The organism is Streptomyces sp. (assembly GCF_035645055.1).
Lineage (GTDB): Bacteria > Actinomycetota > Actinomycetes > Streptomycetales > Streptomycetaceae > Streptomyces.
The window spans coordinates 57,672-105,266 of the sequence record NZ_DASQNH010000049.1; the positions used below are offsets into that span (position 1 = coordinate 57,672).

The following is a 47,595-nucleotide window of genomic DNA, read 5'->3' on the forward strand; positions in this document are numbered from 1 at the left end:
CCCGGCCGACCCGCGCGGTGCCGGTCAGTCGTTCCCATGAAGCGAAATCCTGTCTGAACAGACGGTCCTTGACCTGAGTCGGCCGGATGCCGGAGGCGACCCTGGACTGCCAGTCACGCAGGAAGGCGTCGCCGTCGACGCGCCGCACGGCCACGGGGCCCAGCCGTCCGCTCGAACGTGCCGTCGCATAGGCCGGAGCCTCGCGCCCGATGCTGTCGTCCAGCAGGGCGGCGAACCGGTCGGTCTCCCGCACGCTCCACTCGCCGGGCGCCGCGACGGCGAACTCGTAGTGAGGGGCGGCGCCGTCGGTCCGGTGCACCCGGCAGGCGGCGTTCGTGACATCGAGTCCCGTGCCCCGGGCGGTCGCGGCGAGCGCGCGGATGACCTGCGCGTCGCGCAACCGCTCACCGACGGCGTCCGAACGGGTGCTGCGCCCCGCGTACTCCACCCTCGGCACTCCGCCGACCCGGTCGATGACGCGTACCACGTCGCCCACCGCGTAGCGGTACAGCCCTCCGATGTGGCTGAAGACCACGTGGTAGTCGCGGCCCGTCTCCAGTTCGTCGAAGGTCAGGGTCGGCGCGTCGGGCCGCAGGTCCGACTCGGCGTCCAGGAACTCGTAGACGGAGGCGGTGACCACCAGGGATCCGGCGGACCCATGCCGGTCGAACGGCACACCCACCGGCCCCTCCGAGGCGGCCACGGGCGCGGGCAGGGCGGCCACGCCGGTACCGAACTCCTCGCGCAGCCGTTGCATGTAGAGCGAGGCCATGCCCGTCGTCCAGCAGAACAGCGCCCGCATACGGGGCCAGACATGGGCCGGTCGCACCGTGCCGAAGTGATCGGCCAGCCGCTCCAGCGTGGCGGCCCGCTCCGGGTCGGGGCTGCGGTACGGCACCCCGCCGAGCGTGCCGTCCCGGATCTCCTTCACCAGCCGGGGCCACCACAGGTTCAACTGGTGCGGCACGGCGGCCACCATGGCCGGGTTGATGCCGATGACGCAGCGCACATCGCTCTCCACCGCGAGGCGCAGCCGCAGATACGTCTTCTCCAGGTGGTCGTTCTCCTCGACGGGCACCGCGAGTTCGGCCCACGGCGCGGACGTGCCGGGCTCGGCGGAGAGCGGCTCGCCGAACCGCGAGCCGAAGTCGACCTGGCTGGCGCCGACATGGGGTCGGCCCGAGGCGGTGGTCGGCGGGGCGGGCCGCGGGTCGTGCTTGAGGTTCAGCACCGCGTCCGGCCGCTCCAGCACGTCGGGGAAGTGCTCGATCAGCGGTGCCCAGGCCGCGTAGTAGAACGGGAAGAAGGTCCGGCGCATGAAGCTCCTGGTGACCGGAATCTTCTTGTGGTCACCGGTGGTGCCGCTGCTGGTGAAGTACACCACCGGGTCGTCCGCGGACAGCACGTTGGACTCGCCCGCCGCCATCCGGTCGATCCACGGTGCCAGCGCCGCGTAGTCGTTGATCGGTACGGCCTTGCGGAAGTCGTCGAGCGAACGGATCGCGGTGAAGGAGTGGGCGCGGCCGTACTCGGTGCCGGCGTTGTGTTCCAGCAGTTCGGTGAGGACGCGCTGCTGGTGGCCCCGGGCGTCGGCGAGCGCGGACCGAAGGTTCTCCCGTTCACCGAAGACCCTGTCCCGGTACCGCCGCGCGCGGTCGGGGTCCGACCGGAGGTCAGCAGAAGTCATGGGTCATCACCTCTCGTATCTTCTGTGCGGTCAGCGAGGCGTGGTCCTGTTCCTCGATGACGGTGACCGGAAGGTCCCGGATCTCTTCCCACATGACCTTGCTCAGATCGGACTGGTACTTCTCGAACGACGCGCGCTCGGGCCGGTCGCCGTAGTACTCCAGGGGATTGACCTCGGCTCCCTGCCGGCTGCGTCGCCACGCGGTCGCCGCCGACACCTCCAGGAAGATCACCCGATGCGGCCGGGGGAAGCTGCGCCACCAGTCGAACATCGGGTGGTCGTCGACTCCCGACAGCCGGCACTTGGCGAGGAGCTTGTAGTAGTACGAGTCCACCAGGACCGGTGCCCGCGGGCTGCGCTCGATGCTGTCGCGCAGGTGGAGCGCCGCGGTCTGCAGCAGGGTGACCATGAAGTCCGGGGAGTAGTCACGGTGCAGGGCCGGCATGACGTCGCCGACCAGGCTGCGGCGCAATCGGCCGATCAGGGAGTGGCCGGGCTCCAGGAACGCGTCGTCGAGCGACACGATCGGCCAGGCGGACGCGCCGTCGGCCAGCTCCGCCAGCGCGGACGACTTGCCCGCGTAGTCGGGGCCGAGCAGCACGACGAACGGGGGCGTGGCCTGCGGCCCGCCGGAGGCCGTGCGAGGGGATGTGGGGGTGGTCGCGGCTCGGCTCATCGGCGGCACCCGGGCCGGGCCGGAGGCGCTGGGACAGGTCCGGACCGCGGTCGGCCGCGGCGTGTGCCTGACGGCGCGGAGAGCGGCCGCGGTGCCGCTGACGGTTCACCCGGCTTCTGCCGGTACTCGGTCCGAATCGTCTGACCTCCTGCGTTCCGGGAACGTGGGGTGTTCCTCGATGACACCGGCCGGCTCGTCCGGTGCCGCGGACCCGGGTGGGTCGCCGGGACCTCGCCCGATGCGCGGTTCAGTTCGCGACCGGCACCGGGGCCAGGGTCCGTTCCACCGCGCTGAGCAACTCGGACATCGCCGCCGAGGCTGCCGGAACGACGTCGGCCATCAGGAGATAGCCGTGCACCAGGCCCGGCGCCGGCACGTGTTCCACCGCGACGCCGGCGGCTTCCAGCCGGGCCGCCAGTTCGACGCCCTCGTCGTGCAGCCCGTCGTACTCGGCGGTGCCGATCACCGTCGACGGCAGCCCGCGAAGGTCGGCGTGGAGCAGATCGACGGCCGGGTCCGCGCGGTGTTCCGGATTCGGCACGTACTGCTCGTAGTACCACCGCAGATCGTCGGCGTCCGACAGATGACCCGTCCCGTACGCGCGCATCGACTCCGACTTCATCTCGGGATCGGCCGGTGGATACGCCATCATCACGGCGGCGAACGCCAGGTCACCGTGGTCGCGCTGGTGCATGGCGACCCCGAGGGCCAGGGATCCTCCCGCGCTGTCTCCGCCGATCACGTGGTCGCGGCCGGGAAACACGCCGGCCGCCCACTCGGCCGCGGCGGTCGCGTCCCGCAGCGGGCCGGGGTACGGGTGTTCCGGCGCGCGACGGTAGTCGACGGAGACGACGACCGCTCCGAGGCGGGCGGCGATGCGACGGCACACCGAGTCGTGGGTGTCCACGTCGCCGGTCACCCAGCCTCCGCCGTGCAGATACGTCACCAGACGGCCGCGGTCGGTCAGCGGCCGGTATGTACGGACGCGGAAGCTGCCGTCCCGGCTGTCGATCAGCCGATCCGTCACCGCGGCCACCGGTTCGGGCGCGGCACCACCTCGCGAGCGGGCCGCGCTCTCGGCGTAACGACGGCGCAGCTGGGCCGCGGTGAGGGTGCGTGCCGGCGCCGGTGGGTCGGCGGCCTGCCACTGGATCAGGGCACGGATGAAACGGTCTAGGGGCACAGGAGACTCCTCGGGCACACGGACGTCCGGCGGCCGGCCGTACGGCCTCGGCCGCACGACCGGCCGCCGGAACCGCTGGTGGGTGGCCTCAGTCCGTGACGTCGGCGGGGAGGGGGACGTCCGTGGTGGCCTCGGGCCAGTCCGGCACCGTCTCGATCTCCACCACCGCGGCGGTCAGCGAGTATCCGCCTCCGGCACCGACCAGGAGCACCTGGTCGCCGGGCTGGACCTCCTTCTTCTCCACCAGGCGGGCCACCTCGGCGGTCAGATCGCCCGCGCCCAGGTGACCGGTGTAGCGGCCCCAGTCCCACAGCGTCCGGTCGGCCGAGATGCCCAGCGGCTTGAAGAACTGGATCTCCATCAGTCCGCGCCCCATGTTGGGCAGCAGGATCTTGGCGAAGTCGTCCAGCTCGCGGCCGGTCTTGTCGAGGACCGAACGGACGACGCTCATCAGCGCGTCCTCGGCACGCTTCAGCACCGACTCCCGTCCGACCTGCGCCAGATAGGACTTCTTGGACTCACGCAGGTTCTCGTCGTCGACCAGCCCGTACGCGTGGGTGAACGGCTCGGTGCCCCGGTGCAGCTGCTCCATGGTGGCGTCGGTGAGCGACGCGATGGCGTGGATGCGGGCGAAGCCACCGGCCGTGGAGAGCACCATGGCGGTGGAGCCGTCACCGAAGACGATGCCGTACGAACCCCGCCACCGGTCGAAGCCGGGAGGGCAGAACCGGTCGGAGGTGGTGACCAGGGCACTCGTCCCGCGACCCGCTTCCAGCTGGGCCATGGCGAGGTCGATCGCCGCCATACCGCCGTTCGACATGCCCTCCACGTTCACCGCGAAGGCGCCGGTGATGCCCAGCTCTCGCTGGATGTAGGGCGCCGACGTCCAGTGGTGGTCGCGGCCCTGGTGATAGATCGACGCGTGCACGACCAGGTCGATCCGGTCCCCGACCACGTGCGCGGCACGTTCGAGAGCCGTGCGTCCGGCCAGCACTCCCATGTCCGGTACGGATATGTCGTCCGGGGCGACCGGCAGGCAGGGGATCTGATCGGTATTCATGTCGTCGGCGCTGTACCTGCCGGCGGCCACAGCTTCCTTCGCCGATTCTCCGGGCGGAATCCAGGCCGCAGCCGACGTAATGTAAACAGGCGTATTCATTCTCTGAGGTCCTCCGAGGTCGATGCCCGTCGAGAATCGAGTTATCGAACAGGGGAAATGCCGGCCCGCTCCGGCTGCTGCGGCCTGACGCCGGGGCCGCCTGACCCGCGGCTCTCCCAGCGCGGACGCGCTCGGTGACGCGGCGTTGACCTGAGACGTCCGCCGACGGGCGCAGCATCCATCGGTTTACGCGACTGTCTCGCCCGACGAGTTCGCCGCCTTCCGTGGGCCTTTCATTGGAATGTAACCCACGCTACCGGCGCCCACCCGGTCAATCGCATATGCATTTCTCATGACTTGCGGTTAATACTGCACACGGGAAGGGTTTCCGCGTGCATGACAGGCCGGCGTTCGGGGGCCGGCTTCCGTGGCCCCCGCCGCCCGTCGGGCGGCGCCGTACGGTTGCCGCGGACCTGTCAGGCGCCGCGCGCGTCACGGCCGGGGGATGTGTGCCCGGTCCGCTCGGTCGTGCCGCCCGTGCCGGGGTGGACGAGGTGAGGGCCGCCTTGCCGGAGGGCCGGGTCCCGTGCCCTTTTCGGACACCTTCGCCGGCTCGGTCTCGATCCGTTCCCGAACTGGCCCGCATCGGCCTGACCTGCGCTACAGTAATATTCGCACGCGTTTCGAAATTAGGGGAGGGTAAGCGATGTACGCGATCTCCGGCTGACGTCCGGCTCCGGTGGCCCCGGCCGCCGAGCCCGCGGCCGTCGCGGCCCGGGGAAGCCCCTGACGTGGCGTCAGGGGCGAGGGACCTCGCGGGGAGTGGGGAAGGGCGCGGACCGAGCCGGCGCGCCATGCGGCCGCACGGGACCAGACAGGGTTCCGCGCACGCGGTGAACGCACGGATGCGGCAATGACAGGCGAGCGGGCCGTCAGGCTGCCCCGCCCGGCCCGGCGCCGGAACGCACGGACGCGCTGTCGTGAGTGCGGTTGCCGTCCGACGCGGACGAGTCCATGAACCGTCCACGGCGACGGCAGGACGGGCCCCACAACCGGCCGTGACACGCGCCGGCGGGCGGCGGTCCCGGCCGCGCGGGTGACCGGGGCCGCGGCGCGCCGACCGCCACGTGCCGCCCGGCCGACGGGACTCGCTGCCGCACCGGGACGCGCATCTCCAGAGCGTGAAGTAGAGCGTCCTACGGGTGGGATGGGTACCTTTGCGTCGAGAACCGGCACGGAGAACAGGCGGATCGGGCGGCGCGACGCCGCCGACGGCCGGGTGCCCGCACTTACGCCGCCCCCCGTCCGGGGCCGCTGAGGCGGCCCGTCCCGGCCCCCGGCCCGTGAGGATCGCCACCCGTGACAACGGGGTGAGACGACACCACCGGCTCTTCCCGCTCCGCCCCGCGAAACCCCGCGGGGCGGCCATCGGGAACCGGGCGAAGCCGGGTGGGCACATCGGCCGATTCCCGGAAGAACACCGCGACTCCAGGAACACCATCGCGACTCCCGAAGAACATCGCGACTTCAGGAAGAACACCACGAGTTCCGGAAGAACATCGCGAGGGCGGCGACCTACCGGAAGGATTCGAGTCGACCCCGCTCCCTAGACCACCTCTCGACGAACTGAGGAATGGATGTCACAGAAGCGCACGTTGAGACGCTCGTCCGGGGCGGCGGACGCCCAGGAGCTGGCGGGCAGTCCGGAGGCACTCAGAAGGCAGCTCTCCGCACTCCTCGGCATGGAACTCGGGGCCGAGCACGAGAACACCGACCTGTTCGAACTGGGTCTGCAGTCCCTGCAGTTGATGCAGTTCGTCAACCGTCTCAACCGCGCGGGTCTGCGGGTCGACTTCCCACAGCTGGCCCAGGACGCCCGCCTGGCGCGCTGGTACGAGATTCTCACCGGCACGCGTCACCTGCCCCCGGGCGGAGCATCCGCCGCGCCGCCCGCCGACGCCTCTCGCCTCGACGGCCGGCAGCCGTTCGCCCTGACCCCCGTCCAGCAGGCCTACTGGATCGGCCGGGCGGACGGCGGACCGCTGGGCGGCAACGGCTGCCACGCCTACATGGAGTTCGACGCCCCGTACGTCGACGCCGCCCGGCTGGAGACCGCCGTACGCGCCCTGATGCGCCGTCACCCGATGCTGCGCGCCTGCTTCAGCGACGACGCCACCCAGCGCGTACTCGACACCTCGCCGTGGCCCGGGCTCACCGTCCATCACCACGAGGACCCGGCCGATGCCGCACGGGCTCTGCGCGATCTGCGTGACACCCTCTCTCACCGACGCCTGGACGTGGCCCGGGGAGAGGTCATGGACGTCCAGCTGAGCCACCTCCCCGGCGGCGGGCACCGCATCCATCTGGACATCGACCTGCTCGTCGCCGACGTCCACAGCTTCCGGGTGATCCTGGCGGACCTGGCCGCGTTGTACGAGAACCCGCGGGCGCTGGGTGAGTTGGCCTACAGCTTCCCCCAGTACGCGGCGGAGCGCGCGGAGGCCGGCCGCGGCCCCGACACCGAACGCGCCAAGGAGTACTGGACCAGGCGGCTGCCGGCACTGCCGGGCGGCCCAGGGCTGCCGTTGCAGGTCGTGCCCGAAGACGTCGCCGTCGCCCGCTTCGTGCGGCGCACCCGCGAACTCTCCCCGCGGCAGTGGGCTCTTCTGCGGCGCCGGATCTCCGAGCACGGCCTCACCCCGTCCGTGGTGATCGCCACCGCCTTCGCCGAGGTCCTGGCCCGCTGGAGCGGCGAACAGCACTTCCTGCTCAACGTCCCCCTGTTCGACCGCGACCACGAGGCACATCCCGACATCGAGGCCGTCGTCGCCGACTTCACCAGCCTGATCCTGCTCGAAGTGGATCTGACCCGGGGGGCCGGCTTCGCCGAACGGGCCAGGGCCGTCCAGCAGCGCCTGCACGAGGACGTCGGCCACGCCGCGTACTCCGGTGTCGACGTGCTGCGCGACTTCATCAGGGCCGACGCCGAGGCGCCACGTGCCGCCCCGGTGGTGTTCTCCTGCAACGTGGACGCGCCGCTGGTCCCCGACTCCTTCGCCGCCCTCTTCGGCGACCTGACCTGGATGGTGTCCCAGACGTCGCAGGTCTGGCTGGACTGCCAGGTCTACCGCACGCGGGACGACGGCCTGCTCCTCGCCTGGGACGCGGTGGACGAGCTGTTCCCGCCGGGGATGCTCGACACGATGCTCAGCGCCCTCGCCCAGCTGCTGGAGGAGCTGACGGCGTCGGACTGGAGCAGCACACCGGACCTCCCGCTCCCCGCTGCCCAGCGCCGCCGCCGGGACGAGGTGAACTCCGTGTTCCGGGAGCACAGCGGACGGTTGCTGCACGAGGCGTTCTTCGCCCGCGCCCGGGAGCGGCCGGGCGCGCCGGCTCTGCTGTGGGACACCGGCGGGGACCGGCCACCCGGCAGCGCCGCCGACGGTGTGCTCACCTACGGAGAACTCGCCGAGCGCGCGCTGCGGATCGCCGCCGGCCTCACCCGGCGCGGTGTCGGCCGTGGCACCCCGGTCGTCGTGACCGCGCCCAAGGGGCCCGACCAGACGGCCGCGGTGCTCGGCGTGCTGGCCGCGGGAGGCACCTACGTACCCATCGGCGTCGACCAGCCCGCCGAACGGCGCGAGCGGATCCTCGCCCTGAGCGGAGCCCGGCTCGTCCTCGACTGCAGCCAGAGCCCGCTGGCCGACCGGCCCGGCATCGAAGTCCTCCTGCTGGAGCACGCGTTGCGCGTGGCCCCGCTCGCCGCGCCGGTGCCCGCCGACCCCGAGGACACCGCCTACGTCATCTTCACGTCGGGGTCCACCGGGAACCCCAACGGCGTGGAGATCAGCCACCGGGCCGCGGTCAACACCATCGAGGACGTCAACGAGCGCTTCGCCATCACCGCCGACGACCGGGTCCTCGCCGTGTCCGCACTGGACTTCGATCTCTCGGTGTGGGACATCTTCGGCCTCCTGGCCGCGGGCGGCGCGCTGGTCCTGGTGGCCGAGCCGGACCGCCGTGACGCTCTTCGGTGGCTGGAGCTGTGCCGCCGGTTCGGGGTGACCGTGTGGAACTCCGTGCCCGCGCTGATGGACATGCTCCTGACCGCCACGGACCACGACCCGCTGCCCGAGTCCCTGCGCCTGGCCCTCCTGTCGGGCGACTGGATCGGCCTCGACCTGCCGGGCGCACTGCACGACGCGTCCGACGGGCGGTGCGTGCTGGTGGGCCTCGGCGGCGCCACCGAGGCCGCGATCTGGTCGAGCCACCACGAGGTCGGCGCCGTACCGGCCCACTGGCGCTCCATCCCGTACGGCACTCCGCTCGGCAACCAGTCCTTCCGGGTGGTCGACGCGCGGGGCCGGGACTGCCCCGACTGGGTGCCCGGCGAGCTGTGGATCGGCGGTGACGGCCTCGCGAGGGGCTACCGCGGCGATCCGGAACTGACCGCCCAGCGCTTCGTGACCGACCGGGGCGCACGCTGGTACCGCACGGGCGACGTGGGCCGCTACTGGCCCGACGGGACCCTGGAGTTCCTGGGCCGGGTCGACCATCAGGTGAAGATCAACGGTTTCCGCGTCGAACTGGGCGAGATCGAGACCGCGCTGCAGGGGCATCCCTGCGTGGCCCACGCGGTGACCGTGGCGGTCGGTGAGCGACGCAAGGAACTGGTGACGGCCGTCGTCGAACGACGGGCGCCGGCCCCGGTCCGTGACCGTGCCACCTCCCTGAAGCCCCCGCGCCCGCCACACGGCGCGGTGGACCGTGAGCACGCCCTGACGGAGACGCTGCTGGCCGCCGTGCTCGACGTGCTCTGCGTCCCCGCGGCCGACGGCGTCCTGTGGCCGCCGCCGATCCCCGAGGAGCGCAAGGCGCTGCTCGGCGGATGGATCGAGTACCTGGTGGAGCGCGCGGTCCTCGCGGGTTCCTCGCGCGCCCTGGTGCCCGGCCCGCGCTGGGACCAGGTGCGTGACCCGCAGTGGCAGGCCCGGCTGCGCGAACAGGCGGCCGGCACCCACCTGGAGGGCATCGCGGACGCCTGGGCGCGGACCGTTCCGCTGCTCACCGCCGTGGTCAAGGGCGAGGCCCGCGCAGAGGCGCTGTTCGAGGATCCGACGCTTTCGACGGAGGGACTGGGCGATCTGCTGCCCGGGGTCCACGCCTGCCTGGCCCAGGTCTCGCGGGAGCTGGCGAAGCTCGCCTCCGGCGGGCCGGGGCCGCTCGCCGTCGCCGAGTGGGGTGCCATGGGCGGCCGCAACGCGGTCCGGCTCCTCGAAACGCTCGACCCGAGCAGCGTGACGTACACGCTCCTCGCGCCCTCCGCCCCCGAACTGGCCGCGGCCGAAGCCCGGCTGAGCAACTCGGCGCACCCGGTGCGGATGGCCCTGCGCGACGCCTCGGCCATCTCCGAGGAGTATCTGCACCGCTTCGACGCGGTGGTGGTCAACGACGCGCTCAGCAGGATGCCGGACCCGGACACCGCCGTCGCCGCCATGGCCTTGCTCGGCACCGCGGGCGGACGCCTGTGGCTGCTGGCCCGGACCGAGCCGTCACCGCTCGCGCTGCCCGGTACGGCGCGGGCGCACGGGGCGCGTCCCTACCACGCCGAGCAGTGGCTGCGGGCACTGTCCCGCGAGGGATTCGCCGACGCGCAGGTGATCGCCACGGAGTCCGACCAGGTGGTGCTGATCACCGCCGGCTACCCGGAGAAGGTACCGGGTCTCGACCCCGCCGCGCTGCGCACCTGGCTGGCGGAGCACCTCCCCGCGCACATGATCCCCGGCATGCTCGTGGCCCTGCCCGCCCTGCCGCTCAGCGCGAACGGCAAGATCGATCACCGCCGTGTGAAGGAGATCCTGTCCCGCTGCGCCGTCCGGCCCCCACAGCGCAACGAACCGCCTCGGGGCGAGGTCGAGGAGGCGCTGGCCGACCTGTGGGCCGCCGTCCTCGGCCGCCCGGTCATGGCACGCGAGGCCAACTTCTTCCTCCTGGGCGGCGACAGCATGGTGGCGACCCGCCTGGTGACCGGCATCCGTCGCCGGCTGGGGGTCGACCTGCCCATGCGGGAGGTGCTCAGGGCGCCGACCGTCGCCGGCATGGGCGCCCTCGTCACCGAGCTGCGTGAGCAGGCGGGCCTTGCCCCGGGGCCGTCCCGCGACGGCCATGCCGAAGGGCCGGACGCCTACGACGAAGGAGAACTGTGAACACCGGGCCCGCCCGGGGCGTCGCGGGCGCCGTGGAAGGCGCGGCTCCGGACCCGGCCGGGAGGGACCGCCACGGTGAGGCGGCGGCCGGCGCGCTCGTCACCCGCGCGCCCGCGACGCCCCTCGGCTCTCCGGACAGCCGACAGGACGGGAAGCAGTCCATGCGGGAGGACTGGGTGCCGTGGCCCGCTTCGTTCGCCGCCGCGTACCGGTCCCAGGGGTACTGGAACGATGACCTGCTGGGGCGCTGGCCCGTGTCCGTGCCCGGCCTCGACGGGCGTACCGCCGTGGCCACCTCCACCCGGCAGCTGACCTACGGGCAGCTGGACCGGGCGGCCGACCGGCTCGCCGCCGGACTGAGGGACCGAGGCCTGACCTCCGGTGACCGCGTCGTGGTCCACCTGCCCAACGACATCGAGATGGTGGTGCTGTGCGTCGCCCTCTTCCGCCTGGGGGTCCTTCCGGTCTTCGCGCTGCCGGCGCACCGTACGTCGGAGATCACCCATCTGGTGGACACGGCGGACGCGGTGGCGTACTTCTGCGCGGACCGGGTCCTCGACTGCGACTACCGGACCATCGCCAAGGAGGTCCAGGACCGCACGGACTGCCTGCGGGAGGTCTTCGTCACCGGGGAGGCCGGTCCCTTCACCGCTCTGGGCGAGGTCGACGCGGACCCGGTGGCGCTGCCCGCCCCCGAGCCCGGGGACGTGGCGCTGTTCCTGCTCTCGGGAGGAACGTCGGGACCGCCCAAGCTCATCCCGCGCACTCACGCCGACTACACCTACCAACTGCGGGCCTCCGCGCGGCTGTGCGGATTCGGACCCGACACCCGCTACCTGTGCGCCCTGCCGCTCGGGCACAACTTCGCCCTGGCCTGCCCGGGTGTGCTGGGCACGCTGCAGGCCGGCGGCACCGCGGTGCTGGCTCCGGCCCCCACACCCGAGGTGTGCTTTCCGCTCGTCGAGAGCGCGGGCGTGACGTCCACCTCACTGGTTCCGCCACTCGTCCCGCTCTGGCTGGACGCCGCCGAGTGGACCGAACACCACCTGGACTCCCTCGAACTCCTCCAGGTCGGCGGTGCCCGGCTCGACCCGGCCACCGCGCGCCGGGTGCCCGAGGGGCTGGGCTGCACCGTGCAGCAGGTGTACGGGATGGCGGAGGGCCTGCTGAACTACACGCGCCTGGACGACCCCGAGGACGTCGTCTTCCACACCCAGGGCCGCCCGCTGTCCCCGGCGGACGAGATCCGGGTGGTCCGCGAGGACGGCCGGGAGGCGGCTGCGGGCGAGGAGGGCGAGCTGCTCACCCGTGGCCCGTACACGCTGCGCGGCTACTTCCGGGCCGAGGAACGCAACCGGGTCCGGTTCACCGAGGACGGCTACTACCGGACCGGTGATGTGGTGAAGCGGACGGCCGGCGGCAACTTCGAGGTGGTGGGCCGGGCCAACGACGTGATCAACCGGGGCGGCGAGAAGGTGCCCGCGCAGGAGGTCGAGGAGCACCTGCTGGCCGACCCGCGCATCCGCCACGCCGCGGTCGTCGGTCTGCCGCACCCTCACCTGGGAGAGCAGTCCTGCGCCTGCGTGGTGGCGCGGGACGAGGACGAGCCGCCGACCCTGCGCGAGGTGCGGGCAGCTCTGCGGGAGCGCGGCATCGCCGCCTACAAACTGCCGGACCGGCTCGTCGTGCTGCCCGCTCTGCCGATGACCGGCGTCGGGAAGATCGACAAGAAGGTGCTCAGGGCCCGGCTGACGGGCTGAGGCCGCCGGAGGGCTCTCCCGCCGTCTCGTGCGGGCCGGCGGCCCCCCGGTACGTCAGCCGTCCACCGCACGCGCCCGGCCCGGCGGCGGCGTCGGGTCGGCGGCGGCCGGTTCCGGGCGCCGGCCGCGCCCCTGGGCCAGCAGCCCCTCGACGATGGCCTCCAGCCCCCGCCGGTGGTTGTCCGCGGCGGCCAATTCACCCCAGCGGCTGCCCAGGTGGGCGAGCCGGGGGAGTTCCTCGGCGTTCAGCGCGGCCATGGTCCGCTCGCGCTGGGGCGTTCCCTTGGTCTCGCTGAGAGCGCGCTCGCGCCTGAAACGCACGGTCAGCTCGCCGATGGTGTAGTACCAGATGACGCGGTAGACGTACACGGCGTCCTCCTGCGTCAGGCCGCAGCGGATCGCCGAGTCGATCAGGCTCTCCACGATCCACAGCGCGGAGACGCTCACGAAGCTGTCGGAGGTGAGCACTTCGACGATCCAGGGACAGTCCGCGAGGATGTCGTGGAGCAACTGCGCGCTGGCGAGGAGACGCTCACGTGGCTCTTCGGGCAGGTCGGGCCGCGGGAAGCTCTCGGCGTGCGCGTCGAGCAGCAGCATCAGCAGCTCGCCCTTGTCCCTCACATGGTGATAGAGGGCCATCGGCGTGCTGGACATCTCCTTGGCGAGGCGGCGCATGGAGAGGTTCTGGGGCCCCTCGTCACGGAGGATCTGCTGCGCGGCGTCGCGGATCGTCTCCCGGGACAGGCGGTGTGCCCGGCCGGACGTGCTTGGTCGTTGATTCCGGGACTGCATGGATCCAGCTTTCTCTGTTCTCGGCCAGCCGAGGACTCCGTGGCAGGACCGTAGTCTCGCAGAGGCCGGTTGAGCGTTCCCGGGTCGCGCCGCGGCCGGCCGAACAACGCGCCGGGCCTTCGGCGGGCCCGCGCAGCCGGGCGACGTACCGGGACAGAGATGCCGTCAGCCCCCGCTCCCGCCCTCGGACCGCTCGTGGGGCGTGTGCGCTGAGTGGGACGGGGTGACAATGAGCCATGCCGCCGCTAGCCTGACCTTACGCGTACACCTTACGGGTATAGACGGCGGGGGAAACGTGCTCGGTCAATCTCTGGACTGGTGGATAGCTCAGGTGCCGCGACGCGCTCACGCCGACGCGCGGCACCCGGTGTTCGTGGTGGTGCCCGATAGGCCGTCGGCCGCCGCTGGAGCCGTGAAACATTCAATCAGCTGAGCCGGTGAAGCCCTCTGGGTAATCCGGCCGCGGGTCGGAAATCGAGTGTCGCTGCCTCACTCGCGCCGTCCTGCGTCGCCGGGGTGTGTGCATTCCCCGGCGCACCCTCTTCCCGCTCCCGCCATTCGCGCCGCTGCCTGGTGTCCTGACGTGAGGGTGCGTCTTCCCGAACGGCCGCGCGGAACGGTGCGGCAGCTCGTTCGTGATATATCTCCTTACTGCTGAATGGGCCCCCACGGGCTGCCCGGGAGCATCCTCGGCGCGCTTGCCTCTACTCGGAGGAGAGATGTGGAAATCCGTTACCGCTCGGTCCCCGGCGGGAGCGCGAAACGATCCACTTGATATCGCAACCGGACTCATTACCTCCGATATTTGTACCACACAGGTGACGCATGAGGAGCCCGCCGGCCGACCCATATCCAGAGGAATAGCGGATGAAGTTCCTCTCGCATCCCGGCATATTCGGACGTACCGGGAGTCGCGGCGCGGTGAAGGGCCGCGACACCGCGGTCCGCTGACCGGAATTCAGCGAATCCGGGCCGCTCCGCCGATCGCGGACCGGAAGACGAACGGCCGGTTCTCCGTCGAACTCGCCCATGCCGTCGCGGGGCCGGCAGTGGACGACGATCGGGATCTGCGCCGTCCGGTCGTCCCGGAGCCGGGGCGGTGCCGCGCCGAGGGAACTGGAGGGAACCCGCGAGAAGTCGATGTCCGTCACCCAGCCGCTGGTGGCGCCCGCCGACCGGGCTGCCGAACCGGTCGGCCACAGGGGCGCGGCGGCGGACCACGCTCGCTCGCCACGCTGGTGCGGGGAGCAGGTACAGATCGGACGAACACCACTTCAGGAGGCGAATGTTCATGGCCACCACGGGAGCTCCCCTCTGTATACAGCTCTTGGGGCCGGTGCGTGCCTGGCGGAACGGTGTGGAGGTGGCGCTGGGCCCGCCCAAGCAGCGGGCCGTGCTGGGCGTGCTCGCCAGCCGTGCCAACGATGTCGTGGGCGTCGACGCCATCGTGGACGCCCTGTGGGGGAGTGACATACCGCAGACAGCCGCCAACGGTGTGCACACCTACGTGGGCGGACTGCGCAGGGCACTGGAACCCGGGCGCCGCAGGGGCACCGCAGGCGCGGTGCTCACCTCCGAATCCGGAGGCTACTGCCTGCGGCTGGACCCCATGGACGTGGACGCCACACTCTTCGCCCGCCGCCACGGCGACGCGCGCAGGTTACGGGGGGAGGGCAGAGCCGACGAGGCACTGCGGCTGTACGAGCAGGCCCTGTCCCTCTGGCACGGCGAGGCGTACTCCGGCGTTCCCGGGCCCTTCGCCGCGATGGAACGTACCCGGCTGCGGGACCTGAGGCTGACGGCGGTGGAGGAGTGGGCCGCCGACATGCTGGCCGCCGGCCGGCACGCCGAACTGGTCACCGACCTGACGGGCGCGGTGTCCGAGGAGCCGCTGCGGGAGAAACTGCGCTGGCTGCTGATCCTGGCCCTGTACCGCTGCGGACGGCAGGCCCACGCCCTGCGGATCTACGAGGAGACCCGGCAGCTGCTGATCAGCGAGCTGGGCATAGAGCCCGGTGCCGATCTGCGCAGTCTCCATCAGCAGATCCTGTCCGGGCATCCGGGGCTGCGCTCGCCCGGCGCGGACCCCATGCCCGCGCTGCTCGGTGGCCGTCAGGCCGCGTTCGGCGGCGCTCCCAAGCCTCAGCAACTCCCGCCGCTGGCACGCGGTTTCGTGGGCCGGACCAAGGAACTCGCGCGGCTGGAGGAGGTGCTGAGCGACACCGGTGCGCGGCCCGGCCCGACGACCCCGGTGGCGGTGGTCGACGGTCCGGCCGGGGTCGGCAAGTCGGCGTTCGTGCTGGAGCTGGCCCACCGGCTCACCGACCGTTTCCCCGACGGCCAGTTGTACGTGGACCTGCGCGGCACCGGTCTCCAGGGGCGGCCCCTGACCGCCGCGGACGCTCTGGAGCAGTTGCTGGGCAGCCTGGGCGTCGAGGACGCGCGGATGCCTTCGGGGCTGGCCGCCCGTGCCACCCTCTACCGGAGCCTGCTGCACGGCCAGCGGATGCTGGTGGTGCTCGACGAGGCGCACAGCGCCGATCAGCTGCGGCCGCTCATCCCCCCGGGCTCCTCCTGCGTGCTGGCCACCAGCCGGCAGCGCTTCGGCGGGCTCGCGGCGCGCGACGGTGCGCACCTGGTCACCATCGGGCCGCTGGCCGACGAGGAGTCGGCGCAGCTCCTCGCCATGCTCAGCGGGGGACGGCTCGAAGGGCAGGACCTGGCCACCGCGCGCCTGGTGGCGCTGTGCGGGGGGCTGCCGCTGGCGCTGCGCATCGTCGCCGACGGGCTGGCCGCCAACCCGGACGTGCCGCTGGCCACGCTGGTCGAGCAGTACGCGGCCGAGCAGGGCCGGCTGGACCGGCTCACGGTGAAGGACGACGCGGTGGCCAGCATGCGCAGTGTCTTCGAGGCCTCCTACCAGGCGCTCCCCGCGGACGCGGCGCGCATGTTCCGCTATCTGGGCCTGCACACCGGCCCCTTCACGGTCCGGATCGCCGCGACACTCGCGCAGACCGACTGGGACACCACCCGCAGGCTGCTGTCGCTCCTGGTCGCCAACCACCTGCTGGAGGAGGAGCCGGGCCACCAGTACCGCTTCCACAGCCTCATCGGCATCTACGCCGCCGAGTGCGCGAAGCGGGAGCCGCTGGCCCGTCGCCAGGAGGCGCTCGGCCGGCTCCGGCTGGGATCGGTCGATCCGCAGGCACGGTCATCGAGGGGAGACCCAGGCTGGCGGGACGCCTGTGCCCTGGCGCTGTGAGCACGCGGGCACCACAACGACTGTGAGGGGGACGACCATCTTCAGCGTCATACCAGGGGGGATCTCCGATGCCTGAGCCGACTGTCACCACCGCGCCCATCCGCCTCGGCGTGCACGGTTCACCCCAGCTGGCGACCGGCATCGTGCGGGCGGCCGGTCACGACGAGAGAACCGTGCGGCTCGTGCCGTACGACGTCGCGGACCCGTTCCACGCACTGCGGGCCGGGGAGACGGACGTCATGATCGTCAAGTATGGTCTGCGCGAACCCGACCTGGCGGTCGGCGGACCGGTGGGGCATGACCCCCGCGCCGTGCTCGTGGGCGCTCATCATCCGCTGGCCGAGCGGCGGGAGGTCTCCCTGGAGGAACTCGCCGCCTACGACGCGTTCCACTGCCCGGGCTCGTTCCCCGAGTACGTGTGGGACAAGGTCGTACCCCGCCGGACCCCGTCCGGGCGCCCCATCCGCCGCACTCACCACATGGGCTCGGTGGAGCAGCTGATGGCCCTGCTGGCCGGGACCGACGCGATCCACATCTCGTTCCGGTCCCTGGAGCACATCGCCCCACCCGCCGTCAGAGTGATCCCCGTCCGCGATCTGCCGCCCGCCCCGGTGGCCCTGGCGTGGCTGCGCGACCCCGCACCTTCCCCGGAGCTGGCCGCGTTCATCACCGCCGCCGAGGCAGGAAGCGCGACGCGATGAGCGCACCCGCAAGTCCGCCCGTGGTCCTGCTCCACGCCCTCTCCCTGGACGGCACCATGTGGGACGCGCAGCGGACGGTCCTGGAGGCCGCTGGGCACTCCGTACTGACGCCCCACCAGCGCGGGTTCGGCGGAGTCCCACTGGGTCACGACGCCCCGTCGCTGGACCTCGTGGCCGATGATCTGGCCCGTACCCTCGACGCGCAGGGCATGGACCGAGTCGTCCTGGTCGGCGCGTCCATGGGCGGGTACACCGCCATGGCATTCCTGCGCCGCCACCCCGGGCGGACCCTGGCCTTGGGACTGGTCTCCGCGCGAGCGACGGCCGACACCGATGCCGAGCGCGATGGCCGTGAACGGTTCGCCGCCGCCATGGCCGACCGGGTGCGGGCGCCCGCTCTGATAAGGTCCACCGCTCCCCGGCTGGTCGGCGCCACCACCCGGGCCGGGCGTCCCGATGTCCTCCGGAAGGTGGCCGCCCTGGCCGGTTCCGCCCCCACGGCGTCGTTGGCCTGGGCCCAGCGAGCCATCGCGGTACGGCACGACTCCGTGGACGTCCTGCGATCGGCGAACCTCCCGGCCGTGGTGATCACGGGCGGGGAGGACGAGCTGACGTCGGGCGACGACGCCCGCACGGTCGCGGACGCGCTGCCGCAGGGAAGGCTGGTGACCGTCCCCCGCGCCGGCCACCTGCCCTCGCTGGAGCGGCCGAAGGCGTTTCAGGCAGCACTGGACGATCTGCTCACCAGGACGAGAGAAATGACATGCTGACCAGCGACCACGGTGCCTGGGGATTCACCAGCTCCACCGGCCTCGGTTTCACGCACCACACCATCGTCGACGCGCATTTCCACGCCTGCGCCGACACCTACGGCCATCTGCTGGGCCAGGCGGGCATCCAGCCGGGGTGGCGGGTCCTGGACGCGGGCTGCGGCAGCGGCGACTTCCTGCCATGGCTCGCCGCGCTCGTCGGTCCGCAGGGGCAGGTGGACGCGCTCGACCTGGCAGAGGAGAACGCCGCACTGGCCCGGCGGCGCACCGACGCGCTGGACCTCGCCTGCGGTATCGACGTCCGGCAGGGATCGGTGCTGGCGCTGCCCTACGCGGACGACTCGTTCGACGCCGTGTGGTGCTCGAACACCGTCCAGTACCTCGACGACGGAGAACTGGCCGGGGCCCTGTCGGAGATGTGCCGCGTCGTACGTCCCGGCGGTGTCGTCGCCGTCAAGGAGCTGGACCCGCACCTGATCACGGCACGCCCCGTGGACCCCTTTCTCTTCCATGACTTCTTCCGTGCCGCGGGCGCCACCCCGGGCTACGCGCGCCAGCTGATGCGCTCGCGCGACCTGTACCGCTGGCTCAAGCGCGCCGGCCTCGCCGGCGTACGGCAACAGACCGTCCTCATCGAGCACTTCGCGCCGCTGACCGAGGCGGCCAGGGACTTCTACGGCTCGGCCTGCGCCCAACTGGCCACCCAGGCCAGGGACCTCGGTCTGAGCGATGAATGGGAGCTGTTCCTCGACCCGGAGGCCGGCCGGAACCCGCTGGACCACCCGGACGGCTACATCAGCGAGGGCGGCGTCCTCGCCGTGGGCACGGTCCCGCCCGGGGCCCGGGAGCTTCGCTGACCGGACGCCGGTCCGGCGCGAGCGGTGCGCCGCCCCAGCGGACGCCGCCGTGATGCCTCAGAGCACGCCTTCGTCCACCTCCGCCCCGTCCCCGGCGTCCTTCGCGGTGGTCTGGTGCACGGTCACCCCCGGTACACCGCCCAGCCAGTCCACCACGGCCTGCGGCGACAGGACCGTCGACGCCTGGTGCACGCCGCGCAGCACCTGCCCGTTGGTCACCGCCGCCGTCGCGAACGCCGCGATCGCGCCCGTCAGCCGCGAGCCGTCCTCGCCCCGCACGACGACCGCCCGGCTGACCGCGTCCCCCTCCTGGTCCGTCCCGTTCAGGCGTCCCCACAGAACGTGGTAGGGAGTACGTCCGGCCGCGTCGAGGGTGCTGGAGCGCACCAGTTCCTCGGCCCTGGCCGCGAGATCCCTTGCCGTCGGGTGCCCGCCCCGTGACCGGTTCAGGGCGGCGAGCAGCGCGGAACCGTCGAAGGCGTTGTACCACCGGGCTTCCCTGAGCCCCAGCTCCTGGGCCCGGCCCACCAGTTCCCCCGTCAGGAACGGATACGCGGTGAGCGGACGGGGCACGCCGGGCACCTGGAAGTGCTCCTGTATCCCGAGCGCCCCGGTCACGACCCGGCCCCGCCACACCGCCATGGGGGTGCCGTAGCCACGCTCCATGCTCAGCAGGTAGTCGAGGGCCCCGGTGCGGGTGAAGGCGCCCAGGCCCACATGGCAGCCGGTGAACTCAGCGCCGCGCAGCCCCTGGGCCAGCAGGCCCGGCAGGAGCCCGGACAGACCCGGCGACAGACCGGCCGACAACACGGCCGTGCGTCCCGGCACCGCCTCGGCCGTCCGGCCGTCGTCCATGACGTCCACGTAGTCGGCGCCCGCGGCGAAGGCCGCGTGCCGGGCCCGGTCGCCCAGGAGGTACGCCGGGCCCGCGCAGTTCAGCACGGTACGGCAGCCCAGGCTGAAGCGGGCCAGGCTCCCGGTGTCGCCGGCGTCCACCGGCATGGCCTCGGCGAACCCGCCGATCCGGGCGGCGCAGACACGCGCGGCCTCGGGGTCGCGCCCGCCGATCCGCAGCCGGAACCGGCCGCGCGCGGCCAGGCTGCTCGCCGCGCTCCGGCCGACCGCGCCGTAGCCGCCGATGATCCCGATCAGAGGGGGCCGCCGGGGACTCATGCCGTGCCTCCTGCCGCCGCGCGCAGCAGAAGTCCGGCCACCACCGCGGCGTGCGGCGGCCGGACGCAGCTGAAGTGGTCACCGGGCACATCGACCAGGTCGAACCCGCCGGTGCACACTTCGCGCCAGTAGACGCCCATCTCACGGCGCATACCGGGGAAGATCTCCGCCTCGCCCGTCTGGCGCACCAGGGTCGTCGGCCCCGCGTAGGGGGTGGCCCGGTGGGTGGCCGCCGCGACCAGGCTGTGCTTGACGGTGCGGTAGATCCGCTCCATACGGTCGGGCGAACTCAGCTCCGCGCTCTCCTGCGGCAGGTACGCGCCGATGGCCCGCAGCCGTTCCCTCCTGGACCGCGCGGCCAAGGCCTGGAAGGCGCGCAGGGCCGCCGTGCCGGCCGGGCCCAGGGCGCCGGGCGGCTGCTCGGTGAGGCTGCCCTGCGGTACCCGGCCGCCATGACCGCGCGCGACCGCCGTGACCAGGGCGCGGGTCGCCGCCTCGTCGCGCGGATAGCCCAGTTCGACGACGTCGGCGCGCACCATGCGGGCGAAGATGTACTCGGTGAGCAGGTCGTCCTCCACCAGGTAGGGCACTCGGTAACTGCTGACGACCGACACCCCGTTCACCTCGCCCCCCGCCCTGGTCAGCCGGTCGGCCAGTTCGGTGGCCAGCAGGCCGCCCATGCAGTAGCCGACGAGGTGGACCCGCGGGACGCCCCGGGCGAGGACGACCTCGGTGTAGCGGTCCGCGAGCGTGGCGATCAGCGTCCGCGCGGGGCTCCCCAGATAGCTGTCGAGGTCGTCCACGACGAGCCCGGCGATCGGCATCCGCCCGGACAGCTCCCGCACCACGGCTCGGTAGGGGCTGATGGTGCCGGTCCCGTCGTGCACGAGCAGCAGGGTCGGCGCACCGTCGGCGCCGCCGAGACCATGGGAAGCCTCACCGAGCCGGACGAGGGGAGAGGCCCCGGCAGAACCGCTTCCGGCGTGCCCGTCCGCCGCGCGCAGCCGGGCGGCGAGCGCGGCGACGGTCGGCCGGTTGAGGACCGAGCGCAGCAGGCCGTCCCAGCTCATCCGGGCGGCCTGCGGCAGCCGCTCGCGCATCCTGCCGACGAGCTGGGCGACCAGCAGGGAATCCCCGCCGAGCCGGAAGAAGTCGGCGTCCCGTCCGACGGACGGCACGTGGAGCACCTGGGACCACAGGCCGGCGAGAACGCGCTCCAGCTCGTCAGCGGGCGCCGCGCCCTCCCGCCCGGCGGCATCGGCCGCGGCCACGCAGGCGAGGCCGGCCAGGCGGCCGCGGTCCACCTTGCCGTTGGCGGTCAGCGGGATGGTGTCGACCACCTGGAGCTCGGCCGGGATCATGTACGCGGGCAGCCGCTCGGCCAGATGCGCCCGCAGGTCCGCGGTGGTCAGGTCCGCGTGGTCGGCCTTGAACCGGGCTGCGAGGACCTGCTGGCCGACCTCCGCGAGCGCGCTGTCCTCCGGAGGCAGGGTCAGGGTGACTTCCGCACCGGCCTCGCGCAGCAGATCCAGCCATTCCTGGCGGCTGAGGAAGGGAGAGCCCGTCTTCTCCCGGAGGTCGGTGAAGCCGGTCAGCCCGTCGCTGAGCTCCATGGACGTCATGGTGCGGGCGGTGTCGCGGGTGGCGTCGATGAAGACCAGCCAGCCGCCGGGGGCCGTCAGCTCGCGGATCCGCTCCAGCGCCCGCCCCGCGTCGTCGGCGTTGTGCAGGACGTTCGCGGCGATGACGACATCGGCGCCGTTCGGCTGGAGTCCCTGGGCCCGGTAGTCCTTGTTGAGGTCGAACAGGCCGTAGCGCACCCACGGGTAGCCGGCGAAGGCCTCCCGCGCCTCGTTGAGGAAGAAGTGCGACAGGTCGGTGAAGTGGTAGTCGACCGGCAGGTCCGCCAGCGCGGGAATCAGGTCGGCGCTGGTGCCTCCGACGCCGGCGCCGATCTCCAGGACCCGGATCGGTCCGGGCCCCCGGTGGGCCCGCGCGATCTCCCGCACCGCCCCGATCACGGCCGCGTTGTTGTAGCGGCTGATCAGGTTGGAGCGGTAAGCGGCTCTCGCCGTGTCCAGGCGTCCCTCGGGGAAGAGCAGATCCCGCAGCGGCAGGTCGCCGCTGAGCAGCGCCGGCAGGCGCGCCTCGCAGGCACGGTGGAAGCGGACGAGACCGGCGCCCCAGCCGACGGCGCGCTCCAGTGCGTCGATACGTGTCAGCAGCTCCGCACGGCTCCGCGCGGTCACCGGTGTCAGGCCGCGGTAGGCGCCGTTCTCGTCGCGGGTCACCCGGCCCGCCCGCTCCAGGGCGTCCAGCCAGCGTCGCAGCAGACGGTGATGCCGGGGGCAGGCGCCACTGGCCTCGATGATCTCCTCGGCGGTGTGCGCGTCCCCGGACGAGCCGAACAGACCACTCCCGCGCAGCAGCAGGGACATCGCCTGCAGGGCCGACGCGTCCAGGGCGGCGCACATCGCCCGGACGGCCTCCCCGTGCTCGTCCTCGTCGAAGCCGGCCGCGCGCCCGGCTCGGTCCGCCGCCTGCCGGGCGAAGTCCAGGGCGGGGGCGGGGCGTTCGGTGCGTGCGGGCACGGCGAAGGCGACCAGGGTGCGGGTGTCTCCCTCGCCGCGCGTCAGGGCCGCGGCCTGGCGCACCGCGGGGTGGCTCTGGAGGGCGGCCTCCACCTCGGCGAGCTCCACCCGGTGGCCGTTCAGCTTGACCTGCCCGTCCGTCCGGCCCAGGAACTCGATCTCGCCGTCGGTCCTGCGCCGGCCCAGGTCACCGGTGCGGTACAGCCGTTCACCACTGCGCGGGTGGACGATGAATCGTTCCGCCGTGCGCTGCGGATCCCCGAGGTAGCCCAACGCCAGCCCCGCCCCGCCGATACAGAGCTCTCCGGTGACGTGGTCGGGGCAGTCCCGCAGCCGACGGTCGAGGACACGGACGGTCTGGTTGGCCAGGGGCAGGCCGTACGGAACGCTCCGCAGGTCCGGGCCGGCCTCGGTGATCGGGTGGTGAATGGACCAGATCGCCGCCTCGGTCGCGCCGCCCAGGGCGATCAGGCCGAGCGACGGCATGCTCGCCCGTACGGCGCGGGGCAGCGAGACCGGGATCCTGTCACCGGAGAGCAGCGCCAGCCGCAGCCGGCCGACGTCGTGAGCGGGATCGGCCCGCAGGTACTCGTGCAGCATCTGCAAATGAGCGGGGACGGAGTTCCACAGGGTGACCGCGTGGCGTGCGATCAGGGCGGCCCAGTGGCCGGGGTCGTCGCGCCGCGCGGCGTCGGGCAGGACCAGGGCGCCGCCCCTCGCCAGAGGCCCGAAGATGTCGTACACGGACAGGTCGAAGCCCAGCTGGGCCAAACCCAGGATCCGGTCCTCGGCCCCCACCGCGAAGCGGGAATTGATGTCGTCCACCGTGTTGCGGGCCGCCGCGTGCGAGACCATCACGCCCTTGGGGGCGCCGGTGGACCCCGAGGTGTAGATGACGTACGCCACGTCGTCGGGGCCGGGCCCGGCCCCGTGCGCGGGCCCGCCGCCGGGAGCGCCTTGGGCGGGTGCCAGGGTGTCGACGGCGAGAGCCGGCATTCCCTGGGGCAGGTCCAGGCCGGGCGCCAGCCAGGACTGGGTGAGCACCTGCCGGACCCCGGCGTCGGCCAGGACGGTGTTGCGGCGCAGCGCGGGCTGCGTGGTGTCCACGGGCAGGTAGGCTCCGCCCGCCAGCAGCACGCCGAGTACGGCGACGACCTGCTCCCAGCCCTTGTCCATGACGACGGCCACCCGCTCGCCGGGCGCCACCGCGGCCCGGGAGAGCGCGGCGGCCACGCCTCGGGCCCGGCCCAGGAGTTCGGCGTAGTCCAGGGTGCGCCGGGGTGTGATCACGGCCGGGCGCCGCGGCGTGCGTGCGGCCTGCGCCACCACGTGGGCGTGCAGGGGTTCCAGGGAGCGCGGGGCTTGGGTGGAGTTGATCCGTGCCAGGCGCTCGGTCTGCGCGGCCGGCAGCGTGAGGGGGTCGGCGGACCGCCAGGCACCGTCCTCCTCGGCCAGCCGGCGCGCCAGCCGGGAGAAGGCCTCGAACATGTCCTCGACCATGCCCTCGGGGAACACGCCCTCGCGTACGTCCCAGTGGATCAGCAGCCCGCCGTCGTCCTCCATGAGCTGGCAGTCGATCCACACCTGCGGGGTCTGGGTGATCCCGTGCACGTACCTGCCGCCCGGCATCAGCGAGGCCGGCTCCGCCGGTTGGGGCGCGTCACCGGCCACGCCGACCGTGCTGGTGAAGACGACCGGCATCAGGGCCTCGGCCCGGCCGCGCCGGCGGGCGAGCTCCCGGAGCACCTCGACGCCGCCGCAGAGCCGGTGGCCCATGTCCTCCCACAGACGCGTCTGCAACCGCCGGGCGCGTTCCGCCAGACTCGCCCCCTCTTCGAGGTTGACCGTCAGCAGGCTGGTGGAGCTGAAGTCACCGACGACCCGGTCGGTGTCGGGGTGAACGGGGAACCGGTTCTGCAAGGTGAGACCGAGGGTGAAGCGCGGGTGCCGGCTCCACCGTCCCACCGTTTCGGCGTAGGCCTGGAGCAGTGCGCCCGAGGCGGTGATCTGGGCGGCGGACGCCCGCCGGTGCAGCTCCTCCCACTGTCGAGGGGTGAGGCGCGTGCCGTGCCGGCGAAACCGGGGCGGCGCGTGCGGGGCGTCGGTGCGCAGCGGCAGTTCGGGGGCGGGGGGCAGGGAATCGACCCGCTCCCACCAGTAGTCCCGGTCGCGCTGGTAGCGCGTTCCTTCCTGGGCGCCGCGCACGGCCAGGACGTAGTCCCTGAAGCTCAGTCGCGGTGGGTCCGCCGGCGCGGTCCCGGCGCACAGCCGACCGAGTTCGGTGAGAAGGACGCGGATGCTGCCGTAGTCGCAGATGAGCAGGTCGATGGCCAGGTGCAGCAGCAGTCCCCGGCCGGTGCGGGTCGTGCGCAGTTCGAACAGGGGCCATTGGTCGGTCGGCCTGACCTGGTGCGACATGGCGGCGCGGATCGACTCCAGGGCGCGCCGCTCGTCCTCTTCGTCACACGCGCTCAGATCCCTGCGGGCCAGCGTGTAGCGGGGCACTTCGGGCAGTATTCGCTGGTGCCCTTCGGCCGAGATCACCGCACGCAGCATGTCGTGCCGACGGATCAGGTGGTTCCAGGCCTCCTCCACCGCGTCCTCGGCCAGGGAGGGCAGGGCGATCTCCAGGTAGCCGTGGCAGGACACGCCTCCGTAGTCGAAGGCCTCGCTGCGGCCGAGAAGGTAGGCCGACTGCATGTCGGTCAGCGGGAACGGCTCGTGGCGGGCGTCGGGATCGGGGACGACCCGTGGGACCGGTTCGCCGGCCCGCAGGTGCTCGAGAACGGCTGCTTTGTTCTCCCGCAGCCACGCCAGCCGTTGCGGAGTCAGGGTCCCTTTGCGGGCCCGGTACCGAAGCCGGCCGCTCTCCTCGCGCAGCGTCACGCCCTCTGCGGTGAGCTGGGCAACGTACTCCGCGACGCGCATGCTGCTGTGCCTCTCGTCTCGCCGTACTGATCGGATCCGGACCGACTCTGAGCAAGGTGGACAGCTTCACACACAACGACTGGTGAGAATCTGGATGTCGGCGGCAACGGGCCACCCCCCGGCCCGACATGGCGGGTCGGTCCCCCGGTACCCCGCGCGGTCGCGGTCGCGGCAGGTCCCCACACCCCTCGGCGAGTGCATCCGGTACTCTCACTCCGCGTCAAGGCGCCGTGACCCCGCGCAGTACCCCGAGCTACCGTGCGGGCTCGGCGGGGCGGAGGGGGACCGGTCCGGAGGGCGGCGGCGGTCCATACAGACGGCATCCATACTTCGCCCAGCCGGACTGTCCCAGAATGACGACGCCTGCGCCGGACGACCTCCGAGCGCACCGATCGAACCTCAGTAAGCCCAAGGGGGGCCGTACATGCTCGCACCAGAGACGTACGAGAATCGCGTCGAACCCTCCGGCGCAGTTCCGTTCACGGCGCACCGTGCGCCCGCCTCGATCCCGGGACGGGGATCGTCGGCGCCGACCGGCGAATCGTTTCGGCCCGCCGGGACCGACCCAGGGCGTCGTCAGCCCGGCTGACGCGCCGGCCGGCACCAGGCCTCCCGGGCGGCGGACACCGGCACCTTGGGCACCGGCATCCAGCCCGGCGCGACGAGCGCGATCCGGTTGACTTCGGCCGGGTCCGCTGCTGTGCGGCGTCGCGAAGGGCGGTATGCCCGGGCGGTCGTGAGAGCACGCTGCGGGCGACGCCGGCGGCGGGTGGGGGCCGGCAGCGGGTGGGGCCGCGGGGGGTGGGGCCGCGGGGGTCGCGGCCCCGATCCGGGGATCCTCTCGCCGGCCGGGGCGGCGGAGCCGTGGGGACTCCGATGTGCGGTCGGAGCCACTGAACGGAGCCATGGTGATCCGGGTCCTCGTGGTGAGGTCTGTGTTCGATCGGGGTCTTCGCGGTCGGGGGCCGTTGTGGCCGGGATGGCGATCGGAGGGATACGCGTCAGGGGTTGGAAATTCCTGCGGTACACGCACAACAACACTCTCGAGCACGTTTTATGTCGCCCGACAGGGCGACGGTCGAGGGACTACAATGGGGGATCGAGTGGGAATCGATGTAGTGGTGTCCGACGACCTGCACCTGTCCCGTTTTGCACTCAGTGCATTGCTCGGGCAGCACGAGGAGATCCGGGTCGCCGCGTCGGTGGAGAGCAATCTCGACGCGCTGGGGTTCGCCGAGTTGCACAGCCCCGACGTGGTGATCTTCAGCTTCGAAGGCGCGGACAGTGATGCGCTCGAAGTCGCCGAGAAGGTGGCGAGCCTTCCGGGCTGTCGCAGCATGCTGCTCAGCAAGGCCTTCACCCGATCGGTCGTCCGTCGGGCCTTTGCCGCCGGAATCGGCGGCCTGGTGGAACGGAGCGTGCCTCCGCGTCAGTTCTTCGAGTCCATCGTCCGAGTGCACCAGGGCGAGCGGGTATTCGACGCGGAGCTGACGGTCGCCGCGCTGGTCAACAATGACTCCCCGCTGACCTTGCGGGAGTTCACCGTGCTGGAGCACGCCTCCCGGGGCGACACGGTGGTCGAGATCGCGGCGCGGTTGCACCTCTCCGAGGGGACTGTGCGCAACTACCTCTCATCCATGGTCACCAAGCTGGGGGCACGTAACCGAATCGACGCTCTGCGCATCGCCCGGGACGCGCAGTGGATCTGAGCGCACGGCGGTGAATGGCGGATCCTTACCCGCCGGGCGTGGAACAAGATGTACCACCGGGGTAAGCACATCGCAATGGTGAGATCTTCATCGTCGGCCGAGTAATTCTCACGTGTCCTGGTCGGTGCCATGAGGAACTCATAGCGGGGCAGCCCCGAGGCCCGGCTCGCCCGCCTCGGGCACAGCGAACGCGATCTCTGTTGATCAGAAGGTTCCGATTCCGGGAACCCTTGGTCCGAACAGAGGTCGCGTTTGCATGTCACCCGTTGATCGGGGGGTCTGTGCCCTTGTCGGGGCCCGGGCCAGCGGCCCCGGACCCCCGGCCCGCGGGGCATTGATTTTTCCAGTCCTTATATGTGAAACGCATAGCTGCGCATGTGGAAATAACCTGTCGCGAGACGATCGGCGGCTGGTACCGTCGAAACCGTTCCGGCAGATTCGCGCAGGAAACTGGCGGGAATGTTCGCAATGTAACCGGATCGATCGCTGTGGGCATCTGCGGCAGTTTCGTGATGTCCGGAGGCGGCGGGGGCCGAGTCGTCGGCGCGGTCGTTATGCCTGGAGGGATGGGCTGTGTCGAGCCAAGCTGTATCCTCGGAAACTCCTTGGGAGAAAGTGGCGAGTTCTATCGAATTCATTCCCGACGAGTACTCCAGCAAGACTCAGCCGGAGTCCGTTGCGCAGGAGATGCTGCGCTGTGAATCGGCGGAGATCGACAGACTTGTCGAGGCGGGTCTTCCGTTCGAACGCCGGGGCGGCGTGCGCTATTTCGACACGAACGATCTCTACAACCTCGGCATGTATTCCAACAAGGGCAACACACAGCCGGAACTCGCGTTCCGCATGCTGTTCCGCTTCGCCGGCCGGCCTGTTGACGACCTGCTGCGCGAGAAGACCTGGGACTTCCGGGTCCAGTTGGAGTGCACCGAGTGCGAGGGCGAAGCACCGTGGCGTTTCGAGGCCCCCGAGGTCACCCGGTTCGGGGGGCGGCTCGTGGGCGGGGCGGCGCCGGAGCCGGGCTCGGGGACGGCCGAGTACGCGGCGACGATCACCACGACGGGGGCGCGCACCCCGCTGGTCTCCACCGAGCTGCGGCGGCTGACGCACGACTACCTCGACGCCGGCTATCGCTGGCAGATGATCCCCGTCGCCATGCAGGCCGACTACCAGCTGGTGCACGAGCTGGGCGCGACGAGCTGCATCGCGGCCAGCCTGTTCCTGGCCGAGCGGTTCCGCGCCGCCGGGTACCGGGCCGAGGCGAAGCGGGGCTGGTTCTGCGGCGTGCTCGGCGGTGCGCTGGATCTGCCGCACGCGTGCGTGGAGGTCGAGGACGACGACGGTGCGCTGCGGACCGTCGACATCGCCAAGGCGCAGCTGGCCGCGCGGCTGAACTCGAACACCCGCGATTTCCAGGAGCTGTGCCTCGGGTCGATCTACAACAAGGTGATTCCGTCCACCGCTTCCGGTAACGCGTCCTTCGGTTCTCACGAATGCGGTTCACGACTACCGGTGCAGGTGCGCGCAGATATTCGCTCGGTGCGTTGAGCTGAATTCTCGAAACAAGCCGTTCGGAAGGACGAATGAGCATGGCAGTACGTGAAATCGAGCCGATTGTGCTGGAACTGGACCGGCTGGAGCAGCTGGCCGAGTCCGGCTACTACAACCCGTACACGATGTTCGACTGGCCCGACGCCATCGAGCCCGACATGCCCTGGATGAGCGAGAGCCTGACCACGCTGGCCGGGACGCCGATGTGGGACGAGCTGACGCGCGAGCAGCAGATCGCGCTGACCCGCTACGAGGCGATCAACTTCTTCAGCCTCAACATCCACGGCATCCGCGAGCTGATGAGCGAAGTCGTGATGCGCATCCACGAGCGGCCCTACGCGGACGTCTCCGAGTTCCTTCACCACTTCATCGGTGAGGAGAACGAGCACATGTGGTTCTTCGCGCAGTTCTGTCTGCGCTACGGCGGCAAGCTGTACCCGGCGCAGCCGACGCTGAAGGCCGACTCGGTGGACCACCTCTCGCCGGTGGCCCGCGAGCTGATCGTGTTCGCGCGCATCCTGATCTTCGAGGAGATCGTCGACTACTACAACGCTCACATGGCGACGGACCAGTCGCTGCCGCACATCGCGCGCGAGATCAACCGGGTGCACCACCAGGACGAGAGCCGGCACGTCGCGTTCGGCCGGATGATCTTCACCAACCTGCTGGCCCAGGTGGCCAAGCGCGACCCGGCCGAGGTGCCCGTGGTCGCCGAGTACCTCGAGAACTACCTCCAGTACAGCATCGGCACCCTCTACAACCCGGCCGCCTACCGCGACGCGGGCATCCCGGACGCGCTGGCACTGCGGCGGAAGGCGCTGGCGCATCCCGCCCGGGTGGAGGCACACGACCAGGTGCTGAAGCGGACGAGGAAGTTCCTGACCAAGTCCGGCGTCGGTAGGGACCTCATCAAATGACCGATCAGATGCAGGCGGTCCGTGAGTTCATCCTGGGCCGCAACCCCAGTCTCGGCCAGGTGTCCGACGACCTGGATCTGATCGACAGCCGGGCCATCAACTCGCTGGCCTTCGTCGAGTTCCTGTTCCTGCTCGAGGAACTGACCGGCGAGCCGATCGATCCGGAAGACGTGGACCTGGACGACTTCCGCACCCTCAACGCGATCGAAGCACGATTCTTCAAGCGGGAAGCGACACGATGACCACAGTGACCGACAACGGCTTGAGCGTTCTGGACGGCGGCCAACTGCGTCTGCTGCGAGGCATCGACACCGTGTTCCGGCGCTTCGCCGACGACTGGAAGGCCCCGGAGTTCCGCTTCCCCTTCCTGATGCGGAGCCGGGACCTCGACAAGTTCGACTACTACGACAACTTCCCGCACCTGGGCCTCGCCGCCGCCCGGCTCGACCCGGAACGCGTGGGCGCGATGCTGACCGAGGCGTCCCGCCCGGTGGACCAGATCCCGACCGAGGTCATGCAGCCGAGCGGTTTCGCGCTGCCCTCGGCGGCGTGCTACGCGCTCTATGTCGACCTGGCCGGTTCGACGCTGCCCGCCGAAGGGGTCACACGGACCCTGCTCGGCACCTGCTTCCGCAACGAGAGCCACTACGACGGCTTGCAGCGGCTGCTCGGCTTCTCCATGCGGGAGATCGTCTGCGTCGGACCGGAGGAGCAGGCGAAGGAACACCTGGTCCGCGCCAAGCACGCGGTGATCGCCCTGTGCGCCGAACTCGGACTGGACCTGCGCATCGAGGTCGCCACCGACCCGTTCTTCGACAAGAACAGCAGCAAGGCGAAGATGCAGAAACTGTTCCCGGTGAAGGAGGAGTTCGTCGTCAACGGCCTGGCGATCGGCTCCATCAACTACCACCGGAACTTCTTCGGCGAGCGGTGCGAGATACAGGCCGGCGATGCCACGGCCCACACCAGCTGCCTCGCCTTCGGCCTGGAGCGCTGGGTGCACACCCTGACCGAACGCTTCGGCGGCACCGACGCCGCGGCGTCCGCGGTGGAGAGCCTGAACTGATGCGTTCCACGGTGGCAGGGGTGCTCGGACTGGACGTGAGTCTGCTGCAGTCGGGCATGGGCGGTGTCGCGGGGGCGGAGCTGGCGTGCGCGGTGTCGAATGCCGGCGCGGCAGGCTGCGCCGGCGGCTACAAGCTGGTCGACGCCGCGCTGTCGGCCATGCTCGAGAGAGTGGCCAAGGGCACCGACCGGCCTGTCGGGGTGAACCTCATTCCGGAGGTGGTCGGTCCGCAGGAACTGGATCGTCAGGTGGGGCAGGTGCTCGACGAGACGCCGCCGCACGTCCACGTGTCGCTGTTCGGCATGCCCAGCGACGCGGTGTGCGAGCGCGTCACGGCCGCCGGCCGGAAACTCGTGATCCAGGTCGGCACCGTGGAGGACGGTGTGCGCGCCGCCGGGCTCGGCGCCGTGGTGGTGGCACAGGGCATCGAGGCCGGTGGCCACCTGCTCGGCGAGTCCCAGCGCGACGAGCTGGTCGCCGCGCTGCGCGAACGGCTGCCCGACGCCTGCCTGGTCGCCTCGGGGGGCATCGGTTCGCCGGAGGAGGCGGGCCGGGCACTGGCCGCCGGAGCCGACGGGGTGCTGCTCGGCACCGCCTTCGTCGTCGCGCGGGAGTCACGCGCCCACTCCCGTTTCAAGGCGGCGGTGACCGCCGCCGGCGGGTCCGACACGGTGATCACCGACGTGTACGAGATCGGGTGGCCGGGCCGACGGCACCGGGTGCTCTCCACGTCCGCGACCCGGGACCCGGGCCAGCCCAAGAAGTTCATCGGCCGGACCGTGGTCGAGGGGCGGCCCTACCTGGTGCCGCGCTTCAGTTCGGCGGTGCCGACCGACGCGACCAGCGGCCGGATCGAGGAGATGGCGATGTACTGCGGCCTGTCCTGCGACGCGATCTCCGCCGAACTCTCGGCGGCCGACGTCGTCGCCGAATTCGCCCGCGTCCTGCCGGGCGCAGAAGTTGTCGATTCAGGGAAGCGAGAGAAGTAGATGGCAGGTTACGAAGAACTGGCCCGGATGGATCTGACGTACAACGAGGACACGCCGCGTATTCCGGTCCGGGAGGGTGTCGAGCTCTACTACGAGTCCCGCGGTGAAGGCCCTGACATCACACTTCTCAACACCTTCTTCCTGCCCGTCCCGGCATGGCGGGTGTTCACCGAGGACCTGGAGCAGGACTTCCGCCTCCTGAGCTACGACCTGTGCAACCACGGTCACTCCTCCAGGGTCGAGAAGGAACCGACCTGGGACGAGCACGCGGAGGACCTCGTCGCGCTGCTCGACGCGCTGGAGATCGAGTCGACGTATCTGGTCGGTCTGTCGACCTCGACCGTGTTCGCCCGGGAGATGGCGCGCAAGCACCCCGACCGCGTCAAGGGACTGGTGCTGGCGGGCCCCGTCTTCGGTCCCCGGGGCATGCGGCGCCAGCGGCAGGTGCAGCGGGCGTGGCTGCGGGCGCTGGAGACCCAAGGGCTCGACGGCTTCTACGAGCTCGTGTACCCGATGGTGTTCAGCGCAGAGATGAACGAGGCGATCGGTGTGCCCGGTTTCCTGGGCTTCCGGGAGAGCTTCACCGCGCTGGCCAGCGTCGAGGAGATGACCAACGGTCTCACCGCCGCGTCGAAGGATCAGCACAAGCCCGAGATGCTGTCCGGTATCGAGGCGCCGACGCTGATCGTCACCGGGGACGACGACTTCCTGATCGGCCCGACGGGCACCAGGGAACTGGCCGAGTCCTTCCCGAACGGCAGCTACGAGATCATCCCGAAGGCCGGCCACATCCCCTTCATCGACGACCCGCAGGGTTTCCAGGCGATGGTTCGCAAGTTCATCAACGAAGTGGAGTCGCGTGCCTGATACGGCAGGGGAAGTGAGGCAGCGGATCCGGGCACTGATCGTGGACCTGCACGGCGGCGAGCGTTTCGCCGCCACCGTGTCGGACACCGAGTCGCTTCGCCAGGCGGGGATGTCCTCCAACGCCCTGGTCGGTCTGCTGGTGGCGATGGAGGACGAGTTCGGGTTCGAATGGGACGACGACGTCCGGCCCGAGGTGCTGCGTTCGATCGAGTCGCTGGCCGATCACGTCGTGGCGCTCGGTAGCTGAAGGACACCGAGTGGCTTTCGGGCTGGACATCCCCGCCGGAGCCGCGACCGGTGTGTGGATCGAGTGGTGCGCGGTGCGACCGCCGTACGGACCGCGCGAGGAGTTCACGGCGGGCCGTCGGGCGGCCGCGGCGGCGCTGGCCGCGGCCGGTGCGGCGGAACGGGCGGTGCCCCGGCATTCCGACGGCCGGCCGTGCTTCCCGCGCGGCTTCGCCGGTTCCATCGCCCACACCGCTCGGCTGGCGGTGGCGGTGGTGGCCCCCGGTGCCACCGCGGTGGGCATCGACATCGAAGACGCCGAGATAAGTCCTCGCGTGGCCGCCTTCATTCTGCGCGGACGGGAACGGAGCACGCTTCTCCCGCCCGCCGGTGAGTACACCGCGCGTGAGTTGTTCGCCGCCAAGGAGGCAGCGTTCAAGGCGCTGTACGGCACCGGCGGGCTGAAGGAATTCCTCTTCTGGCGGATCGAGCTCAGCCGGTCCCAGGGCGCGTTGACCGCGTCCTACCGCGGCGTGCCGGTGCCCGTGTGGGTTCGCTCCGACGCAGATCTTTCGATCGCCGTGGCGATACGGCGATGACCGGTGCGCCGAGTGCGTATCAGAATCTAGGAAGGAAAAGCTTGTGGGTGCTGACCTGTTGAAGGACGGACTCGGGAATTGCGCGGCGATCGTGGGAGTGGGCTGCCGGCTGCCCGGTGGCATCAACAACCTCGATCAGCTGGGCCGGGCGCTCTTCGCCGGCCGTGACCTGGTCACCGAGGTCCCGCCGGATCGGTTCGATCAGGCGTTGTGGACCGATCCCAGCCAGCCCCGTCCGGGCCGCCCGGGCCTGAGTTACACCAACGCGGGCGGATTCCTCGAGGACTTCACCGGCTTCGACCCCGGGTACTTCGGGATATCGCCGCGCGAGGCGGCACAGATGGACCCGCAGCAGCGGCTGCTCATGGAGATGACGGTCGAGGCGTTCGACCACGCCGGTATCGACCCCGCCACCGTCAAGGGCCTGGACGCCGGCGTCTACGTGGGCGTCTCGACACGAGGCTACTGGGAGCTGGTCTCCGCGCGGCCGGAGGCGGTGGACGCCCACTCGATGCTGGGCACCATCACCGCCAACGCGGCCAACCGGCTTTCCTTCCTGCTGGACTGGCGCGGCCCGTCGCACTCCATCGACACCGCGTGCTCCTCGGCGCTGGTCGCCGTGCATCAGGCCGCTCAGGCGGTGGCGTCCGGTGAGGTGCGGGCGGCCGTGGCCGGCGGTATCGGCCTGCTGCTGAACCCCCACGACTATCTGGGCTTCGCCAAGGCGTCGCTGCTGTCGCCGACGGGCCGCTGCCACGCGTTCTCCGCGGACGCGGACGGCTTCGTGCGCGGTGAGGGCGGCGGCGTCGTCCTGCTCAAGCGGCTCGAGGACGCGATCGCGGACGGGGACCGCGTGCTGGCGGTCATCGCCGGGTCCGGAACCAACACGGACGGCCAGTCGGTGAGCGTGATGAGCCAGCCGTCGCCCATCACCCAGCAGGCGCTCCTGGAGGAGGTGTACACGGAAGCGGGCATCGACGCCGACGACGTCGTCTACCTCGAGTGCCACGGAACGGGCACACCGGTCGGCGACCCGGTGGAGTGCTCCGCCATCGGCGCCGCGCTCGGCAAGCACAGGCCGGCGGACCGCCCGCTCCCCATCGGCTCGGTGAAGACCAACGTCGGGCACCTGGAGTGCGCGTCCGGAATGGCAGGCCTGCTCAAGGCCCTGCTCGTCCTCGACACCGGGCGGATCCCCCCGTCGCTGCACGGTCATCCGCTCAACCCCGAGATCGACTTCGACGGGCTGGGGCTGCTCCCGACGGACAAGGAGATCCCGGTCCGCCGCGGCGCCGGACGTGCGGTGGCGGGTGTCAACTCCTTTGGCATCGGTGGTGCGAACGCGCACGTCGTGCTGACCGAGCCGACGGTGGAGCCCGTCGCGGAGGAGCCGCAGGCGGACCGGCGGATGCCGGTGCTGGTCTCGGCCCAGACCCCCGAGGCGCTGAAGGAGGCCGCGTGGGCGATGGCCGAGTACCTGGAGGACAACCCCGGCCGCTTCTACGACGCCGCGTACACCTCGGTGCGCCGGCGGCAGCGCCATGAGCACACCGCCGTGGTGATCGCCGACGACGCGGCGGGTGCCGCGCAGAGCCTGTACACCCTCTCCGCCGGGACCGTGCCCGAGGCCGCGGCTCAGCAGGAGGCGGCCGTGGCGGCCGGGGCGCCGGTCGGGTTCGTGTTCGCCGGCAACGGCTCGCAGTGGGCCGGCATGGGATCGGCGCTGATGGGGGCCGAGTCCGACGCCGCGTTCACCGCCGCGGTCCAGGAGGCCGACGCGTTCCTGTCCCCGCTGCTCGGCTGGTCGGTGGCCGAAGCGCTGGTCGGCGGGGAGTACGACCTGGCACGCACGGAGGTCGCCCAGCCGCTGCTGTTCGCCGTCCAGGTGGGGCTGGTGGCGTCGCTGCGCGAGCGGGGGATCACCCCGTCGATGGTGACCGGGCACAGTGTCGGCGAGATCGCCGCCGCCTACGCCGCGGGCATCCTCGACATGGAGGCGGCCTGCCAGGTCGTGGCCGTCCGCAGCGCCGCGCAGGGCCTGACCGCAGGCACCGGCATGATGGCCGCCGCCGCCATCAGCCCGGCGGAGGCGGCCGAGCTGATCGCCGCGCACGGGGCCGACGTGGAGGTGAGCGCGGTCAACTCGCCCACCGACGTGACCCTCTCCGGTGACCGCGACGCGCTGGAGGGGATCGGCAAGATCCTCGCCGATCGCGGCGTGTTCTTCCGCATGCTGCCGCTCGACTACGCCTTCCACAGCGCGAAGATGGACCCGATCCGGGGCAAGATCTTCGACGAGCTCGGTGAGCTGGTGACCGGCGAACCGCGGCTTCCCATGTTCTCGACGGTGACGGGCACGGCCGTGTCGGACGGCCGGACGCTGGACGCGGAGTACTGGTGGCGCAACATCCGCGAACCCGTCAGGTTCGCGGAGGCGGTCGAGGCGATGGCCGCCGCGGGCGCCGGGGTCCTCGTCGAGATCGGCCCGCACCCGGTCCTCTCCACCTACCTGCGCCGGATTGCGCAGTCGCCCGAGACCCCCTCCTTCGCCGCGACCTCGACGCTGCGGCGCGAGCAGAAGCCCGATCTCGACGCGAACGCCGCCGCGGTGCTGGCGGCCGGCGGAGCGGTCGACACGCGGACGTGGTTCGACGTGCCCGGCCGTGTCGCGGACCTGCCCGCCTACCCGTGGCAGCGGGAACGGCTGTGGGTCGGCGAGCCGTCCTGGTGGGGACATGGCCCGGGTGACGGCAAGCTGGTGCACCCGCTGCTGGGACAGCGGGTTCCTGTCCCGGACCCGCAGTGGGAGGGAACGGTCGAGCTGTCGCGCGTGCCCTGGCTGAGCGGGCACCAGGTGGCGGGCTCCATCGTGATGCCCGGCGCGGCCTTCGCCGAGATGGCCCTGTCCGCCGCGCCCGCGGCCATCCGCGACCAGGCGGTCCAGGTGACGAGCCTGGCCGTGACATCAGGCCTGACCATGCCCGCGCCCGGCGACCCGGTGCAGATGCACATCAGCACCGCCGTGTCGGGCGACGTGGTCACCATCGCCTCACAGCGGTGCCCGGTCGGAGGACAGCCCCAGCCGTGGCAGCAGCATGCCCGTGGCCGGGTGCGCGCCGTGACCGACCCCGCTCCCCAGCCGCTCGACATCGAGGCCATCCGCGCACGTCTCGACGAGACGATGAGCGGAGAAGAGTTCTACGCGATGAGCGACCGCGCGGGCACCGTCTACGGTCCTGACTTCCGCGCGCTGACGGAGGTGCGGTTCCACCGCGACGGCGCGGGTGGCCCCGGCGAACTCATCGGCGAGTACCGGATGTCGGACGCCGTCGCCGCGGAGTCCGGAGCCGCCGGCCGGTACGCCGCCCACCCCGTACTGCTCGACGTCGTGGTCCACGCGGGCGGCCCGCTGCTCTCGTCGATCCGCGACGGCTCCTCGCTGTTCATGCCCGTCGAGTTCGGCTCGGTCACCGTGTGGAACCAGCCGCCCGAGCACGGAGTCGTGCACGTCGTCCTGCGTTCCGAGGCCGGCCGGGAAGTCGTCTGGGACGTGTCGCTGGCAGCGCCGGACGGCACGGTCGCCATCACCATGAAGGACATGCGGGCCCGCCTGATCGAGGGCCGTCCGCTGCCGCCGCTCGGCGTGTGGACCGTCACCTCCGAAGAGGCGGCGATCGCGGACGAGCAGGCCGCGTCGCAGCCCGTGGAGGCCGTGAGCACCCCGGCGTGGACGGTGCTGGCGGACCGTGACGGCCTGGAGTTCGCGCAGCGACTGGCCGGCACCCTCGATGCCGCGGCCCCCGTCGTCGTCGCTCCCGGCGAGCGCGCGGCGTGGGCGGACGCGGTCCAGCCGGCCGGCGCGTCGGACTCCGCGACCGTGGCGCTGGTGCTCTCCGACGGGGACGACGACCCGGTCACGGCGGCGGTGGACGCCGGGCAGATCCTGCGCGACCTGACGCTCGCCTGGCAGCGGCGGATCGCCGAGAGCCCGGACGCGCGGCTGACGCTGTGGCTCGTCACCGGCCCGTGCGGTGCCGCGGCGCAGCCCGGCTCGGACGGGGCGGGCAGCATCGCCGCGTCCTCGGCGTGGGGCACGGCACGGACGATCGGCAACGAGGTGCCCGGCATCGCCGTCCGCAGGCTGGCTGTCGAGCCCTCGCTCAGTCCGGCACTGGCCGGGCGCGTCACCGAGGTGCTCAAGGCCGACACCGGCCGGGAGGACGAGTTCACCGTCCGCGCGGACGAGGTGCGCGTGCTGCGCATCGGCGCCCTGCCGGAGTCCGCCGCCGGAACGCGCGACCGGGCGGCGGACCGGGCGACCGCTCTCCAGGTCAGCACGATCGCGCTGACACCGGAGTTCGAGCCGGCCGAGGTACCGATGCCCGAACCGGGCCCGGGCGAGGTCGTCATCGAGGTCAAGGCCGCGGCGCTGAACTACAAGGACGTGATGCTGGCCACCGGGCTGATGCCCATCGAGCCCGCCCAGGCCGACTGGCGCGCGGGAGTCAACGCCGGCCCGCTGATCGGGCAGGAATGCGCGGGCGTGATCGTCAAGACCGGCCCCGGTGTCACCGGCCTGCACGAGGGCCAGTCGGTGATGGCCATCGCTCCCGGCTCACTGGCCAGTCATGTGAAGGCCGGCGCGGCGGTCACCGTCCCGATTCCCGACGGCATGGACTTCCAGCAGGCCGTGACCATGCCCCTGGTCTACGCCACCGCCCACTACAGCCTCAACGTCCTGGCCGGAATGTCGGCCGGTGAGACCCTGCTTCTCCCCGGTGGCGCCGGCGGCGTCGGCCTGGCCGCGCTGAACCTGGCCCGCCTGGCCGGGGTCAAGGTCATCGGTCTGGCCAGCACCCCCGAGAAGCGGCAGCTCCTGCTGGACCGCGGAGCCGAGTACGCGCTGGACTCACGAGGCCAGTTCGCCGCCCAGGTGCGCGACCTGACCGACGGGCGTGGCGTCGACCTCGTGCTCAACTCGCTGACCGGGCCGGCCATGGCCTCCTGCCTGGAACTGCTGGCTCCCGACGGGCGTTTCGTGGAGCTGGGCAAGCGGGACCTGTACGGTGACGCCGGTCTGCGGCTCCGCCCGTTCCTGAACACGCTGTCCTACTTCGCCGTCGACCTGGCCCAGCTCATCGAGCGGCGGCCGGAGCGTGCCGGGGAAGTCCTCAGCGATGTCGCCCGGCTGGCGCACGAGGGCCGGATCGAGCCGCTGCCGCACACCGTCTACCCGGCGGCCGGCCTCGACGACGCGTTCAACCAGCTGAAGCGGTCCGAGCACATCGGCAAGCTCGTCATCGACACCACCGACATCCCCGCGCCGGCCCGCCGGGCGGCATTCGACCCGGAAGGCGCCTACCTCGTCACGGGCGGGACCGCCGGCTTCGGTGCCGCCACCGCGCGCTGGCTCGTCGACCACGGCGCCGGGCACGTCATCGTCACCGGCCGCCGCATGCCCGCCGAGCAGCCGGACCGGGCGAACATCACGGTCATGACGGCCGATGTGACCGACCGGGCCGCGATGGAGAAGGTCGTCTCCGCGGCCCGCGGTATCGCGCCGCGCGGGCTCCGGGGCGTGTTCCACTGCGCGACCACCTACTTCGACTACCCCCTGGAGGAGCAGACCCGGGACGGCTACGAAGGGGTCCTCGCCCCGAAGATCGTCGGCGCGCAGCACCTGGACGAGCTGACGAGGGACTGCGAACTGGACCACTTCGTCATGTACTCGTCCATCTCCGCCCTGTTCGGAAACCGGTTGCAGGCCTCGTACTGCGCCGCCAACCTGGCCCTGGAGACCCTGGCCCGACAGCGCCGTGACCGCGGCGAGCCGGCTCTCGCCGTCGCCTGGGGAACCATCGGCGGAACCGGCGCGCTCGAGCGTTACGGTCTCACCGAATCCACCCGGTCGCTCGGCCTGGAGCCGATGCCCCCCGCCGAGGCCCTCGACTGCATGGGGCGGCTCCTGGCCGGCGACGCCCCGCACAGCGCGGTGATCGCACGCGTCGACTGGGAGCGGGCCGGCGTGATGTTCCCGGCCACCGTGGCCGCGCGGTTCTCCGACGTCATCACCCACGCGTCCGGTGGGCAGGACCGGGCCGCGAGCCTGCGCGAGCAGCTGCAGAACAGTGATGAGTCCGAGGCGCAGGACCTGGCCACCGAGGCGATCACCGGGCTGATCGCGACCATCATGCGCACCGACCCGGAGCGCCTCTCACCGTCCGTGCCCCTGAACCGCCTCGGGCTGGACTCGATTCTGGCCACGGAGCTGGGAGTCACCATGCGGCGTGAGTTCGACCTCGACATCCCCACCCTGGAGATCCTCTCCAGCCAGGGCATCCGGGATCTGGCCGGCCGTGCGGTGGCCGCCGCCGGAGTCCGTTCCGCGAAGGAGCAGCAGGCATGACCGACTGGATCGTCCCCATCGCACCGGCACCGGACGCGCCGCTTTGCGTGATCGCTCTGCCGCACCCCGGCGGTGGTCCCGGCTTCTACCAGTCGTGGGCCGGTGCCGACGGCGTCGAGGTACTCGCCGTCCAGCCGCCGGGACGCGAAGCCCGCGCCGCGGAGCTGCCCATCACCGACCTGCGGCGCCTGGTGCGGCAGACCGCGCACGAGATCGCCGGACTCTGCGAGAGCCGTCCCACGGCCCTGATCGGGCACTCCGGTGGCGCCCGCTACGCCTTCGAGCTCACCCGGGCCCTGGAGCGGGCCAACCGCGGTCCCGCGCTGCTGGGTGTCTCCGGGGTCTCGGCGCCGGACCACCCGTACTGGACCGGCACGGCGGAGCGGCTGATCGCCGACCCCGTCACCGCCTACCTCAGGAACGGCGGCGGGGCGGCGATCCCGGAGCAGGTCAAGCAGGATCGCGGCATGCTCGAGTCCTTCAACGCCCTGATCCGCGCGGACGCCCGTCTCTACACGGGGCTCGGGATCCAGAAGCCCGTGCGGCTGCGCTGCCCGATCGCCGCGTTCGCCGGCGACGAGGACCCCCTGGCCGATCCGAAGGACATGGCGGGCTGGCAGGAGTGGGCGGTCAGTCCGGAGGCCTTCACGCTGCACGAGTATCCGGGTGACCACTTCTACATCCGGCACCACTTCCCCGCGGTGCTGGCCGACCTGCTCACCGACCTGGCGCACGCCGCGTCGGCCGGCCTGGCCGCGCGCTAGGGGGTGAGCACGGGCCCGGTCGGCGCTGACCGGGCCTGACCGTGGGCGAAGGCCTCCGGTGGGGTGGGCATCCGTGCCCGCCCCACACGGGGGCCTTCTGTCGTCCTGGCCCGCGCCGCTCGGGCGCGGACGATGCGCGGTCGCCCGGTGACGTAAGGCGCGCGCCGGGCGCGCGAGTGGCCGACCGGCCGCCGATCGACGGCCCGCGCGCCGGATCAGCCGTCCTGGCGCTGCGGCGTGCCGGCCGTGGCCTGGGCGAGCAGTCCGTCGACGAAGGCCGGGAGGGCCCGCGGGTAGTCGTCACGTGAGGACAGCGTGGACCACTGGCCGCTGAGGGAGGCGAGGCGGGGCACCAGGGACGCGTCGAGGATGCTGCCCAGGGCCTGGCCGTCGAACTGCTCGTCGTCCGCCCGGTGAGCGGAGTGCGCGCGGACGAGGATCTCGCCGACCGTGTAGTACCAGAGGCTGCGGACGACGTACACGGCCTGTTCCGGCGTGCATCCGTGGTCGATGGCCCCGGACACGATCGTCTCGACCAGCCGCAGGGCCGAGTCGCCGAGCCGGACGAGGAAACCGTCGGCCGTCAGCACCTCCGCGGCCCACGGCCAGGCCGCGAGGGCATCGTGGACGGCGGTTATGGCCACGATGATGCGGTCCCGCGGCTCGCTGGGCAGGGCCGGGTGCGGGATCTGATCGGCGTATTCCTGGATCAGCAGGAACAGCAGATCCTCCTTGTCCTGTACGTGGTGGTACAGGGTGGTCGCCCCGATGCCGATCTCGGCGGCCAGCCGGCGGATGGTCAGCTTCTCCCAGCCGTCCCGGTCGATGAGCCTGCGGGCTGCGTTCAGGATCTGTGTGCGGGACGTCACGGGCGGCCGGCCGACGCGGCCGTGCGGTGCGTTGGTTCGGGACATCGTCCCATCATGCCCTTCTGCTCGGGCCCGGCCGAAACCGGATGAGTTCCGTCTCCGTCTCGACAGCGGGCTCTTCCGGTGATAATTTCAGAACGTGTTCGAAAAATCTACTGGCACGAGAAGGACGCAGAGGACTGGTTTGCGGTGACAAACACGGAATCAGCAAGCGGGGCAACGACCGTCGGCCGGGGAGCCAACCCGGGGCTCACGCTTGCCGCGGTGGCTGTCGTGCAGTTCATGGTGTCGCTGGACCTGTCGGTCGTGAACGTCGCACTCCCGGAGATCGGCGCAGGACTCGGCTTCAGTGAGGTCGGGCTGACCTGGGTGATCCACGCCTACGCGCTCACCTTCGGCGGGTTACTCCTCCTGGGCGGCAAGATCGCCGACCGGTACGGGCAGCGGCGGATGCTCATGATCGGGCTTCCCCTGTTCGGTCTCGCCTCCCTGCTCGGCGGCTTCGCGCAGGACCCCGGTCAGCTGGTGGCCGCCCGTGCCGTGCAGGGCGTGGGAGCAGCGGCACTGGCGCCGGCCGCGCTGGCGCTGCTGGCCTCGACCTTCCCCGGCGGCAAGGAGCGCGTGAAGGCCTTCGGCGTGTGGAGCGCGATGAACGCCGCCGGTGGCGCCCTGGGCGTGCTGATCGGCGGCCTGCTCACCGAGTACGCGGGCTGGGAGTGGGTGATGTTCGTCAACGCCCCGATCGTCGCCCTCGCATTGGCCCTGGCCTGGCGCGGAGTCGCCGCCGACCGAATCGCCGCGCGCCGCGGCGCACCGGACGTGCTGGGTGCCGTCCTGGCCACGGCCGGAATGACCCTCCTGGTGTTCGGCATCGTCCGCACCGACCAGCACGCGTGGACCTCGTCGACCACCGTGACGACCCTGGCGATCGCCGTGGCACTGCTCGTCGCGTTCGTCCTGGTCGAGCGCAGGACCACCCGCGACCCGATGATCCGGCTCGGCCTGTTCACCAACCGCTCGGTCGCCGGCGCGAACGCCTGGACGTTCCTCCTCGGCGGTGCCACGGCCTCGGCCTTCTACTTCGTCTCCCTCTACCTCCAGCGAGTGCTCGGCAGCGGTCCGGCCGAGGCCGGCCTCCAGTTCCTGCCGTTCGCGTTCGGCGTGGTCATCGGCTCCGTACTCGCCGTCAAGCTCGGCTACCGGTTCCCGGCCCGCACCCTGCTGATCGTCGGCGGCACGGTGACCGCGCTCGGCTTCCTCTGGCTCTCCCAGATCAGCGCCGACGGCTCCTTCGCCGTCGACGTCCTGGGCCCGTCGATCGTCACCAGCGTCGGCATCGGACTCGGTCTCGCGCCGGCCGTCTCGCTCGCCACCGTCGGAGTCGCGCCCCACGAGGCGGGCAGCGCCTCCGGCCTGCTCAACGCCACCCGCCAGATCGGCTGTTCTCTCGGACTGGCCGCTCTGGGCACGATCGCCCACCACCGCACCGGCGACGTCGCCACCGCGGAGGCCCTGAACGACGGGTACGCGCTCGGTATGAGCATCATCGTCGGCATCCTGGCCGTCGGCATCCTCATCGTCTTCACCGTCCTGCCCCGCACCGGCCCGGCGGCGGCAGCCGCACCGGCGGAGCAGGACAACCGCGACCTGCTCCCCGACCGGGACTGAACGTCACGCCACGTCCCTGAGCGGGCCGCCCGCGCAGGCGGCCCGCTCCGACGGGACCTGCCGGCCTGCTCGACCCGCCGGGACAAGGCGGACGCGACCCCTGACGGCCAAGGCTTTCGCAGCCTGCGGCCGCCCAGGGGTCGCGTCCGTGTGCAGCGTCCGAGAGCGGGCGAGCGGCCTCACCGGGCGCCGCCGTTTGCGTTGTTTCAGGCACCGCGGCCTCAGGACGGGAGCCGGGTCCAGGGGGCGTCGGAGGCCGAGTGGCGGCGTACGGCCAGGAACGCGCCCGCCAGCAGCAGCGCGATCACACCCGGGACGAGGGTGACGTCCGTGTACCGCAGCAGCACCGCGCCGCCCAGGGCGCCGAGGAACATGGCGAGGACGGAGAGGATCCGCCGTCCCGGCCGGGGTGCCGCCCCGCCGGCCGGAACGGAGTCCGCGGCCAGCCCCGTCAGGGTCAGCGTCAGGACGGTCGTGGTCAGGTCGGGGACACCGAGCCGCCGGGCGACCGCGTTCTGCAGGCCCATCGCGAGCCCGAGGGCCACGATCAGGACGTATCGGACCTCGGTGGTCACTTCGCCGTCCGCTGGGGCCGCCGCCGCGACGGCCACCGCGACCAGCACCAGCTGCACCGCGCAGGCGCGGGCCAGCGGCCGCGCCCGGTGGGCCGCGAACCGGGTGCCGAAACGGCCGCCCGCCAGCGCCCCTCCGAGGAACGCGGCCATCGCGGCGACGGACGCGAGGGCGGACAGGCCCTCGGCGCCCGCCAGGGCGAAACCGAGGAAGACCACGTTGCCGGTCATGTTGGCGACGAACACGTGGCCCAGGGCCAGATGGCTCACCGCGTCCACCAGGCCGGTCACCACCGTCAGCGCGAGCATCAGCGGCGGCAGCGGGCCGTGCGGGTCTCCCGGCGACGGCAGCAGCGTACGAGCCGCGTCAGTCAGCAGCTTGCGCATACCGAGGCGTTCCCTCCGGCGCCGGGGGGCGGTGCATCACCACCCGGGTGAGCAGTCCGCTGACAGGGCCCAGAACCAGGGCCGCGACACAGACCCACAGCGGCCACGGCGTCAGCCCGAGCACGTGATCGGCGGACCAGCGGCCGGGGCCGGTGAGCGCCAGCACCGCGGCGACGGCGACCAGGACGAGGGGGTAGTCGTAGCCGTCGTTCTGCGCCCACAGCCCCTTCGCCCACTTGACGGTGGCGGCGACCGTCATCACGCCCATGGCGGCCATCGCGGCCAGGGGCGTGAGCAGGCCGGCCGCCAGGAACAGGCCGGAACCGATCTGGGCGGCTCCCGCGGCGAGCGCGGTCAGCCGGCCGCCGCGGAATCCGTCCCGGCGGAACTCCTCGGTCCCGCCCGCCCATCCGTCGCCGCCGAGCCGGAAGCTCACCTTCTGGACCCCGTGCCCGGCGATGAGCAGCCCCACCACCAGCCGGAGGATCAACAGTCCGACGTCCATCGTGCTCCTGCCTGTTCCTGACGTTCCTGTCCGGGCGCGAGGATCAGCCGGCCGCGTGGGCGCCGATCACGGCCTGGGCGTAGACGATGCCGAGGCCGTAGGCGCCGCCGTGCTCCTTCACGACCTCGGTGGTGGGCCCGTAGGTCTCGGTGCGCGCCAAGTCCCGCTGGAGCTCCAGCAGCACCTGCACCCAGGTCACCGGTACCGCGCCGGCCTGCGTCATGCGCTGCACGGCGTGCTCGTGGGCCTGCGGGCTGACGCCGCCGGAGGCGTCGGTGACGACATGCCCCTCGTAGCCCTGGGCGAGCGCCGAGAGGGCCGGCAGGACGACGCAGACCTCGGTCCACAGGCCGGCGATGACGAGCTTCCGGCGGCCGGTCGCCCTGACGGCCTCGACGAAGTGCACGTCCTCCCAGGCGTTCATCGTGGTGCGGTCGACGGTCTTCTGGTCGGGGAAGACGCCGGCCAGCTGCGGCATGAGCGGGCCGGAGAAGGACTCGGCCGCCACGGTGCTGAGCACGACGGGAACGTCGAAGGCCCGCGCGGCCTTCGCCAGACCCACGGTGGAATTGATGATCGCGGAGCGGTCGCCGCTGCCCGTGCCGAAGAACAGCCTCCCAGCGCCCGCTCGCCGGGGGCGCATTCGAGGAGAAGGCGGCCGTGGCCGCCTGGCGCACCAAGCCCTCGTGGGCTCTCGTCGCCACCGCGGACCAGGCGATCAACCCCGAGGTCGAGCGCTTCGGCGCCCAGCGCGCCGGCGCCACGATCGTCGAACTGGAGGGGGCCTCGCGATGCCCCGCCGCACCACCGCCCGGGCAGGGCGGCGCACGTCGAGCCGGGTGTGGTGGATCCCGGCGGAACCGTCACGACGCGGAACGGCTTGCGCGAGGCGGGATGACCAGCCCAGTGCCCCGGTAGCCACCGTCGGCAATCACCGTGGTGTTCCCGACGTGATCGTCCCGTGGCACGTTCACCTGCCCGATCTGGAGGTGTGGTCACGACTCCACCACCGCGAGATCACCCGAACTGCCGCCCGGGATACGGTTTGCACGTGATCTACCTGATAGGCGGGCCACCACGGGTGGGCAAGAGCACCCTCGCGTGGATGCTGCTGGAACGGGACGGCATCCCGGGATGCCCGACCGACGCTCTGGTTTCGATGCTGCAGCGTGCCGCGCCCCAGCACGGCGTGCGCCACGGCACGCACCCGGACAAGGCCGTACCGGCGCAGCCCTTCCTCGTTGAGTTCATCCGTGCCGCCGCGGAAAGCCTCGACGACTCCGATCCCCTGGACGGCTACGTGATCGAGGGCGACATCGTCACGCCGGCGGCGGCCACCGTCGCCGCTGGTCTCGGGACGCCACTGAGCTGCGTCTTCCTTGGGAACGCGGAGCTGACCACCGAACACTTGAGGGCCGCCCCGGACTGGCTCGACGGAGCCGATGACACCACCTATCGGGAGATCGCCGCGTGGGTCAGGGATCAAAGCACTGCCCTGCGTGAAGCCTGTGCGGCCAGCGGGCACGTCTACGTCGAGTTGGGGGCTGGCTACACCCAGGGCCTTGAGAGGGCCTACTCGACACTGATGGAGAGGCGCTGACCGCCCACCGTCAGCACCCGCGAAGGCCGCAGAGAATCGCGGGACAAGCCTTGGGTTCTGTTTGATGGTTGATCTTGTGGTGGGTCGTGGTGAGCTGTCGGATGTGGCGTGGGCCGTCGACTCGTTGGCCAGCCGGTACACCTTCTCGGCCGTCTCCTCGTCCGCCCAGTAGTGGTAGTGCGAGGGGGAGGGGCTGACCAGCTGGACGTCCACGCCCTGCGCGTCCATCGCGGCCAGCCGTGCGGCCGGGTCGGTCAGCCGGGGAATGCGGTCGCGCACCATGGGCCCGTTGACCGCGAGGGCCGCCGGGGCCGTTGCGGCGGGCGTCGAGCGCGCGGGCCGCGTCATGGCCGGGCAGCCCGGCCACCAGCGCGTCGACCTCGGGGAGCAGGACGTAGGCGTGCACGTCCACGGTGGGAGACGTCACGGCAGCTCCCGGAGCATCGTCATGGTGCGGGCCATGAGCCCCGGCACGTCGGCGTCCCGTGCGCCGTCCAGCTGCCACTGCCCGAGTTGCACCGACGCCTTCACGACCGGGCGGACGCGGGTGATCCGCCGCTCGTAGTACGCCTGGAACAGCGCGTCGTCCCAGGTGTCGGCCTCGGAGAGCATCCCGGCGAGCACCCATGCGTCCTCCAGCGAGAGCGCCGCGCCCTGGGCGAGGGTGGGCGGGCAGCAGTGCGCGGCGTCGCCGATCAGGACGACCCGGCCGCGGTGCCAGGAACCCTCCACCAACAGCCGGTCGAACCGGGTGTAGTTGACCTGCGCTGGGTCCGTGATGTGCGCGGTGATCTCCGGCCAGTGACCGCCGTACGCGGAGGCCAGGCGGCGCATCTCGTCCGCGTACGACTCCGGCGGTACGGACGCCCGGTCGCGGTTGGGCTCGACGACGTACGCGTAGAGGGTGGTGTCGCCGGTGGGGCAGTAGCCGGCGATGTAGGCGGGGCCGCCGTAGGCGAGGTCGGTGCGGGTCACACCCGCCGGGCGCGGCGCGGCGATGCGCCAGACGGCAGGCAGGCAGCTGCCGGTCATCGACAGGACGGTGGGCAGTCCGCCCCGCACGGTCGGTGTCGCCCGTCGTCCGGTCGTGGGCGGGCGAGGAAGAGGGCATGAGGGCGCTCAAGGGCAACGGCGGGCAGGTGACGCCTCGAAGCAGGTGGCTCCGGCTGCCGGGGACCTCGCCGCAAGGGCGCGTGACATGCCACGACCGTGCGGCGTG

The 47,595-nt window shown here is 71.7% G+C and carries 29 protein-coding genes and 5 pseudogenes (1 of these 34 cut by a window edge); 20 read left to right on the forward strand and 14 right to left on the reverse strand.

What is annotated here, in order from left to right; genetic code table 11:
• The 4 genes from VE614_RS16220 to VE614_RS16235 all read right to left on the reverse strand — a co-directional run.
• Positions 1 to 1,687, reverse strand: the 5' portion of a protein-coding gene (locus tag VE614_RS16220) for a GH3 auxin-responsive promoter family protein (protein ID WP_324937054.1). Its footprint begins 14 nt before the window's first position; the window shows 1,687 of its 1,701 coding nt (coding positions 1-1,687); it begins with the start codon at positions 1,685 to 1,687; its stop codon lies off the left edge, out of view.
• Positions 1,674 to 2,363: a hypothetical protein gene (locus VE614_RS16225; protein ID WP_324937056.1), complete on the reverse strand. Its 690-nt coding sequence runs from the start codon at positions 2,361 to 2,363 to the stop codon at positions 1,674 to 1,676. Before VE614_RS16225 ends, VE614_RS16220 begins: the two co-directional genes overlap by 14 nt.
• Before the next feature lie 247 nt (positions 2,364 to 2,610).
• Entirely contained in the window at positions 2,611 to 3,546 is a 936-nt protein-coding gene (locus VE614_RS16230) for an alpha/beta hydrolase (RefSeq protein WP_324937058.1), read from the reverse strand.
• Between the two features lie 88 nt (positions 3,547 to 3,634).
• On the reverse strand, positions 3,635 to 4,606 hold the full coding sequence (locus VE614_RS16235) for a ketoacyl-ACP synthase III family protein (protein ID WP_324937060.1): 972 nt from the start codon (positions 4,604 to 4,606) through the stop codon (positions 3,635 to 3,637).
• Between the two features lie 1,676 nt (positions 4,607 to 6,282).
• Here VE614_RS16235 and VE614_RS16240 point away from each other — a divergent pair.
• Together VE614_RS16240 and VE614_RS16245 are read left to right on the forward strand one after the other, a co-directional pair.
• Positions 6,283 to 10,851: a non-ribosomal peptide synthetase gene (locus tag VE614_RS16240; RefSeq protein WP_324937062.1), complete on the forward strand. Its 4,569-nt coding sequence runs from the start codon at positions 6,283 to 6,285 to the stop codon at positions 10,849 to 10,851.
• A 161-nt stretch (positions 10,852 to 11,012) separates the two neighbouring features.
• On the forward strand, positions 11,013 to 12,611 hold the full coding sequence (locus VE614_RS16245; protein ID WP_414719579.1) for a (2,3-dihydroxybenzoyl)adenylate synthase: 1,599 nt from the start codon (positions 11,013 to 11,015) through the stop codon (positions 12,609 to 12,611).
• Positions 12,612 to 12,665: 54 nt separating this feature from the next.
• On the opposite strand, the gene VE614_RS16250 is transcribed toward VE614_RS16245, so the two are convergent.
• Positions 12,666 to 13,403 (reverse strand): TetR/AcrR family transcriptional regulator, encoded by a 738-nt coding sequence (locus VE614_RS16250; RefSeq protein ID WP_324937066.1) that lies wholly within the window; start codon positions 13,401 to 13,403, stop codon positions 12,666 to 12,668.
• 1,291 nt (positions 13,404 to 14,694) lie between these two features.
• Here VE614_RS16250 and VE614_RS16255 point away from each other — a divergent pair.
• The 4 genes from VE614_RS16255 (at position 14,695) to VE614_RS16270 (ending at position 18,993) form a co-directional block, all read left to right on the forward strand.
• The gene (locus VE614_RS16255; RefSeq protein WP_324937069.1) at positions 14,695 to 16,665 is read left to right on the forward strand and encodes an AfsR/SARP family transcriptional regulator; all 1,971 of its coding nucleotides are present in this window, start codon (positions 14,695 to 14,697) and stop codon (positions 16,663 to 16,665) included.
• Positions 16,666 to 16,733: 68 nt separating this feature from the next.
• Positions 16,734 to 17,366, forward strand: coding sequence for a LysR substrate-binding domain-containing protein (locus VE614_RS16260; protein WP_324937070.1), 633 nt, complete (start codon positions 16,734 to 16,736; stop codon positions 17,364 to 17,366).
• Positions 17,363 to 18,136, forward strand: coding sequence for an alpha/beta hydrolase (locus VE614_RS16265; protein WP_324937072.1), 774 nt, complete (start codon positions 17,363 to 17,365; stop codon positions 18,134 to 18,136). Before VE614_RS16260 ends, VE614_RS16265 begins: the two co-directional genes overlap by 4 nt.
• The gene (locus VE614_RS16270) at positions 18,130 to 18,993 is read left to right on the forward strand and encodes a class I SAM-dependent methyltransferase (RefSeq protein ID WP_324937074.1); all 864 of its coding nucleotides are present in this window, start codon (positions 18,130 to 18,132) and stop codon (positions 18,991 to 18,993) included. The genes VE614_RS16265 and VE614_RS16270 overlap by 7 nt, the downstream gene beginning before the upstream one ends.
• Positions 18,994 to 19,050: 57 nt before the next feature.
• Here VE614_RS16270 and VE614_RS16275 read toward each other — a convergent pair whose 3' ends face one another.
• On the reverse strand, positions 19,051 to 20,166 hold the full coding sequence (locus VE614_RS16275; RefSeq protein ID WP_324937076.1) for a saccharopine dehydrogenase NADP-binding domain-containing protein: 1,116 nt from the start codon (positions 20,164 to 20,166) through the stop codon (positions 19,051 to 19,053).
• Positions 20,163 to 25,685, reverse strand: a complete 5,523-nt coding sequence (locus tag VE614_RS16280) for a non-ribosomal peptide synthetase (protein ID WP_324937078.1) — start codon at positions 25,683 to 25,685, stop codon at positions 20,163 to 20,165. The genes VE614_RS16275 and VE614_RS16280 overlap by 4 nt, the downstream gene beginning before the upstream one ends.
• Positions 25,686 to 26,806: 1,121 nt before the next feature.
• Between VE614_RS16280 and VE614_RS16285 the strand changes: the two genes are divergently transcribed.
• The 11 genes from VE614_RS16285 to VE614_RS16335 all read left to right on the forward strand — a co-directional run bounded on the left by VE614_RS16285 (position 26,807) and on the right by VE614_RS16335 (position 40,775).
• On the forward strand, positions 26,807 to 27,394 hold the full coding sequence (locus tag VE614_RS16285) for a response regulator transcription factor (protein ID WP_324937079.1): 588 nt from the start codon (positions 26,807 to 26,809) through the stop codon (positions 27,392 to 27,394).
• Positions 27,395 to 28,009: 615 nt separating this feature from the next.
• Positions 28,010 to 28,939 carry a hypothetical protein gene (locus VE614_RS16290; RefSeq protein WP_324937081.1) on the forward strand — a complete coding sequence of 310 codons (930 nt, stop codon included), beginning with the start codon at positions 28,010 to 28,012 and terminating at the stop codon, positions 28,937 to 28,939.
• Between the two features lie 41 nt (positions 28,940 to 28,980).
• Complete coding sequence (locus VE614_RS16295; RefSeq protein WP_324937083.1) at positions 28,981 to 29,859, forward strand: diiron oxygenase; 879 nt, start codon at positions 28,981 to 28,983, stop codon at positions 29,857 to 29,859.
• The gene (locus tag VE614_RS16300; RefSeq protein ID WP_324937084.1) at positions 29,856 to 30,101 is read left to right on the forward strand and encodes an acyl carrier protein; all 246 of its coding nucleotides are present in this window, start codon (positions 29,856 to 29,858) and stop codon (positions 30,099 to 30,101) included. The genes VE614_RS16295 and VE614_RS16300 overlap by 4 nt, the downstream gene beginning before the upstream one ends.
• Positions 30,098 to 30,925 carry a hypothetical protein gene (locus tag VE614_RS16305; protein WP_324937086.1) on the forward strand — a complete coding sequence of 276 codons (828 nt, stop codon included), beginning with the start codon at positions 30,098 to 30,100 and terminating at the stop codon, positions 30,923 to 30,925. The genes VE614_RS16300 and VE614_RS16305 overlap by 4 nt, the downstream gene beginning before the upstream one ends.
• Entirely contained in the window at positions 30,925 to 31,914 is a 990-nt protein-coding gene (locus tag VE614_RS16310) for a nitronate monooxygenase (protein WP_324937088.1), read from the forward strand. Before VE614_RS16305 ends, VE614_RS16310 begins: the two co-directional genes overlap by 1 nt.
• Positions 31,915 to 32,781 (forward strand): alpha/beta fold hydrolase, encoded by an 867-nt coding sequence (locus tag VE614_RS16315; RefSeq protein ID WP_324937090.1) that lies wholly within the window; start codon positions 31,915 to 31,917, stop codon positions 32,779 to 32,781. It begins immediately after the preceding gene.
• 13 nt (positions 32,782 to 32,794) lie between these two features.
• Positions 32,795 to 33,028, forward strand: a complete 234-nt coding sequence (locus tag VE614_RS16320) for a phosphopantetheine-binding protein (RefSeq protein ID WP_324937092.1) — start codon at positions 32,795 to 32,797, stop codon at positions 33,026 to 33,028.
• A 10-nt stretch (positions 33,029 to 33,038) separates the two neighbouring features.
• Positions 33,039 to 33,605 carry a 4'-phosphopantetheinyl transferase superfamily protein gene (locus VE614_RS16325; RefSeq protein ID WP_324937094.1) on the forward strand — a complete coding sequence of 189 codons (567 nt, stop codon included), beginning with the start codon at positions 33,039 to 33,041 and terminating at the stop codon, positions 33,603 to 33,605.
• Between the two features lie 43 nt (positions 33,606 to 33,648).
• The gene (locus VE614_RS16330; RefSeq protein ID WP_324937096.1) at positions 33,649 to 40,011 is read left to right on the forward strand and encodes an SDR family NAD(P)-dependent oxidoreductase; all 6,363 of its coding nucleotides are present in this window, start codon (positions 33,649 to 33,651) and stop codon (positions 40,009 to 40,011) included.
• Complete coding sequence (locus tag VE614_RS16335) at positions 40,008 to 40,775, forward strand: thioesterase II family protein (RefSeq protein WP_324937098.1); 768 nt, start codon at positions 40,008 to 40,010, stop codon at positions 40,773 to 40,775. The genes VE614_RS16330 and VE614_RS16335 overlap by 4 nt, the downstream gene beginning before the upstream one ends.
• A 215-nt stretch (positions 40,776 to 40,990) precedes the next feature.
• Here VE614_RS16335 and VE614_RS16340 read toward each other — a convergent pair whose 3' ends face one another.
• Entirely contained in the window at positions 40,991 to 41,689 is a 699-nt protein-coding gene (locus VE614_RS16340; protein ID WP_324937101.1) for a TetR/AcrR family transcriptional regulator, read from the reverse strand.
• Positions 41,690 to 41,908: 219 nt separating this feature from the next.
• Here VE614_RS16340 and VE614_RS16345 point away from each other — a divergent pair, with 219 nt between their 5' ends.
• Positions 41,909 to 43,312, forward strand: coding sequence for an MFS transporter (locus tag VE614_RS16345; protein ID WP_324937103.1), 1,404 nt, complete (start codon positions 41,909 to 41,911; stop codon positions 43,310 to 43,312).
• 221 nt (positions 43,313 to 43,533) lie between these two features.
• Here the strand turns inward: VE614_RS16345 and VE614_RS16350 are convergent, their stop codons facing one another.
• The 3 genes and pseudogenes from VE614_RS16350 to VE614_RS16360 form a co-directional block, all read right to left on the reverse strand.
• Positions 43,534 to 44,271: a YoaK family protein gene (locus tag VE614_RS16350; RefSeq protein ID WP_324937105.1), complete on the reverse strand. Its 738-nt coding sequence runs from the start codon at positions 44,269 to 44,271 to the stop codon at positions 43,534 to 43,536.
• Positions 44,252 to 44,776 carry a DoxX family protein gene (locus tag VE614_RS16355; RefSeq protein WP_324937107.1) on the reverse strand — a complete coding sequence of 175 codons (525 nt, stop codon included), beginning with the start codon at positions 44,774 to 44,776 and terminating at the stop codon, positions 44,252 to 44,254. Before VE614_RS16355 ends, VE614_RS16350 begins: the two co-directional genes overlap by 20 nt.
• A 43-nt stretch (positions 44,777 to 44,819) precedes the next feature.
• Positions 44,820 to 45,392, reverse strand: a pseudogene (locus VE614_RS16360) (hydrolase); the annotation flags it as partial.
• On the opposite strand from VE614_RS16360, the pseudogene VE614_RS16365 reads away from it, so the two are divergent.
• Positions 45,389 to 45,589 (forward strand): annotated as a pseudogene (locus VE614_RS16365) (alpha/beta hydrolase); the annotation flags it as partial. The pseudogenes VE614_RS16360 and VE614_RS16365 sit on opposite strands and share 4 nt — an antisense overlap.
• Before the next feature lie 62 nt (positions 45,590 to 45,651).
• Here the strand turns inward: VE614_RS16365 and VE614_RS33770 are convergent.
• Positions 45,652 to 45,732, reverse strand: a pseudogene (locus tag VE614_RS33770) (IS5/IS1182 family transposase); the annotation flags it as partial.
• Positions 45,733 to 45,827: 95 nt separating this feature from the next.
• Between VE614_RS33770 and VE614_RS16370 the strand changes: the two are divergent.
• On the forward strand, positions 45,828 to 46,376 hold the full coding sequence (locus VE614_RS16370) for a hypothetical protein (protein ID WP_324937111.1): 549 nt from the start codon (positions 45,828 to 45,830) through the stop codon (positions 46,374 to 46,376).
• 110 nt (positions 46,377 to 46,486) lie between these two features.
• Here VE614_RS16370 and VE614_RS16375 read toward each other — a convergent pair.
• Positions 46,487 to 46,803: pseudogene (locus VE614_RS16375) on the reverse strand (amidohydrolase); the annotation flags it as partial.
• Positions 46,800 to 47,387 (reverse strand): annotated as a pseudogene (locus tag VE614_RS16380) (FAD-dependent monooxygenase); the annotation flags it as partial. The pseudogenes VE614_RS16375 and VE614_RS16380, both read right to left, overlap by 4 nt.
• Between the last annotated feature and the right edge of the window lie 208 nt (positions 47,388 to 47,595).

Bases quoted from the DNA above. Each gene is read 5' to 3' on its own strand.
- VE614_RS16310 (WP_324937088.1), top strand. From the start codon at position 30,925: ATGCGTTCCACGGTGGCAGGGGTGCTCGGACTGGACGTGAGTCTGCTG.
- VE614_RS16275 (WP_324937076.1), bottom strand. From the start codon at position 20,166: ATGAGTCCCCGGCGGCCCCCTCTGATCGGGATCATCGGCGGCTACGGC.
- VE614_RS16225 (WP_324937056.1), bottom strand. From the start codon at position 2,363: ATGAGCCGAGCCGCGACCACCCCCACATCCCCTCGCACGGCCTCCGGC.
- VE614_RS16340 (WP_324937101.1), bottom strand. From the start codon at position 41,689: ATGTCCCGAACCAACGCACCGCACGGCCGCGTCGGCCGGCCGCCCGTG.
- VE614_RS16355 (WP_324937107.1), bottom strand. From the start codon at position 44,776: ATGGACGTCGGACTGTTGATCCTCCGGCTGGTGGTGGGGCTGCTCATC.
- VE614_RS16270 (WP_324937074.1), top strand. From the start codon at position 18,130: ATGCTGACCAGCGACCACGGTGCCTGGGGATTCACCAGCTCCACCGGC.
- VE614_RS16250 (WP_324937066.1), bottom strand. From the start codon at position 13,403: ATGCAGTCCCGGAATCAACGACCAAGCACGTCCGGCCGGGCACACCGC.
- VE614_RS16240 (WP_324937062.1), top strand. From the start codon at position 6,283: ATGTCACAGAAGCGCACGTTGAGACGCTCGTCCGGGGCGGCGGACGCC.
- VE614_RS16315 (WP_324937090.1), top strand. From the start codon at position 31,915: ATGGCAGGTTACGAAGAACTGGCCCGGATGGATCTGACGTACAACGAG.
- VE614_RS16265 (WP_324937072.1), top strand. From the start codon at position 17,363: ATGAGCGCACCCGCAAGTCCGCCCGTGGTCCTGCTCCACGCCCTCTCC.
- VE614_RS16235 (WP_324937060.1), bottom strand. From the start codon at position 4,606: ATGAATACCGATCAGATCCCCTGCCTGCCGGTCGCCCCGGACGACATA.
- VE614_RS16260 (WP_324937070.1), top strand. From the start codon at position 16,734: ATGCCTGAGCCGACTGTCACCACCGCGCCCATCCGCCTCGGCGTGCAC.
- VE614_RS16350 (WP_324937105.1), bottom strand. From the start codon at position 44,271: ATGCGCAAGCTGCTGACTGACGCGGCTCGTACGCTGCTGCCGTCGCCG.
- VE614_RS16245 (WP_414719579.1), top strand. From the start codon at position 11,013: ATGCGGGAGGACTGGGTGCCGTGGCCCGCTTCGTTCGCCGCCGCGTAC.
- VE614_RS16295 (WP_324937083.1), top strand. From the start codon at position 28,981: ATGGCAGTACGTGAAATCGAGCCGATTGTGCTGGAACTGGACCGGCTG.
- VE614_RS16255 (WP_324937069.1), top strand. From the start codon at position 14,695: ATGGCCACCACGGGAGCTCCCCTCTGTATACAGCTCTTGGGGCCGGTG.
- VE614_RS16280 (WP_324937078.1), bottom strand. From the start codon at position 25,685: ATGCGCGTCGCGGAGTACGTTGCCCAGCTCACCGCAGAGGGCGTGACG.
- VE614_RS16335 (WP_324937098.1), top strand. From the start codon at position 40,008: ATGACCGACTGGATCGTCCCCATCGCACCGGCACCGGACGCGCCGCTT.
- VE614_RS16300 (WP_324937084.1), top strand. From the start codon at position 29,856: ATGACCGATCAGATGCAGGCGGTCCGTGAGTTCATCCTGGGCCGCAAC.
- VE614_RS16305 (WP_324937086.1), top strand. From the start codon at position 30,098: ATGACCACAGTGACCGACAACGGCTTGAGCGTTCTGGACGGCGGCCAA.